General features: G+C 63.4%; 53 protein-coding genes and 1 tRNA gene (2 of these 54 cut by a window edge). 25 read left to right on the top strand and 29 right to left on the bottom strand.

Features of this window, described 5'->3' with window-relative positions; genetic code table 11:
* Positions 1 to 257: the 5' end (the start) of a hypothetical protein gene (locus AB0T83_RS06460; RefSeq protein WP_366192218.1), read on the bottom strand. It extends 865 nt beyond the left edge of the window; the window shows 257 of its 1122 coding nt (coding positions 1-257); its start codon is at positions 255 to 257; the stop codon falls past the left edge of the window.
* A gap of 44 nt (positions 258 to 301) precedes the next feature.
* Entirely contained in the window at positions 302 to 1072 is a 771-nt protein-coding gene (gene lipB, locus AB0T83_RS06455; protein ID WP_366192217.1) for a lipoyl(octanoyl) transferase LipB, read from the bottom strand.
* A 96-nt stretch (positions 1073 to 1168) separates the two neighbouring features.
* On the opposite strand from lipB, the gene AB0T83_RS06450 reads away from it, so the two are divergent.
* A tRNA-Leu gene (locus tag AB0T83_RS06450) sits at positions 1169 to 1255 on the top strand.
* 65 nt (positions 1256 to 1320) lie between these two features.
* Here the strand turns inward: AB0T83_RS06450 and AB0T83_RS06445 are convergent.
* Genes AB0T83_RS06445 through AB0T83_RS06420 form a run of 6 tightly spaced genes read right to left on the bottom strand, consistent with a single transcriptional unit; the run spans position 1321 to position 6826 of the window.
* A complete protein-coding gene (locus AB0T83_RS06445) occupies positions 1321 to 2250 on the bottom strand; it encodes an AEC family transporter (RefSeq protein WP_366192216.1) in 930 nt (309 codons plus the stop codon).
* A gap of 3 nt (positions 2251 to 2253) precedes the next feature.
* Positions 2254 to 3051, bottom strand: coding sequence for an MBL fold metallo-hydrolase (locus tag AB0T83_RS06440; RefSeq protein ID WP_366192215.1), 798 nt, complete (start codon positions 3049 to 3051; stop codon positions 2254 to 2256).
* Positions 3051 to 3869, bottom strand: a complete 819-nt coding sequence (locus tag AB0T83_RS06435) for a TatD family hydrolase (protein ID WP_366192214.1) — start codon at positions 3867 to 3869, stop codon at positions 3051 to 3053. Before AB0T83_RS06435 ends, AB0T83_RS06440 begins: the two co-directional genes overlap by 1 nt.
* Before the next feature lie 10 nt (positions 3870 to 3879).
* Positions 3880 to 4998, bottom strand: a complete 1119-nt coding sequence (locus AB0T83_RS06430) for a DNA polymerase III subunit delta' (RefSeq protein ID WP_435891148.1) — start codon at positions 4996 to 4998, stop codon at positions 3880 to 3882.
* Entirely contained in the window at positions 4995 to 5642 is a 648-nt protein-coding gene (tmk, locus tag AB0T83_RS06425; RefSeq protein ID WP_366192213.1) for a dTMP kinase, read from the bottom strand. Before tmk ends, AB0T83_RS06430 begins: the two co-directional genes overlap by 4 nt.
* Positions 5639 to 6826 carry a D-alanyl-D-alanine carboxypeptidase family protein gene (locus AB0T83_RS06420; RefSeq protein ID WP_366192212.1) on the bottom strand — a complete coding sequence of 396 codons (1188 nt, stop codon included), beginning with the start codon at positions 6824 to 6826 and terminating at the stop codon, positions 5639 to 5641. Before AB0T83_RS06420 ends, tmk begins: the two co-directional genes overlap by 4 nt.
* A gap of 261 nt (positions 6827 to 7087) precedes the next feature.
* Here AB0T83_RS06420 and AB0T83_RS06415 point away from each other — a divergent pair, with 261 nt between their 5' ends.
* Positions 7088 to 7822: a VIT1/CCC1 transporter family protein gene (locus AB0T83_RS06415; RefSeq protein ID WP_366192211.1), complete on the top strand. Its 735-nt coding sequence runs from the start codon at positions 7088 to 7090 to the stop codon at positions 7820 to 7822.
* Between the two features lie 58 nt (positions 7823 to 7880).
* Positions 7881 to 8771, top strand: a complete 891-nt coding sequence (locus tag AB0T83_RS06410; protein WP_366192210.1) for an NAD-dependent epimerase/dehydratase family protein — start codon at positions 7881 to 7883, stop codon at positions 8769 to 8771.
* Positions 8772 to 8838: 67 nt separating this feature from the next.
* On the opposite strand, the gene AB0T83_RS06405 is transcribed toward AB0T83_RS06410, so the two are convergent.
* On the bottom strand, positions 8839 to 10230 hold the full coding sequence (locus AB0T83_RS06405) for a multicopper oxidase family protein (RefSeq protein WP_366192209.1): 1392 nt from the start codon (positions 10228 to 10230) through the stop codon (positions 8839 to 8841).
* Between the two features lie 311 nt (positions 10231 to 10541).
* Between AB0T83_RS06405 and AB0T83_RS06400 the strand changes: the two genes are divergently transcribed.
* The 7 genes from AB0T83_RS06400 (at position 10542) to AB0T83_RS06370 (ending at position 16888) form a co-directional block, all read left to right on the top strand.
* Positions 10542 to 11228, top strand: coding sequence for a substrate-binding domain-containing protein (locus AB0T83_RS06400; protein ID WP_366192208.1), 687 nt, complete (start codon positions 10542 to 10544; stop codon positions 11226 to 11228).
* Positions 11229 to 11421: 193 nt separating this feature from the next.
* Positions 11422 to 12222, top strand: a complete 801-nt coding sequence (locus AB0T83_RS06395) for a substrate-binding domain-containing protein (protein WP_366192241.1) — start codon at positions 11422 to 11424, stop codon at positions 12220 to 12222.
* Positions 12223 to 12491: 269 nt separating this feature from the next.
* Positions 12492 to 13886, top strand: coding sequence for a glutamate decarboxylase (gene gad, locus AB0T83_RS06390; protein WP_366192207.1), 1395 nt, complete (start codon positions 12492 to 12494; stop codon positions 13884 to 13886).
* A 40-nt stretch (positions 13887 to 13926) separates the two neighbouring features.
* Positions 13927 to 14796, top strand: coding sequence for a hypothetical protein (locus AB0T83_RS06385; RefSeq protein WP_366192206.1), 870 nt, complete (start codon positions 13927 to 13929; stop codon positions 14794 to 14796).
* Positions 14797 to 15097: 301 nt separating this feature from the next.
* A complete protein-coding gene (locus AB0T83_RS06380; protein WP_366192205.1) occupies positions 15098 to 15874 on the top strand; it encodes a DUF2092 domain-containing protein in 777 nt (258 codons plus the stop codon).
* Positions 15871 to 16077 carry a hypothetical protein gene (locus AB0T83_RS06375; RefSeq protein WP_366192204.1) on the top strand — a complete coding sequence of 69 codons (207 nt, stop codon included), beginning with the start codon at positions 15871 to 15873 and terminating at the stop codon, positions 16075 to 16077. The genes AB0T83_RS06380 and AB0T83_RS06375 overlap by 4 nt, the downstream gene beginning before the upstream one ends.
* A gap of 64 nt (positions 16078 to 16141) precedes the next feature.
* A complete protein-coding gene (locus AB0T83_RS06370) occupies positions 16142 to 16888 on the top strand; it encodes an outer membrane protein (protein ID WP_366192203.1) in 747 nt (248 codons plus the stop codon).
* A gap of 281 nt (positions 16889 to 17169) precedes the next feature.
* Here AB0T83_RS06370 and AB0T83_RS06365 read toward each other — a convergent pair whose 3' ends face one another.
* The 11 genes from AB0T83_RS06365 to AB0T83_RS06315 form a co-directional block, all read right to left on the bottom strand.
* Positions 17170 to 20790: a cadherin-like domain-containing protein gene (locus AB0T83_RS06365; RefSeq protein WP_366192202.1), complete on the bottom strand. Its 3621-nt coding sequence runs from the start codon at positions 20788 to 20790 to the stop codon at positions 17170 to 17172.
* Between the two features lie 207 nt (positions 20791 to 20997).
* Positions 20998 to 22014, bottom strand: coding sequence for a HupE/UreJ family protein (locus tag AB0T83_RS06360; protein ID WP_366192201.1), 1017 nt, complete (start codon positions 22012 to 22014; stop codon positions 20998 to 21000).
* Positions 22011 to 23027, bottom strand: coding sequence for a peptidyl-prolyl cis-trans isomerase (locus AB0T83_RS06355; protein ID WP_366192200.1), 1017 nt, complete (start codon positions 23025 to 23027; stop codon positions 22011 to 22013). Before AB0T83_RS06355 ends, AB0T83_RS06360 begins: the two co-directional genes overlap by 4 nt.
* 89 nt (positions 23028 to 23116) lie before the next feature.
* Positions 23117 to 23860 carry an SDR family NAD(P)-dependent oxidoreductase gene (locus AB0T83_RS06350; RefSeq protein ID WP_366192199.1) on the bottom strand — a complete coding sequence of 248 codons (744 nt, stop codon included), beginning with the start codon at positions 23858 to 23860 and terminating at the stop codon, positions 23117 to 23119.
* 62 nt (positions 23861 to 23922) lie between these two features.
* The gene (locus AB0T83_RS06345) at positions 23923 to 24804 is read right to left on the bottom strand and encodes an NAD(P)-dependent oxidoreductase (protein WP_366192198.1); all 882 of its coding nucleotides are present in this window, start codon (positions 24802 to 24804) and stop codon (positions 23923 to 23925) included.
* A gap of 40 nt (positions 24805 to 24844) precedes the next feature.
* Complete coding sequence (locus AB0T83_RS06340) at positions 24845 to 25177, bottom strand: cupin domain-containing protein (RefSeq protein WP_366192197.1); 333 nt, start codon at positions 25175 to 25177, stop codon at positions 24845 to 24847.
* A gap of 77 nt (positions 25178 to 25254) precedes the next feature.
* Positions 25255 to 27573 (bottom strand): heparinase II/III domain-containing protein, encoded by a 2319-nt coding sequence (locus AB0T83_RS06335; RefSeq protein WP_366192196.1) that lies wholly within the window; start codon positions 27571 to 27573, stop codon positions 25255 to 25257.
* A gap of 85 nt (positions 27574 to 27658) precedes the next feature.
* The gene (locus tag AB0T83_RS06330) at positions 27659 to 29224 is read right to left on the bottom strand and encodes an extracellular solute-binding protein (RefSeq protein WP_366192195.1); all 1566 of its coding nucleotides are present in this window, start codon (positions 29222 to 29224) and stop codon (positions 27659 to 27661) included.
* Between the two features lie 30 nt (positions 29225 to 29254).
* Positions 29255 to 30136: a carbohydrate ABC transporter permease gene (locus AB0T83_RS06325; RefSeq protein ID WP_366192194.1), complete on the bottom strand. Its 882-nt coding sequence runs from the start codon at positions 30134 to 30136 to the stop codon at positions 29255 to 29257.
* A 13-nt stretch (positions 30137 to 30149) separates the two neighbouring features.
* Complete coding sequence (locus tag AB0T83_RS06320) at positions 30150 to 31145, bottom strand: ABC transporter permease (RefSeq protein WP_366192193.1); 996 nt, start codon at positions 31143 to 31145, stop codon at positions 30150 to 30152.
* A complete protein-coding gene (locus AB0T83_RS06315) occupies positions 31142 to 32245 on the bottom strand; it encodes an ABC transporter ATP-binding protein (RefSeq protein ID WP_366192192.1) in 1104 nt (367 codons plus the stop codon). The genes AB0T83_RS06320 and AB0T83_RS06315 overlap by 4 nt, the downstream gene beginning before the upstream one ends.
* Positions 32246 to 32427: 182 nt before the next feature.
* Here AB0T83_RS06315 and AB0T83_RS06310 point away from each other — a divergent pair, with 182 nt between their 5' ends.
* Both AB0T83_RS06310 and AB0T83_RS06305 read left to right on the top strand, forming a co-directional pair.
* A complete protein-coding gene (locus AB0T83_RS06310) occupies positions 32428 to 33120 on the top strand; it encodes a GntR family transcriptional regulator (RefSeq protein ID WP_366192191.1) in 693 nt (230 codons plus the stop codon).
* Positions 33121 to 33202: 82 nt separating this feature from the next.
* A complete protein-coding gene (locus AB0T83_RS06305) occupies positions 33203 to 34579 on the top strand; it encodes an MATE family efflux transporter (RefSeq protein ID WP_366192190.1) in 1377 nt (458 codons plus the stop codon).
* A 90-nt stretch (positions 34580 to 34669) separates the two neighbouring features.
* Here the strand turns inward: AB0T83_RS06305 and manD are convergent, their stop codons facing one another.
* Positions 34670 to 35896 (bottom strand): D-mannonate dehydratase ManD, encoded by a 1227-nt coding sequence (manD, locus tag AB0T83_RS06300; protein ID WP_366192189.1) that lies wholly within the window; start codon positions 35894 to 35896, stop codon positions 34670 to 34672.
* A 13-nt stretch (positions 35897 to 35909) separates the two neighbouring features.
* The gene (locus tag AB0T83_RS06295; protein WP_366192188.1) at positions 35910 to 37049 is read right to left on the bottom strand and encodes a Gfo/Idh/MocA family protein; all 1140 of its coding nucleotides are present in this window, start codon (positions 37047 to 37049) and stop codon (positions 35910 to 35912) included.
* Positions 37050 to 37339: 290 nt separating this feature from the next.
* Between AB0T83_RS06295 and AB0T83_RS06290 the strand changes: the two genes are divergently transcribed.
* The 4 genes from AB0T83_RS06290 to dusA all read left to right on the top strand — a co-directional run bounded on the left by AB0T83_RS06290 (position 37340) and on the right by dusA (position 41471).
* Positions 37340 to 38323, top strand: a complete 984-nt coding sequence (locus AB0T83_RS06290; RefSeq protein ID WP_435891149.1) for a TRAP transporter substrate-binding protein — start codon at positions 37340 to 37342, stop codon at positions 38321 to 38323.
* A 61-nt stretch (positions 38324 to 38384) separates the two neighbouring features.
* Positions 38385 to 38921 (top strand): TRAP transporter small permease, encoded by a 537-nt coding sequence (locus tag AB0T83_RS06285; protein WP_366192186.1) that lies wholly within the window; start codon positions 38385 to 38387, stop codon positions 38919 to 38921.
* A 9-nt stretch (positions 38922 to 38930) separates the two neighbouring features.
* Positions 38931 to 40214 carry a TRAP transporter large permease gene (locus AB0T83_RS06280; RefSeq protein ID WP_366192185.1) on the top strand — a complete coding sequence of 428 codons (1284 nt, stop codon included), beginning with the start codon at positions 38931 to 38933 and terminating at the stop codon, positions 40212 to 40214.
* Positions 40215 to 40469: 255 nt separating this feature from the next.
* Positions 40470 to 41471: a tRNA dihydrouridine(20/20a) synthase DusA gene (gene dusA / locus AB0T83_RS06275; RefSeq protein ID WP_366192184.1), complete on the top strand. Its 1002-nt coding sequence runs from the start codon at positions 40470 to 40472 to the stop codon at positions 41469 to 41471.
* Between the two features lie 59 nt (positions 41472 to 41530).
* Here dusA and AB0T83_RS06270 read toward each other — a convergent pair whose 3' ends face one another.
* From AB0T83_RS06270 to ccmI, 3 genes are read right to left on the bottom strand one after another with little or no spacing between them, the layout of a single operon-like run.
* Positions 41531 to 41767, bottom strand: coding sequence for a DUF1289 domain-containing protein (locus AB0T83_RS06270; RefSeq protein ID WP_366192183.1), 237 nt, complete (start codon positions 41765 to 41767; stop codon positions 41531 to 41533).
* Positions 41764 to 42240 (bottom strand): Holliday junction resolvase RuvX, encoded by a 477-nt coding sequence (ruvX, locus tag AB0T83_RS06265; RefSeq protein WP_366192182.1) that lies wholly within the window; start codon positions 42238 to 42240, stop codon positions 41764 to 41766. The genes AB0T83_RS06270 and ruvX overlap by 4 nt, the downstream gene beginning before the upstream one ends.
* Positions 42237 to 43463, bottom strand: coding sequence for a c-type cytochrome biogenesis protein CcmI (gene ccmI, locus AB0T83_RS06260; RefSeq protein WP_435891147.1), 1227 nt, complete (start codon positions 43461 to 43463; stop codon positions 42237 to 42239). Before ccmI ends, ruvX begins: the two co-directional genes overlap by 4 nt.
* A 172-nt stretch (positions 43464 to 43635) precedes the next feature.
* Between ccmI and AB0T83_RS06255 the strand changes: the two genes are divergently transcribed.
* The 6 genes from AB0T83_RS06255 to AB0T83_RS06230 all read left to right on the top strand — a co-directional run bounded on the left by AB0T83_RS06255 (position 43636) and on the right by AB0T83_RS06230 (position 49871).
* Positions 43636 to 44892, top strand: a complete 1257-nt coding sequence (locus AB0T83_RS06255; protein WP_366192180.1) for a sarcosine oxidase subunit beta family protein — start codon at positions 43636 to 43638, stop codon at positions 44890 to 44892.
* Positions 44892 to 45215: a TfoX/Sxy family protein gene (locus AB0T83_RS06250; protein WP_366192179.1), complete on the top strand. Its 324-nt coding sequence runs from the start codon at positions 44892 to 44894 to the stop codon at positions 45213 to 45215. The genes AB0T83_RS06255 and AB0T83_RS06250 overlap by 1 nt, the downstream gene beginning before the upstream one ends.
* 57 nt (positions 45216 to 45272) lie before the next feature.
* A complete protein-coding gene (locus tag AB0T83_RS06245) occupies positions 45273 to 45581 on the top strand; it encodes a sarcosine oxidase subunit delta (RefSeq protein WP_366192178.1) in 309 nt (102 codons plus the stop codon).
* 59 nt (positions 45582 to 45640) lie between these two features.
* Positions 45641 to 48646, top strand: a complete 3006-nt coding sequence (locus tag AB0T83_RS06240; RefSeq protein ID WP_366192177.1) for a sarcosine oxidase subunit alpha family protein — start codon at positions 45641 to 45643, stop codon at positions 48644 to 48646.
* Positions 48639 to 49175, top strand: coding sequence for a sarcosine oxidase subunit gamma (locus tag AB0T83_RS06235; protein ID WP_366192176.1), 537 nt, complete (start codon positions 48639 to 48641; stop codon positions 49173 to 49175). The genes AB0T83_RS06240 and AB0T83_RS06235 overlap by 8 nt, the downstream gene beginning before the upstream one ends.
* Before the next feature lie 93 nt (positions 49176 to 49268).
* Positions 49269 to 49871, top strand: coding sequence for a superoxide dismutase (locus tag AB0T83_RS06230; RefSeq protein ID WP_366192175.1), 603 nt, complete (start codon positions 49269 to 49271; stop codon positions 49869 to 49871).
* Between the two features lie 75 nt (positions 49872 to 49946).
* Here the strand turns inward: AB0T83_RS06230 and tpiA are convergent, their stop codons facing one another.
* The 4 genes from tpiA to rimK all read right to left on the bottom strand — a co-directional run bounded on the left by tpiA (position 49947) and on the right by rimK (position 53067).
* Positions 49947 to 50693, bottom strand: coding sequence for a triose-phosphate isomerase (tpiA, locus tag AB0T83_RS06225; RefSeq protein ID WP_366192174.1), 747 nt, complete (start codon positions 50691 to 50693; stop codon positions 49947 to 49949).
* A gap of 88 nt (positions 50694 to 50781) precedes the next feature.
* Positions 50782 to 51147, bottom strand: a complete 366-nt coding sequence (locus AB0T83_RS06220; protein WP_366192173.1) for a HesB/IscA family protein — start codon at positions 51145 to 51147, stop codon at positions 50782 to 50784.
* A gap of 74 nt (positions 51148 to 51221) precedes the next feature.
* Positions 51222 to 51593, bottom strand: coding sequence for an SUF system Fe-S cluster assembly protein (locus AB0T83_RS06215; RefSeq protein WP_366192172.1), 372 nt, complete (start codon positions 51591 to 51593; stop codon positions 51222 to 51224).
* A 52-nt stretch (positions 51594 to 51645) separates the two neighbouring features.
* On the bottom strand, positions 51646 to 53067 hold the full coding sequence (rimK, locus tag AB0T83_RS06210) for a 30S ribosomal protein S6--L-glutamate ligase (protein WP_366192171.1): 1422 nt from the start codon (positions 53065 to 53067) through the stop codon (positions 51646 to 51648).
* 185 nt (positions 53068 to 53252) lie between these two features.
* On the opposite strand from rimK, the gene tgt reads away from it, so the two are divergent.
* From tgt to lon, 3 genes are all read left to right on the top strand, one after another.
* Positions 53253 to 54383 (top strand): tRNA guanosine(34) transglycosylase Tgt, encoded by a 1131-nt coding sequence (tgt, locus tag AB0T83_RS06205; protein ID WP_366192170.1) that lies wholly within the window; start codon positions 53253 to 53255, stop codon positions 54381 to 54383.
* A 75-nt stretch (positions 54384 to 54458) separates the two neighbouring features.
* The gene (locus tag AB0T83_RS06200) at positions 54459 to 54959 is read left to right on the top strand and encodes an invasion associated locus B family protein (RefSeq protein WP_366192169.1); all 501 of its coding nucleotides are present in this window, start codon (positions 54459 to 54461) and stop codon (positions 54957 to 54959) included.
* A 205-nt stretch (positions 54960 to 55164) separates the two neighbouring features.
* Positions 55165 to 56999: the 5' portion of an endopeptidase La gene (gene lon, locus AB0T83_RS06195; RefSeq protein WP_366192168.1), read on the top strand. The gene runs 574 nt beyond the window's last position; 1835 of the gene's 2409 nt are visible here — the first part of the coding sequence; the start codon lies at positions 55165 to 55167; its stop codon lies off the right edge, out of view.

Raw genomic sequence — 56999 nt, 5'->3', positions numbered from 1 at the left:
GGCATCTGTTCCATCCACGGGTTGGGCTGGTTCGGGGTGGCATCGGGCGAGGAAGTGTAGCCGAAGACCGACTTGCGCGCGTCTGTCACAACGTCTTCGCCCGCGATCATCCCGCCACGGTGATGCGCTGCGACATAGGAAAATTTCTGCCCCGAGCGGGACTGGAAGTCCGGCTGTTGCGACAGCGTCGCCTGCAGCGAACTGCTGCCGCACTTCGGCGCACCAATGTGCAAGACGATGTCTTCCTTGATACTCATGACCGCAACTTTCCTTGTCGTTCCTGCCGGGCAGGGACCACCGTCTATATCCTGGTCTGGCAAGCTTCCAGCGCAGATCGGTCGAACGTCTTGCGCAGGGCGGCGTCCACGTCGTCCATCGTCACCGGCAAGCCCAGATCTACAAGGCTGGTCACCCCATGCTCGCGGATGCCGCAGGGGATGATGCCGTCGAAATGGCTCAGGTCCGGCTCGACGTTGATCGACAGGCCGTGGAAGCTGACCCAGCGGCGCAGGCGCAGGCCGATGGCGGCGATCTTGTCTTCCTGCGGGGTGCCGTCCGGGTTCAGCGGCTTGTCATGGCGCACCACCCAGACCCCGACGCGGCCGGCGCGGCGTTCGCCCTTGACGTTGAACTCGGCCAGCGTGTCGATGACCCAATCCTCGACCTGGGCCACGAACTGGCGCACGTCGCGCCCGCGCTTTGTCAGATCCAGCATGACATAGGCCACGCGCTGGCCGGGGCCGTGATAGGTGTATTGCCCGCCCCGGCCGGCATCATAGACCGGGAAGCGGTCCGGATCGGTCAGGTCCGCGGGATCGGCGCTGGTGCCGGCGGTGTACAGCGGCGGATGTTCCAACAACCAGATCTGCTCGTCGGCGGTGCCGTTGCGGATGGCGGCGGCACGGGCCTCCATCGCCGCCAGGGCGTCCGGATAAGGGGTTAAGCCGTCTGTGATGGTCCAGGTAACCACGCGCGTCCTCATGTGTTTCCGGCAGGTTCTAGCGGGCGCCGTGGCGCGGGGCAATCGGCAAAGCCGCGCGGGTCGGCGGCCCGTTGAGCCGCGCGGAACCATGCGGTCGGCGGCGGCGAAAAAAGTGCCTTCCGTGCCGGGAAAACCGCTTCACATCCCCGAAACGGTCGGATACACCCCCGCCACTGTCACTGAGATGCGGTCGTGGCGGAATTGGTAGACGCGCAGCGTTGAGGTCGCTGTGGGGTAACTCCCGTGGAAGTTCGAGTCTTCTCGACCGCACCAGGACAGACCTTCGGACATGGCCAACTGGCAACAGCGTCAAGCCGGATCGCCCGCGTTTCGCGGCGCTATCCCAGCACCTGCAGCCAGAACCAGACCGTTCCCACCGACACCGCCGTGCCCAGCAAGACCGCCGATGCGGCGACCCGGCGGGCCGAACCGTACATGTCGGCAAAGACATAGGTGTTGACGCCGGGCGCCATGGCTGCCGTCAGGACGGCGGCGCGGAACGCGTCGTGCGGCAGGTCCAGAACCTGTCCCATGACCCAGACGATCGCCGGATGCACCAGCACCGAGATCGCCACGATGAAGGCGATGGCCTTGGCGTCGCCCTCGGGGCGATAGCGGGTCAGCACGCCGCCCAATGCAAACAGCGCCGCCGGAAGTGCTGTGCGGGCGATCAGGTCGGCGGCATCGTTCAGCGCACCGGGCACCGGCAGCCCGGTCAGGTTGACCAGCAGACCCAGCGCCAGCCCGATCACCAGCGCGTTCGAGAACATCGCCTTCAGGATGCGCAGCGAGGTGCGCCAGGTGCTCTGACTGCCGCCGCGCACGATTTCCATCGCGGTGATGCCCACCAGATAGCAGAACGGCGCGTGGATTGAGATGATGGCGAAATTCGGGGCCAGCGACTCGGCCCCGTAGGCGCGCTCGGCAATCGGCAGGCCCAGCATGACCGAATTGGAAAACAACCCGCAAAAGCCGATGGCGACGCAATCGCTCCAGGATCTCTGGAACAGGAAACGCGCGCCCAGAAAGCCCAGCACGAACCCGGAGAACGCGCCGACATAGAAACTGGCCAGCAGGCGCAGATCGAAGCCCGCCGAAAGGTCCAGCGTGGAAATTGCGCGGAACAGCAGGCAGGGGATTGCGAATTTCTGCGTGAACTGCATCAGCCCGTTCACACTGCTGTCGCTGAACAGCCCGCGTGCGGTGGTCAGGTACCCCGCGCCGATGACCAGAAAGACCGGAAGGACGACTTCGATCAGCGCGCCCACGGGTCAGACCGGGAATCTGACGGTAAGCCCGTCATGCGCCGGCACCACGTGGTCCGGGGTTTCGGCGGCCACGGTGGCATAGTCCAGATCTATGTGCATGTTGGTCAGAATGGCGCGGCGCGGCGCGAGCCGTGCGATCCAGTCCAGACTGCGGTCCAGATGCGCATGGGTGGGATGCGGCTTGCGGCGCAGGGCATCGACGATAAAACAGTCCAGCCCTTCCAGCATCGGCCAGGTGGCATCGGGGATCTCGGAGACATCGGGTAGATAGGCCACGTCGCCGATGCGGAACCCCAGCGCGTCGATCCCGCCATGGGCCACGGAGAAGGGTCGCAGCACCACATCGCCGCCGGGGCCGGGGACCACCACATCGCCAGTAATCAGTTTCAGGTTCAGGATCGGCGGATAGGGCGAGCCCTCGGGCTGCACGAAGGCATAGCCGAAGCGCGACAGCAGGTTGTCGCTGGTGTCCGCATCGGCCCAGACGTCCAGACGCTCGCGGGTGTTGAATACGATCTGGCGCAGGTCATCCAGCCCGTGCACATGGTCCGCGTGGCTGTGGGTATAGACCACGCCGTTCAGCACGCCGACGCCGGAACTCAGCAATTGATCGCGCATGTCGGGCGAGGTGTCGATCAGCACCGTCGTGGTGCCCTCAGGGCCTTCGCGTTCGACCAGCAGCGAACAGCGCCGCCGTCGGTTGCGGGGGTTGTCGGGGTCGCATTCACCCCAATGCCCGCCCAGCCGGGGCACCCCGCCGGACGATCCGCAGCCCAGAATGGTCAACCGGATCTCATCCATCAGGCGGTATCCGCTGCACGCCAGGCGGCGGCCTTGGCAAACAGGCGGTCGAAATTGGCGCTTGTCTGGCGGGCGAAGTCCTGTGCGCTGACGCCGAAGACCTCGGCCCCGACGGAGGCGGTTTTGGCGACATAGGCCGGCTCGTTGCGCCTGCCGCGATGTGGCGGCGGGGCAAGATAGGGGGCGTCGGTCTCGACAAGGATGCGGTTCAAGGGGGCTTCCTTGAAGATGTCGCGCAGGTCTTGCGAGCGCGGGAAGGCCGCAATGCCCGACATCGACAGGTAGAAGCCCAGATCCAGCATCGCCAGGCCGAGATCGCGCCCAGACGAGAAGCAGTGCATCACGCAGTCAAAGGCCCCGGCCCGGTGTTCCTCGGTCAGGATGCGGGCCATGTCTTCGTCGGCGGCGCGGGCATGGATGATCAGCGGCAGGCCGGTCTGCCGGGCGGCCTCGATATGGATGCGCAGGCTGTCCTGCTGCACGCCCTTGCTTTCCGAGGTGTAGTGATAGTCCAGCCCGGTCTCTCCAATACCCACGAATTTCGGATGTGCCGCCAACGCCACCAGATCCTCGACCGTGGCCAGCGGTTCCTCGGCCGCGCTCATCGGATGGGTACCGCCGGCCCAGAACACCGGATCATGCGCCTCGGCAATGGCACGCACCTGCGGGGCGTTGCGCAGCCAGGTGCAGATGGTGACCATACGTGTCACCCCAGCCTCGGCGGCGCGGGCGACCACCTGGGGCAGTTCGCCCTGGAAATCCGGGAAATCAAGGTGGCAATGGCTGTCAACCAGCCGGGGCTGTAGGGGATCTGTCATGACGCGATGGTTACCTTCCGGCGGCGCAGTCTGCTGCCAGCTTGTCTATTCTCAGAACCATATCGAGGATGAGGCTGTGAGCGTCAAGATTGACCGCCAGTCCCCGCCGAACCCGCGCGGATTCGTCCTGCTGCGCTTGCGCCCATCGTCGGCCAGCATCCGGGTCGGGTGCCAGCCGCGCCAGCGGACCGTCGCCGCCCAGAACACCGGCGCGGGCGATCCGCGCCATGGCCTGATCCATCAGGTCCAGACACAGGCTGCGCTTGTCCTGTGCATCGCGTGCCGACAGCCCCGCCGCCAGCGCCACCGCCCGCATCCGGTCGACACCGGGCATGGAGGCCAGAAGCGCGTCGATCTCGCGACCCAGCGACACCCCGTCATGCACCTGAAGACGCAGCGCGGTGCCGGGGCTGCCGTCGGCCAGTTGCGCCAGCGCCGCGCGTTCGTCGGCTGGCGTATCGGGCAACAGCCGCGCCAGCACCTCGGCCATCTGCGCCTCGGGCAGCCGGGTGCAGGGCAGGGTACGGCAGCGCGAGCGGATGGTCGGCAACAGGCGCGAAGGCATGTGGCTGACCAGCAGGAAAACCGTCTGCGCGGGCGGTTCCTCCAGCCGTTTCAGAAGCGCGTTGGCGGCATTGGCGTTCATCTCGTCGGCGGCATCGACGATCACCACGCGGCGCCCGCCATCGGGGCGTGACAGGGCGAAGAACCCGTTCAGCGCCCGCACCTCGTCCACGGTGATGACCGTGCGCAGCTTTTTTGTCTTTGCGTCCCAGCCCCGGCGCAACAGGAACAGGCCGGGCTCGGACAGCGCTTCGACCCGGCTGAGGGGTGCGGTGTCGGGACCGGGATCGAGGCTGGTCAGCGGTTCGGGCGCCCCGAACAGGCTCGCATCCGAGGACGGCTCGGGCGTGGTCAGAAGGAAACGCGCCAGCCGCCACGCCAGCGTGGCCTTGCCGATGCCGGGCGGGCCGGTGATCAGCCATGCATGGTGCAACCGGCCGGTGTTTACGGCCTCCAGGAATTGGCTCTGCGCCCGCTCATGGCCCACCAGCGACATCGCAAACCTTGGATGCGCGGCCCCTTCGGCGCGGTCGGGTTCGGGCAGGTCCGGGGCGATGCCGATCATGCCTGTTCGGTCTCCAGCACAGCCTGTACTCGGGCGGCCACGGTGTCCAGCGACCCGGTGCCGTCGATCAGGCGGACACGTTCCGGCGCCTGCCGGGCGAGGTCATGGAACCCGGCGCGCAGGCGTTCCTGAAAGCTCAGCCCGAAGCCTTCGAAGCGGCTTTCGTCCTGCGCCGCACCGGCCTCGCGCGCGACGGCGCGGTCCAACCCTTGCGCCGGGGGCAGGTCAAGGACAAAGGTCAGGTCGGGCTGCACCCCGATCATCAGCGCATGCAGCCGATCCACCATCTCGGTCAGGTCACCGCGCGTGGTGCCCTGGTAGACCCGCGTGCTGTCTGCGAAGCGGTCGGTGATGACCGTGGCGCCGCGGTCCAGCGCGGGCCGGATCGTGCGTTCCCAATGGTCGCGCCGGGCGGCGGTGAACAGCAGGATCTCGGTTTCCGGCGACCAGCGGTCGGGGGCGCCACCCAGCACCAGACGGCGGATGTCCTCGGCGCCGGGCGAGCCGCCGGGTTCGCGGGTCAGCACAACCTCGCGGCCCTGTGCCCGCAGATGCTCGGCCAGCAACCGCGCCTGGGTGGACTTGCCGCTGCCGTCGATGCCTTCGAAACTGATGAACCGGGGCGGCTGGTGTGCGGCGCTCAAAACAGCCCTTCCGCCTGACCGATGACCCGGGACAGCAGCACCTGACCGGCGCTGCGCAGACGCGGCACGAAACCGCCGAAGGTCACATCCTGATCCGACACCAGCGGCAGGCGCGCCTCGGGCAGACCGGGGCGGGTGATGACCAGTTCGGCCACCGGCTGGCCTGCGGCGATCGGGGCCTGGATCGGGCTTTCAAAGACCACTTCCGCCGCGACATCGTTCTGCACCGCGCCGGTCAGAATCTTCAGGTCATCGGGGGCCACAAGGCCGATCTTTTGCACGTTGCCCATCCAGACATCCGCCTCGGCAATACGCTCGTCCGCCTCTGCCACCTCAATTTCGACGAACTGGCGGAAGGCCCAGCTGACGATGCGCTCGGCCTCTTGCGCGCGGGCGGCTGCCGACGGCAGGCCGGTGACGACAAAGACGATGCGGCGGGTGCCTTGCCGCGCCGAGCCGACAAGCCCGTAGCCGGCTTCCTCGGTATGGCCGGTCTTCAGCCCGTCTGCGCCGATGTCCAGCTTCAGCAGCGGGTTGCGGTTGAAACGGTTGTCCGGTGCGCGGCCGTCGTATTCATACTCGGGCATGGCGAAGAAGCCGTAGTATTCGGGGAAATCCTCGATCAGATGCTCGGCCAGGACGGCCAGGTCGCGCACGCTCATCCGGTGGTTGGGATTGGGCCAACCCGAGGCATTGGCGAAGGTGGAATTCTCCATCCCCAGCTCTTTCGCGCGGGCGTTCATCATCCGGGCAAAGGCGTCTTCGGTGCCCGCCAGACCTTCGGCCACGACCACGGTGGCATCATTGCCCGATTGCACGATGATGCCCTTGATCAGCTCGTCTGACGAGGGGCGGTCGCGCTCGTTCAGGAACATGGTCGAACCGCCCATCTGCCGCGCCTTGGTGGACACGCCGAACCGGGTGTCCAGCGTGACATTGGGATTGTCGCGCAGGGCCTCGAACAGCATCAGCAGCGTCATCAGCTTGGACATGGAGGCCGGCGGCAGGGCGATGTCGGGCTGCTTTTCCAGCAGCACCGTGTCGGTGCCGAGATCCACCACATAGGCCGCACGGGCCTGCGTTTCGAACGCGGTCTGAGCCGCGGCGGGAAGGGCAAGAAGGGCCAAGGTCAGGCCGGTGGTCACGAAAGCGCGCAGCATGTCAGGTCCTTGTCTGATCCGCATGGCGGCACCCTAGCACCGGGTTTGGGCAAGTCCAACCACACGGTCAGCCGAGAACCGCAATGCGCCCGGTTGCGGTGAATTTCCGGGCGGGTGCCGTCGACAACCGCCGGTTTGCGGCCCGCGACAAATTTCGCCCAAACGGGCGACAGCAAGGCCTGCCGCACGCGTGTGGAAAACGGTATCGTCGGGACCATGGCCGGCAGCCGGACTGTTGAGGATCCGCCAAGGATACGGCCCTGACCTGCTTCGAAAGGCATGCCAATGGCAGAGATCAACTGGGACACCCATCGCCGCGAGGAACACGGGCTGGGGCGGCTGCAGGAGTTTCTCAAGCAGATCGTCTATGGGGGCAACGACGGTATCGTCACGACCTTCGCCATTGTCGCCGGATTCGCAGGCGCCTCGGCCGAAGGCACGGCACAGATCGGGGCGCTGGCGGTTCTGGTGTTCGGTCTGGCCAATCTTTTCGCCGATGCGGTGTCGATGGGGCTGGGCGAGTTTCTGTCGACCCGGTCGCAGCGGGATCTGTACGTGTCGCAACGCCGGGTCGAGCTTGAGCAACTGCGAACCAACCCCGCGCAGGAGCGGCAGGAGATCGTCCAGATGCTGGTCGAGCGCGGAATGCAGCCTGACACGGCCGACCGGATCTCGCAGGACCTGATCGACTGCCCGGAACTCGTCGCCGATATGATGATGAGCTACGAATTGCAGATGCAGGACATGCGCAACGGGTCGCCGGTGCTGGACGGCTTGATGACATTTCTGTCCTTTGTCGCCTTCGGGGTGATCCCGCTGGTGCCCTATTTCCTGTTCGCCCCCGGCCAGGCGGTGTTCCTGGCCTCGGTCATGGCAACCTTTGCGGCACTTGTGATGCTGGGTGTGCTGCGCTGGTGGTCGACGCGGGAAAACCTCTTGCGCTGTGTCGGAGAGACGGTTCTGGTGGGCACCACCTGCGCCATCGTCGCGTTTGCCGTCGGCGCGATGGTGGCGGGCTAGCACAATCAGAGATCGAGACCCGCGCCAAAGCGCGGTATCAATTCGGAAAGGTGAAGTGATGCGTATCCTGTTTACCGGCGGGTCCGGAAAAGCCGGAAAATATGCCTGCCGTTACCTGCGCGATCAGGGCCACCGGGTGGTCAATGTGGATCTGCGACCGCTGGAAGAACCGGGCATCGACAACCTGATCGCCGACATCACCGACAGCGGATCGATGTTCAACGTCATGACCAGCTATGCCGGTTTCGACGAATTGGATCCCGGCACCGGCGTGCCCCGTTTCGATGCCGTGGTGCATTTCGCCGCCGTCCCGCGGATCCTGATCCAGCCCGATCACGAGACCTTCCGGATCAACACGATCGGCACCTACAACGTGATCGAGGCGGCGGTGAAACTCGGCATCCCGAAGATCGTCTTTGCGTCGTCGGAAACCACCTATGGGGTCTGTTTCGCGGATGGCGAGGTGCGTCCGGACTACCTGCCGGTGGACGAGGAACATGACACCAACCCGATGGACAGCTACGGGCTGTCGAAGGTGGTGAACGAGAAAACCGCCCGCGCGTTTCAGCGCCGGTCCGGCATCGACATCTACGGGCTGCGCATCGGCAATGTCATCGAGCCGCAGGACTACAGCCGCTTTCCGGGCTTCTTTGCCGATCCGGTGGTCCGGCGGCGCAACATCTTTTGCTACATCGATGCCCGCGACCTTGGCCAGATCGTCGATCTTTGCGTGAAGACCGACGGGCTGGGGTTCCAGATCTTCAACGCAGGCAACGATACCAATTCGGTCAACCTGCCCAACAGCGCGCTGCTGGAACGGTTCTACCCGGATGTGCCGGTGACACGGCCGCTGGACGAAGATGAGGCGCTGTTCTCGAACCGGAAGATCCGGACGATGCTGGGCTTCAGGGAACAGCACAACTGGCGGGCCTACGTCGCAGAATCCTGACAGGCAGGCGCTATCCGGGCCTCAATCTGCCGCCTCAAAGCCGCGTGACCCGGACGGGACCGGACAGCTAGGCCAGCACCTTGATACGGGTCATCATGCCCGAGGCGGCATGGGCCAGCATGTGGCAATGAAACACCCAGTCGCCGGGATTGCTGGCCACGAAGGCGATCTCGCGACGCTCGTCGCCGAACATCAGCAGCGTGTCGCGCAGCGGACCCAGCGTGCCGTCGGCATGGATCTCGCGGAAGTGGTGGCCGTGCAGATGCATGGCATGGGGGAACATGGTGTCGTTCTGCAGCGTCACGCGCACTGTCTGGCCCCGCTCGGCCACCAGCAGCGGTGCCTCCGGCATGCCGACCATCCCGTTAAAGGCCCAGAACTGGCCATTTTCCGCAGCCTCGCGAAAACTGACCTCCTGGCCCGCCATCCGGGCCGAGGCAAAGCCCCGCATGGCACCGCCGTCCATCCGAAGATGGCTTTGCAACGCGTCGTCCAGCCGCGTGACCACCATGTCCGGGTTGGGCGGCAAAGGGTCCGGGGTGCCGCGCGGGCGGGAAGCGGACACGCCGCGCACTTCAATAAGAACCTGTGAAAACGCCTCGTCGCGCTCCATCCGCACCAGATGTGCAGCATCTCCCTCCTCGGCGGAGATATCCACGATCAGGTCGATCCGCTGCGCCGGGGCAAGCAGCATTGGTTCGTTCAACGGGCGCGGGGCCTCCAGCGGCATCCCGTCCAGTGCCATGATCCAGCCGTCCAGCCCCTGCACATTCAGGGTGAAAATCCTTGCGGTGGCCACATTGATCAGCCGCAGTCGCAAGCGTTCATTCTGCCGGGTTTGCAGGTTCTTGTTGAAGGTGCCGTTGGTGAGCGTGATGTTGCCGATCCGGCCGCCATGGCTGAAGTCATGCATGTTGTCGAAACCCGCGATCTGCCCGGTCTCGGGATCAAGGCGGAAATCGTCCAGCATCAGGGTCACGTCGCGGTCCACGTCCGGGGCGTCACGCTCTTCAACGATCAGGGGGCCGTGCAGGCCGCGCGCCACCTGTTCGTAGGACTGGTTGTGCGAGTGATACCAATAGGTTCCGGCATCCGGCAGATCGAAATCATACAGAAAGGTCTGGCCCGGTTGCACGGCTTGCTGCGTGACGCCCGGCACCCCGTCCATGGCGTTGTCGATGCGGATGCCATGCCAATGCACCGAGGTCGGCGCGGTCAGCGCGTTGACCAGCTTGCGGGTCAGGCGGCTGCCCTGACGCGCACGAATTTCCGGCCCCGGCAGTTTTCCGTCAAAGCTCCAGACCTCTGTTTGCGGATACCCCTCGGGGGCGATCTGCGCCTGCGCCACGCGGGCCTCGATCACCGGGGTCAGCGCCACCTCGGCATGCAGGCGCCCCGGCAGGAGCGGCAGCGCCGCCAGGCTGGCACCGGTTTTCAGAAGCGTTCTGCGGCAAATCATTCTTTGCTCCCTCGCAAGCCTGCCCGACGTGGTCCGATGACTGTTTCCCACAACCGGCGCCGGCCGACCACCCTGCCTCGACCTGACAATAGCACCGCAAGGTCCGTCTGCCAGATCCAGGACCGATCTGATTGATGTGATACAACGTTGAGCCAATGCCGCGAAAACCAGAGTCCTTATCGTAGGCCAAGGCCGTCAAAGGGAGAAGACTGCCCGATGTGCGCGGGCGGATGCGATGGTCGGGGTGCACGACAAGGTTCGACAGGCCCGCAGCAAGCGTGTTCGAAGCGCCTCTGAGGAGGAGACAGACCATGATGAGACGTATTTTGCTGGGGGCGGCGGCGACGCTCGCGCTGACAGCCGGTGGCGCGGTTGCCCAAGACAAGGACAAGACACTCTGCTGGATTTCCCACGGCGGACCGGCGGATCCGGTCTGGACCTATTTCCTGCAAGGGGCCGAGGACTGGCCCGATGCCACGGGCTATTCCGTAAGCACGTCGTTCCATTCGGGCGATGTGCCCAGCCATCAGGAAGCGATGCGGGCGGCGCTTGCCGCCGGGGCCGATGGCATCTGCTCCACCAGCCCCGATCCGGGGTCGATGGTCGATGTCGCGGCCGAAGCGCGCGCCGAAGGCATCCCGGCGGTGAACTTCAACACCTCGGACGACGCCCCGGACTGTAACGCCTATGTGGGCGGCGACCTGAAGGCCTTCGGCCGCATCTGGGCACAGTATCTGGTCGACAACGGCCACGTGAAGGAAGGCGATTTCGTCTGGATTCCGGTTGAAGTGCCCGGCGCCTCCTATGGGGTCGAAGAGGAAAAGGGCATCGCCGAGGTGTTCGAGCCAATGAACATCACCTGGGAAGTGACCGATGCGACGCGCGATCAGGCCGAGGTCATCCAGCGCATGACCGATTATGTTATCGTGAATGGCGACAAGATCAGCGCCATGATCGGGCTGGGTGACAAGGTGACCGGGTCGGTTGCGCGGGGGTGAGACCAAGCCGGGCTTGCGCCGGGAAAGCTGGAGGAAACACCACAACACCAAACAACCCCACAGTGCCTTGGGCAACCGCCGACCTGCGCCGGAGGCCATCGTCCAGATGGACCAAAGGCCAACCCCATGCACAAACCTTCAAATCGGACTACTCAAATGGGGCCTCTCAGGATCCAACGCGTTTCTCAAGGCCATGGCGCGCCAGATCGAGGTCTTTCGCGACCGCCTGCCACTGGTGGCTTCATGCAGGGTTCACCCTGTCGAGGGGCTGATGCCGGAGCATCTGATCGCCGCCGCCGAAAATCTGTCGCCCGAAACCAGCGGCGTCGGAGTGTTGGCCACCGATCACCCGCGTATCCGCGAGATGCTGAAGGATCTGGCAGACACCGGGACGCGGGTCGTGACCATCGCTTCGGACATTCCATCGATCCAACGCGCGGCCAATGTCGAGGTCGACAATGTGGCCGCCGGGCGGGTGGCCGGTCTGCTGATGGGCCGTCTGGTGCCGCGCGATCGTACCGGGATTTGTGTGTTCATGGGCTCGCGCCGGTATCGCGGGCATGAAGAGCGTGATCTGGGCTTCCGCTCGATCCTGCAGGAAGAATTTCCCGCCTTGCAGATTTCCGGCGCGGTCGAGGTTTTCGATGCCCGCAGCGAAGGGCGCGACATGGCGTGCCGGGTGCTGAAATCCACACCCGACCTTGCCGGCATCTATTGCGTCGGCGGGGGCAGGGCCGGGGTCGCCGAGGCGCTGACACAGGCCGGACGACAGGACGACCTTGTGTTCATCTGCCACGACCAGACCTCGGAAATGCGGCAGTATCTTCTGGATGGCACGGTCGATGCGGTGATCGACCAGAACGCTGTTCTTGTGGCGGATCAGTCGGTAATCGCGCTGCTGGGGTCCATCGTGTCCTTGGTCCCCAGCCTGATGCGCAAATTCATCGAACCGCGGATCATCTTCAAGGAAAACATCCCCGTGCAGGGGGTGTGACGGCCGGGCAGAAGAAGGTGGCCGGGACGCCTGACCCGCGTTTGTCGGATCCGGCCAGGAATTGGCGCATTGCCGGAAACACCCCTTGCAGCCCGTGAAGGCCACTGCGTAAGCTTCGCCCATTCAATAGTCAGGCCAAGCAACCCCCGGATAGTTTACTTCACCCAGAATTTTGAACGCGGATACGCCATTTGAAGGCCAGGAATATCTTGGGCCTGGGCCGTGTGCGCCGTTTCAATACGGGCGCCGCCGCACAGGGAGACACCATCTTGACCACCGAAAAATCGACAGCCGATACCGACCGTATCGAGGATGAAATCTACGGCGCGAGCGATCAGGCGCGGCAGCTTCCGCGGGCGCAGTTTCCCGACGGGTCGCGCCAGCCGCAGCATGTCTATGCCGCCATCCGCGATGAACTGATGCTGGACGGCAATGCCCGTCAGAACCTCGCCACCTTCTGCCAGACCTGGGAGGAGCCGGAAGTTCACCAGTTGATGGAGGATTGCATCGACAAGAACATGGTAGACAAGGACGAATACCCCCTGACCGCCGAGATCGAAGCCCGCTGTGTGCGCATGCTGGCGCACCTGTGGAATGCGCCCGAAGGCCCCGCAGTCGGCACATCGACCACCGGATCGAGCGAAGCGGCGATGCTGGGCGGGCTGGCGATGAAGCGGCGCTGGGAAGCGCGCCAGAAGGCCGCTGGAAAACACATCGGCAAACCCAATCTGATCACCGGTCCGGTGCAGATCTGCTGGCACAAGTTCACCCGCTACTGGGACATCGAACACCGCGAGATCCCGATGGAAGACGGCCGCCTGCTGATGACGCCGGAAGAGGTTCTGGCGCGCTGCGACGAGAACACCATCGGGGTTGTGCCGACCCTGGGCGTCACCTTCACCGGGGAATATGAGCCGGTGCAGGCGGTCAGTGACGCGTTGGACCGCTATCAGGCCGAGACCGGGCTGGACATTCCGATCCATGTGGACGGCGCCAGCGGCGCTTTCCTGGCCCCGTTCTGCGCCCCGGACCTGCCGTGGGACTTCAGCCTGCAGCGGGTCAAGTCGATCAATGCCTCCGGCCACAAGTTCGGCCTGGCGCCGCTGGGGGTCGGCTGGGTCATGTGGCGCGAAGCGGCGGATCTGCCCGAGGACATGGTGTTCTGGGTCAACTATCTGGGCGGCAACATGCGCGACATCGCGCTGAACTTCTCGCGGCCGGGCGGGCAGGTGGTCTGCCAGTACTACAACTTCCTGCGGCTGGGGCGCGAGGGCTACCGCAAGGTGCATTCCGCCTGCTACCAGAGCACCGCTTTCCTGGCGCGCGAGATCGCCGCGATGGGCCCGTTCGAGATTGTCTTCGGTGGCGAGGCCGACCGCGGCATACCGGCGGTGTCGTGGAAACTGAAGGACGGTGCAGATCCGGGCTTTACCCTGTTCGATCTGGCGGACCGGTTGCGGGTGCGCGGCTGGCAGGTGCCGGCCTATACGCTTCCGGCGAACTGTCAGGATCAGGCGATCCAGCGCATCCTTGTACGCAACGGGGTCAGCCATGACCTGTGTTCGCTTCTGGTCATGGACATGAAAGCGGCCATGAAGCACTTCGAGGCGCATCCGATCCAGCGGCCGATGACCGATGAAGATGCCTCGGGCTTCCATCATTGAGGGCAGGGATGGCGGCAGTCGTGCTGTCTGAGGGCATCGCATGAACGGACATCCGGCAGACCTGCGAACCGCGGGGGCCTGGCCCTTTGTCACCCTGCGCCGGTATTCGCATCACGGGCACCGGTTGCTGTGGCGTGCCCGCCAAAACCGCAAGGGGCTGCTGCGGGCAGAGCGGGGGCATGAGGCCCTCGCGGTGCCCTTCTGGCAAAGCAGCACCTACAACTGGATCATCGGGCTGGTGTTTGCCATCGGGGCGCTGCTGTTCATGCTGGGCGCGGGGGCGTCCTTGTTGCCAACGGGGTGGTCGGCCGCGCCCTCCGGGACCCAGATTGCGGTGATCTTCTTCCTCGGCTCGATCCCGTTCACCACCGCCGGCTACCTGCAGCATTTCCAGGCCGCCAATGCCGCTGACTTCCGCCCCGACCCGAAGGATATTGGCCAGGGAAACGGTGTCGCGCTGATCGGCTGGCATCCGAACAACCCCGGATGGCTGAGCACCTTTGCGCAGTTCATCGGCACGGTCGCCTTCAACTTCAACACCTTCGATGCGATCACCGCGCCGTCGCAATGGGTGCTGCAGGATCTGGCGATCTGGGGGCCGGGCATGATCGGCTCCCTCCTGTTTCTCCTGTCCGGCTATCTGGCCTTCATCGAGGTCTGCCACGGCTATTGGGCCTGGAAGCCGAAGGATCTGGACTGGACCATCGTCAGCATCAACCTGCTTGGGTGTGTGTTTTTCCTGATCTCAAGCCTGTTGGCATTCGTACCGCCGCACACAGAGCCGGGATGGATCCCGGTCGCGGCCAATGCCCTGCTTTGGCTTGGGGCGCTGTGCTTTTTCATCGGGGCGGTGCTGCTGATGCGCGAAAGCGCGCAAGCCCGCAAAACTGGAGCTTCTGCACCGGCCTAGGGCGATAAGTCCATGAAATTCTAAACGCTTCCGTACGCGCGCGCGGTCGTTGAAACCTGATGAGGGCGGTGTTTGAAATTGGGTTTGGTTCTGGCCTCGAAAGTCAAACCACTGCCGCACACGTTGATATATATCATCCGGGCCAAGCCTGCCGAGGGAGTATCATTCCGAATAGTAATCATTCGCGGCCGTCCTTCAGACACGGGCGAAACAGAAGACCGGGAGTTGCCGCCGGCGCTGGCCGATCCGCAAAGGCGTTTGGCCGATCACCCCCAAAGGCAACATATTTGAAGAGGTCTATATGAAATCCAATACACTGGCCGGGATCATTGCGACGGCATTGACCGCGAGCCTTCTGCCCGTCGCGACACATGCCGACGAGGCCGACGCACGGCGCATCCTTCAATCCATGTCGGACTATCTCGGCGCGCTCGACACGTTCTCTTTCGACTTCGATACGGAACAGGATGTGGTCACCGTTGATGGCGAGAAACTGGGGCTTGCGCGCTCGGGCCATATCGCCGTGGCCCGCCCCGGTCAGGTCCATGTGACCAGCAAGGGCGGCTTCACGGATCTTGAGATGGTCTTCGATGGCGGGGGCCTTACCGTGGCCGATGCCGACACTGCGCTCTACACCACCGTGCCGTTCGAGGATGACCTGGCCGCGCTGATCGACGCCTTGCGCGATACCTATGCCCGACCGCTTCCGGCAGCGGATCTGCTGATCCCGAATGCCGCCGAAACGCTGTTGGAGGAGGTGACCGAAGTGAAGGACATGGGCAGCGGCGTGATCGGCGGCATCGAATGCGATCATCTGGCGTTCCGCAACTTTCAGGCCGACTGGCAGCTTTGGGTCGCGCAGGGGGACACGCCGTACCCCTGCCGCTTTGTCATCACCTCGCGCGATGTGGCCCAGGCCCCGCAGTACCGTGTCACCGTGCGCGACTGGCGCGAAACAACTGATGGCGCCGCGTTTTCCTTCACGCCCGACGACGGCATGATGGAGGTGGACATGGACACCTTCGCTCTCAAAGCCCCGAATTTCCCCGCCCATCTGACGCTGGAGGCCATCCAATGACCCGTACTGCGCGCTTTGCTTGTGTTCTCGCCGGCCTGTTCGCCCTGACAGCTGCTGCCGAATTTGCCGGACACCAGTTTGGAACCGGCTCCATTGTCCCGGCGGCGGAGGCGCGCATCGGCCGCCCGCTGACCCGGGTCAGCGTTGCGGGCGTTGGTCGGCGCACCGTGCGCCGCTGCGCCGTGGGTGTATACGATTGCTGAGGCCGCGCGGGATCACACCGCGACGGCGCGGCTTTTCTGACGTCTCTTTGGAAGGAAGGTTGACATGATCGGACCGAAATCAAAACTCATCGCATTCTGCGCGGGTCTGGCCCTGGCGCCGGCCTGCGCGAGTGCACAGGACTGGACCTACGCCGCGTCGATCTATGGCTGGCTGCCCAGCCTTGGCGGCTCCGTGGACACCGAATACGGTAAGGTGGATCTGGACGGCGGCGGCAGCGATGTCCTTGACAACCTCAAGGGCGCGTTCATGGGCGCCTTCGAGGCCCGCAATGATCGTTGGGGCTTCGTGCTGGACGGGCTCTATGCCAATCTTGGCAAGCAGGAAGATGCCCCTGCAGGGGTCGTATTCGACACCGTTGATGTGGACACCAAGGTAACGGCGATCAGCGGTTATGCGTTGTACCGGGCCTATTCTGCGTCCGACGCGGCTTTGGATGTCGGTGTCGGCTTTCGATCCTTTGGCGTCGAATTGAAGACCGATTTCAACTCGGCGGGCACGGCGGCCAGCCAGTCCAACAAAGCCAAATCCACCTGGACCGTCCCCCTGGTGGCCGCGCGCCTGCGGGTGCCTTTCGGCGATGATTGGTATGGCAGGCTGGTGGCCGATGTGGGCGGATTGTCGGCCGACAATTCGACCTGGCAGGCGCTGGCCAGCATCGGCTACCAGTTCAACGACAGTTGGTCGGCGGAATTCGCCTATCGCTACATGGACATCCAGAAGAAGATCGGAGGGTCGAAGGCCGATCTCGGTCTTGGCGGCTTCCTGATCGGCGGGACCTATCGCTTCTGAAGTAGGCACCGATTGGCCACAAGTCCGCGCCGATTTCAATTCAATGTCATCGGCGCGGACGCAAATCCTGCCGCGCCGATGACTGTTGGCAAGCAATCAGCCGATCATTCCAGTTCAATGGGCGACTGATCGCGCACAGCACCGCCGCGCTTCATGCCACTGTCCCAGGCAATGGAATAAGGTATGCCGCATTTTTCCCATGGCGCCGCTTCGTGCCGTGAAAACACACGGTTTCCCCGCTGTGAAGTCTGCCGTGACGGCCGATGGTTCACCCGCAACGCTCAGAACATGAACTCGTCCACCGGCGCGTAAAGCTGGCTGGGATTGTACCAGGCCGGGTCCATGTTGACGTTTTCAACCGACAGGGTGGTGCCGTCGTAGCGGTAGTATTCCCAGCCGGTTTCATAGGTGGCGGCGCGAAACACCAATTCGCCGTCGATGACATCCAGATTTGTGACACCGGACCCGCCGGGGCCATCTTCGATGTTGAAGACCAGTTCGTCGACGCCGGTGGTGCCGTCGATGCGCCAAAGCTCCTGACCATAGACGCCATCGTCGGCGGCGAAATAAAGGTCGCCGTTGAAGACGGTCAACTGCTGCGGGTTCGATCCCGCGCTGCCACTGTTGATGTCGGCCACAAGGCTGACAGTGCCGGTGGTGCCGTCCATCTTGTGCAATTCGGTGCCGCTGGCCGGATTATCAGCGGTGAAATACAGATCGCCGTTGAACGCAGTCAGCTCCGAGGGGTTCGAACTGGCGCTGCCGGGCTGGATGCTGGTCACCGTGGTGACGGTACCCGTGGTGCCGTCCATCTTGCGCAACTCGACCCCGGTGGTCACCGTTTCGGCGGTAAAATACAGATCGCCGGCAAACTCGGTCAGCTGCGAGGGGTTCGAACTGCCGATGCCCAGGTAAAGGTCCGCCACAAGACTGACCGTGCCGGTGGTGCCGTCCATCTTGCGCAATTCGGTGCCGATCGTGGCATCGCCCGCGCGGAAATAGAGGTCGCCGTTGAATTCGAACAGATTGCTGGCATAGGAGCTGCCGTTGCCGGCATAAATGTCGGCCACCAGGCTGACCGTGCCCGTGGTGCCGTCCAGCTTGCGCAGCTCGAAGCCATTGGTCGGATCGAAGGCCGAGAAATAGAGATCGCCGTTGAAGGCGGTCAGATCCATGGGGCTGGAACTGCCGCTGCCGCTGTTCAGATCGGCCGCAAGGCTGACCGTGCCGGTGGTGCCATCCAGCTTGCGCAATTCCACACCATTGGTCACGTCGAAGGCGGTAAAGTAGAGATCGCCGTTCAGGGTGGTCAACTGGCTGGGGCTGCTGCTGCCGCTGCCCAGGAAGATGTCGGCAACAAGGCCGATGTACCCGGTGGTGCCGTCCAGCTTGTGCAACTCGGTGCCGCTGCTTCCGTTCGTGGCGGTGAAATAGAGATCGCCGTTCAATTCGGTGAACAGGGCCGGGCTGGAAAACCCCGTGCCGGGGTTGATGTCGGCCACCATGCTGATCGTGCCGGTGACACCGTCGCGTTTGTACAACTCGGCACCGCTGGCCAGATCGTAGGCCGAGAAATAGGTGTCGCCGTTGAAGGCGAAAAACCCGGTGTTGGCGGCATTGGACGATGCGTCGTTGATCGGGGCGACCTTGGTGGTGGCCGTGCCGTCGTGAGAAAACAGGGCGTTGCCAGAGCCGTCATTGGCCTGGAACACCAGTTTTCCATCCACCACAGTCAATTCGCTGGAAAAGGAACTGCCGCTGCCCGCGAACAGGTCCGCCACGAGGCTGGTGGTGCCGGTGGTGCTGTCCAGCTTGCGCAACTCATAGCCACTGGTGGCGTCATAGGCGCTGAAATACAGGTCGCCATTGTATGCGGTCACATGCGCGATGTTGGAACTGGCGCTGCCGCTGTTCACATCCGCGGCAAGGGCGACCGCGCCGGTGGTGCCGTCCAGCTTGAACAACTCGGACCCATGGGTTGCATCCGTGGCGCGGAAGTACAGGTCGCCGTTCAGTTCCGTCAGCTCCGAGGGCGAAGCGCTGGCGCTGCCGGGGTTCAGGTCCGTTACCAGGCTGACGACGCCGGTGAGGCCGTCCAACTTGCGCAATTCGGACCCGTTGGCATCCGAGGCGGTGAAGTAGAGATCACCGTTGAACACGGTCAGGGCCGAGGGCGTCGAGCCGGCGCTGCCCGGATCAAGATCGGCCACAAGGCTGACCGCACCGGTGGTGCCATCCATCCGGCGCAATTCGATGCCGTTCGCGGCGTCCTTGGCGGTGAAATACAGATCCCCGTTGAAGGCTATCATCTGTGCCGGGTTCGAGCCGCTGGCGCCAGCGTTCAGATCGGCCACAAGGGTGACAGCGCCCGTGATGCCGTCCACTTTGCGCAATTCCTGCCCATTGGCCGGATCGCTAGCGCTAAAATAAAGGTCGCCATTGAAGGCAAACAGGTTCTTGGGGGCGGAGCCGCCGCTGCCGGGGTTCAGATCGGCCACTACGCTGACGACGCCGGTGGTGCCATCCATCTTGCGCAACTCGGTGCCATGGGTGGGATCACTGGCGGTGAAATACAGGTCGCCATCGAACGCCAGCAGGTTGGCGGGCGACGAGCCACCGCTGCCGGTGTTGATGTCGGCGACAAGGGAAATCGCACCCGTAGTGCCGTCCAGCTTGCGCATTTCGTTGCCATTGATCGGATCGCTGGCGGTGAAATACAGATCCCCGTCAAGTTCCGCGAAATTCTTGGGGAAGGTGCTGTCGGTGCCGGTGGCCGAGTCGGCAATCCGCCGGGCAACCCCGTCCTCGTCCAGCCCCCACAACTCGTAGCCGCCCGAGACGTCATAGCCCTGGTAGAACAGAACGTAGCGATCCGCGCCCGCGATGGTCACGGTCACTGTTGCCGTGTCGGTGCCGCCGTGGCCGTCGTCGATGGTATAGGTGAAGCTGTCCAGGGCGCTTTCGCCGCCGTGCAGGGCGTCGAACTGGCCATTTGGATCATAGGTGAAGGTGCCATCGCCGTTGTAGCTGACCAGTCCGCCTTCCACCGAAACCGCGTCGAAAGCCGTGATGGTCAGCGTGTCAGAAGTATCCGGGTCGCTGTCGTTTGCCAGCACGTTCACGGTCACGACGGTCGAGGCCTCTCCGGTCGTCGCCGTGTTGTCTTCCGCCGTGGGGCCATCGTTGGTGCCGGTGATGGTGATGGTCACGGTGGCGGTATCGGTGTCGCCACTGGCATCGGTTGCCAGATAGGTGAAGCTGTCGATCAGGGTCTCGCCCACCGCCAGCGCCTGCACGGCCGGATTGCCATTGTTCAGGCTGTAGGTATAGCTGCCATCGTCATTCAGGATCAGGCCGCCGAGGGCAGGGCCCGTCACAAGACTCACCGTGGCCGGAGCGTCCAGAAGGCTGTCGTTGTCGGTGACATTGCCGCTCAGGTCCGGCCCGTCTTCCGCGACGGCTGCCAGATCGTCGATTGCGATCGCCGGGGGGTCGGTGGGATCGACCGGGTTGCCATCGACATAGACCTCCAGGTTCTCCATCCGGTTCACCCGCAGTGTCTGGCCGTCGAAACAGGTGAAATAGAAGAACTCCTTTTCCGCTTCCTGGGTGCCACCCGACGTCGCATCGGACATGAACACCAGATAGGCCGCAAGCTGCGCCTGCACCTCGGGATCCAGCCAGTCCTCCGACGACATCAGAAGCCGAAGGGTGTCGTAGCCAAGGCCGCCATCGAGGGTATCGGTTTCGCCAGCATTGAGATCCACGTCGTAGAGCAGAACATCACTGCCCCGCCGTCCGCGCACCGTGTCACTGCCCGCACCACCCGAAAGCACGTCGTCGTCGCGCGTGCCTTGAATGTTTTCGTTTGCGGATGTGCCGTCGAGAATAATTCCGGACATAGGTAAGTCCCCCTTCAAGGTCATGCCTAAAAACAACTTAGAGGATACACAATCTTTACCTATGATTGTGTCGAGAAATAAACGGAATCGCGGTTATTGGGCGACGGAATTGTCGAAAATTACGTTTTTTGGACAGATTCCGGTCGCAGCATGGCCGCTATCCTGACCGTTGGGCAGAGGCGTCGATGGCTCTGACCGGCGGCCGTGTCAGAAACCGGCGACCCGCTCTGTCAGCCAGATCACCGACACGCCGCCGATGGCATAGCCCAGCAGTTTCGTGCCCGGTGCGCCGGGGGCGTGCAGCGTCCTGGCCAGCGCCGGAACCATCCGTCGCAACACCACGAACACTGCCAGAACGCCGGCAACGAAGGTCAGTTGACCCGCCTCGACCCCAAGGTTGAAAGCCAGCAGGGCCAGCGGGATGTCGCCTGAGGGCAGGCCGATTTCGGACAGGGCGCCCGCAAAGCCGAGCCCATGCAGCAGCCCGAACAGAAACGCGACGATCCATGGCGCATTCGCGGTGAGATAGGGCTTGCCGTCGCCTTGCTTCAGGATCTCCACCGCCAGCAGGACGATGGACAGGGCGATGGCGGCCTCGACCGGCGGCGAGGGCACCGACAGCAGCCCCAGCGAGGCTGCGGCCAGCGTGATGCTGTGCGCCACGGTGAAGGCCGTGATGGCCCCAAGCAGGCGCCCCGGCGACTGCACCAGCACCAACAGCGCGAAAACGAACAGCAGATGGTCCAGACCTTCCAGGATATGCTCCCAGCCCAGCACAAGATATTGCCAGAACACTGCAAGACCGGATAGCTGCACGGGAACCTCGAAGGCCGGGACGTCGGCGGTCAGGCGGGAGGTGATCACCGTGCCGTCAGCATTTTGCAGGCGCAGCAGAACGTCGGTCTGGGTGTTTTCCAGCCCATCGATGAGGATCGTGGCGCCCTGAAGCGTCTCGGAACAGTTCGCCTGCCATTGCGACACCCAGGCCTTGCCGTCGGTATAGGGGGTGGGCCCGGAAGCCGGTGTGCAGAATGCGGGCAGTTGTGCGTCGACCTCCATCGGCCTGCCGCTGACATCCGGCTTGCGCCAGAACACGCGCCAGCTTTGTCCGGTCACATTTTCCAGGCTCAGATAGCCGGGATCGAGCGCATGGGCGCGCGCCCCGCCGGGCGTTACCGCGAGGAGCAACGCCATCAGCACCCCGATTGCCGCCAGCCATCTCATTGCGTCAGGATGTCCGTCAAGGCTGCCGCATCGGGTACGGCAATGTCATAGGTGTCGCGCAACGCCGCCAGATATGCATCGGCAAGGATCTGCGCCTGCTCCCGGCGCCAGTCCGCAAGCACGATCTCGCGCACATCCGGCAGGGTTGGCAGCAGCGGTGCAACACGATTTTCGATCCGCACCAGATGCAGGCCGTATCCGGAACGGACCGGCCCCGCCCATGTGGCATCCGGCAGTTGTGCCGTCGCGGCAAAGAAGCCCGGGCCAAAAAGGCGGTCCACTTGCTGGGGATCGGCGGCTTGCATCCCGGCGGGCAGAAGTGAGCGGACGCCGATCAGGGCGGGATCCTGGCCCTCGGTCAACCGGTCGAGGCTTTGGCGGACCGTTTCCTCATCGGGGGCCTCTCCAAGATAGACCTGCTGGAAGGAGATCTGGCCGGGGAGTACGAACCGCTCGGGATTGCCCTGCAGATGCTGTTCCAGAACCGCATCCTCGGGCACCATTCGTTGCGATTCCGACTCCGTGAGAAACAGCATTTTCTGCCGCAGGCGATTGCGGATGACCGGATCATCGCGATCGAGCCCGAGCTTCAAGGCCTCGCGCACCAGTATTTCCTCGTCCAGATAGGAGGAAATCAGCGTATCGAGTTCTTCGCGGGCCGGCGGCCGGTTCCAGACGCCTTCGAACTGCCGGGCCAACGCACGCGCGTCCGCTTCGGAAACTGCGATGAATGTTGCTGAAGGGGGAGGAGGAGCCTCGTCGTCGTTTCGGATCTCGAAGACAACGAACAGGAGTACTGCGAACACGGCAAAATGCAGGAGTGGTTCGCGAAGAATGCGTGCCATGGATGTCACCAGCGTTACGGATGCCGCATGTGACGGACAGGTGGGACCGATTGCAAGGCCAAAACCTGCCCCACCTTGCTTGGTTGTGGCATCGCGGCAGGTGCAGGCGGTGAGAAGCGTGGTCGGGGATAGTTCGGCGCACGGTCCGAAGTTTTCCGTCCAGATCACAGGGGCTTCACGGCCGGCGATGGTCTGAGGTCGGCGATCATCACAGCGCCCCTTGCGCAGGGGCGCTGCTGCAATCGCCGACCATTCCGTTACGAGAACAGCATCCCGCCGTTGATGTCGACGTTGGTCCCGGTGAGATAGCCCGCGTCGTCGCTGGCAAGGTACAGCACCAGATTGGCCACGTCCTCGGGCACGCCCTGCCGCTTGAGCGGGGCTGCGGCTTCCAGACCGCGCCGACCCGCGTCGGGGGTGTGGATGTTGTGGAAATCCGTGTCGATCATGCCGGGGCACAGCGCGTTGACGCGAATGTCCGGGCCCAGTTCCTTTGCCAGACCACGGGTCATGGTCATGATGGCCCCCTTCGAGGTGGCATAGGGCACCGCGCCGTTGCCGCCGCCATCGCGGCCCGCCTGGCTGGCAATGTTGACGATGGCGCCTGCCGTCATGTGCTGAAGGCAGGCTTTGACCATCAGGAAGGTGCTGGTCACGTTCAGGTCCATCACCGCCTGCCAATGCTCAAGCGACATCTCGGAGATGGTCTTGCGCGCGATCAGGCCGCCCGCGTTGTTGACCAGAATATCGATGCCGCCGAACGTCTCGACGGTCTTGGCCACCAGGGCCTCCACATCCGCGGCCTTGCACAGATCGCCCTGCACCGCGATGGCCTTGCCGCCGTTGCGTTCGATCTCGGCCACGGTTTCCTCGGCCCCGGCGCTGCTGGCGAAATAATTGATCGCCACATTCGCGCCTTCCGAGGCAAGCTTGACCGCGCAGGCCCGCCCGATATCGCGGCCGCCGCCGGTAACGATTGCGGTTTTGGACTGAAGTTTCATCGTCGTGTGTTCCTGTCTTTTAGAGTCTGACCGCATCGCTGTGCATTGGGCCGTTCGGTTACCTATTTCCGGAGTTCGAGGAAATAGTCGAAGATTTCCGGAACGTTGCCGTCCCCCATACCCGCCGCCACGGCGGCCTCAAGATTGTGCGAGGTGCCTTCGGCAATCTCGGCGCGCGTGCCCAGATCCTCAGCCATCTTCAGGAAATAGCCCAGATCCTTGTTGGCGTTGTTGATCGAAAAGCCAAGGTCGCTGACGCCATCGACCGCGTAGTTCTTGCAGAACCCCATGAAGGGCGAGTTCGACGGTCCCGTCGACATGATCTCGTAAAGCTGCTGGCGATCGACCCCGGCCCGGTCGGCCACGGCAAACGCCTGGCTCATGGTGCAGACGGTGGTCATGCCCATGAAATTGTTGATCAGCTTGGTGGTGTGACCTGCGCCGAGCGCGCCGAGGTAGAAGACGTTTTCGCCCTGTTGGTCGAGCACTGGCTTGACCTTGTCGAAGGTCGCCTTGTCCCCGGCGGCCATGATGTTGAGCAACCCGTCCTTGGCGTGGGCCGGGGTGCGACCCAGCGGGGCGTCGACCATGCCCGCGCCCTTGGTGGCCAGATCGGCCCCGATCTTGCGGGTCGAGGCGGGGATGGAGGTGCCGAAATCGATCAGCACGGCGCCGTCCTTGATGCCTGCCAGGATGCCGTTGTCGCCATAGACGATCTTTTCCACGACCTCTGAGGTCGTCAGGCACAGCATCACGATGTCGCTGGCCGCCGCCAGTTCCCGGGGCGAGGTGGCTTCGGTGGCGTTGCCACGGGCCAGAACCGCGCCCACGGCATCCTTGTTGAGGTCCATCACAACCAGTTCAAACCCCCGGTTCTGAAGGTTCTCAACCATGTTGCCGCCCATGAGGCCGAGGCCAATGAAACCGATGACAGGTTTGGTCATGCCGTGTACTCCCTAAGTTTGTTCTTTTGTGCTTGTAGGTTCAGAGAAAATCTTCGCGATGTGGCGTGAAGACATCGAGCAGTGTGCCCGCTTCCAGACAGGTCGCCCCGTGGACGATGTTGGCTTGCTTGTACAGGGAGTCGCCGGCGGAAATGACGTAGGTCTCATCGCCGACGGTGAACTCGAACTTGCCCGAAATGACATAGGTGATCTGCTCGTGCGGATGGCTGTGACGCGCCGCCACCGTGCCAGTCTCGAAATGAACCTCGACGATCATCAGGTTGTCGTTGTAGGCGGCGACCTTTCGTGTCAGCCCGCCACCGGCATCAAACAGCTTGTTTTCAGCGCCGGGAAACAGGTTCTTTACGGTCATTGTCGGTCTCCGTGTCGTGCATTGCGGTGGAGGGGCGGCCACGGGGATCATGGTCCGCGCCCCGGTATCGGGTCAGGTCAGGTCTTGGCGAATTTCTTCATCACGACGCGGAAGGTGTTCTCCTCCGGATCGCTGAAGTAGAGGTCGGCGTCGTAGCCCTGATCGTCGAGGAAGTGGAAGATCCGCTTCGGTTCGCTCAGCTTGTAGGGCACCAGCAGCGTCGCGATGCGGTGCCGGGTGGCCTCGGGGTATTGCGCGTGCAGGCAGGTGCTGACCGGCAGACCTTCGTAGTCCGCCGGATCGACGCCCGGAAAACCGGTTTCCTGTGTCAATTGCGGCTTGCCGGCCTCGGACCAGATCACCTGGCCATAGAAGCCCGCGCGCTCGCCGGTATAGCGGAACGAGGTCTTGCCCAGATCGTAGGGGCCGTTGGCGTGCAGCAGCCAGTCCACCGAGACCGGGGTCTCGGCATCGACGCTGTCGACGATGACGAAATACGAATTGCGGACGAAATAGACCTCGCGCTCGGCCAGCATCACTTCGGGCGACAGGGTGCGGTAGGCCGGGGTGGCGTCGCCCTTGATATAGATGTGGTCGTCACGCTCCTCGGCGGTGATGATCCGACCGGTCGCGGCCATCGCCTTGGCCTTGTCCTTGTCGGCGTACTGGCCCTTGCCATTGATCAGGATGGCATTCTTGGACCGGGTCTGGCGCCGCCAGGTGCGATGCATGGACGAGTTGAAGGCCACGTAATAGCCGGACTGGATTGCCAGATCCTCGCCATAAGCCGCCATGCAGAAGGCGTTCTGATCGCCGTGGCTGTGGCTGATCGAGCCGAACTTGCTGGACTTGAACACGAACTGCACATGCTGGTCGGGATCGTCCATCGCGTGCTGGATTCCGACCCAGCCGATGCCCTTGAAGTGGCGCATGCCGCCTTCGGGGGGCGTGGCTTCGACAAAGGGAAAATCCGTGCGATAGACCAGTTCGTCAAACCGCGTGTCCCACCAGCCCCAGTTGTAGAAGGCCTTTTCGGTGCCGGGGTTCAGGCGCAGGTTTTCATCGCAGTACCATTGGTAGGCGCCGTTGCCGGTGACGCCTGCGAACTGGCGCATGTTCAGCCCGGTCTTGATCGCGGGCAGGTCGCCTTGCGTGCTGTCGTCGCCAAAGGTGGCGCGGCGCGTGTTCGGGGCCTTGCAGAACAGCGGGAAATCCCCGGTCTTCTGGAAGAAGGGCCGCTTGTAGATGTCGATCCCGGAAAAGGATTTCAGGCGGTTGGCGGCGTCGATCAGATAGGCGATGCCCATCATCCAGTAATTCGTGCCCTCGGCCCAGCCGCCATCGCTGTCGCCCCAGGGGGTGTAGACGGTGAACAGGAACTCGACGCAGTAATCCAGCCAGACGCGGGCCTCGTCATCCTCGTCGTCGCCCAGAAGCGCGATGCAGGCGGGCACCAGCGTCAGCGAGACCGAGCGCACCGCGTGGCTGTCATAGGGAAACAGGTGGATCTTGGCGTTCAGGATCGCGTGTTCGGCAATGTCGCGGGTCCGTTCCAGCAGGGCAGTGCGCACGATCTTGCGCTCGTCCGCGTCCATGTGGTCGTACAGCCAGTCATAGCCCCAGGCCAGCGCGTTGTTCACGCGGTAGGCCCATTCGTCGGTATAGGCGCGCGAGGTGACCCCCATCGGATCCCAGCTTGCGGCCTCCAGCAGCCATGCCTTGGCGCGGTCCAGCATCGCGGCATCACTGGTGACCGTGCCGCCGATGGCCAGATGCCGGATGGCGTACCACAGTTCCTGAAGATCGATATAGGTCTGGCGCCAGACCGGGGCAGTCCGCGTGTGGTTGGGATAACCGGCAGGCTCTTTCATCACTTCGCGGTCCATCCACGGCAGGACGGACCCCTCATAGAAGGTGGACCAGGTGCAATGGTCCGGGTCGGACTCGACGGCCTTGCGGAAGTCGACCAGACGATCGGGCGTCATCCAGAGCCGCGGATGCGCGGTGGTGGAGGCGGCAAATCGCGTGGCCCGCGAGGGCAGGGGCGTTTCGGGCAGGCCTTCGGCAAGGGTGAAGCTGCGGGTGGTGCTCCAGCCGGTGACGGGCTTTCCGGCCGCGTCGCAGACCGCATAGGACCAATGGTACTCCCCCGGCGCGAAGACGGCATCGGGGGTGAAGAAGTTCACCGGGATATTGGCGAAGACCCGGGTTTCCTTGGCGGGGAATTTCGCGTTCTGCGAAATGCGCAGCACGTAGTGCGCCTCGTCCTCGATCACCGGCAGCCACGTGAAGCGCGGCGGGTTTTCCGCCACATCAGAGTCGGACGTCGGGGCATATTGGATCGTCAACCGGCCCGCCTTGGGTTCGTCGAGCTTGGGATGGGAGGTGGCGAGCATAGATAAGATCCTTGCATGTCAGATGTTTGGGGGAAATGCGCGTGGCCAGCCAGATCAGGCCACGCGCTTGATACGGCCGGGGAGGTCAGCCGTACTGACGGGCGTAGGCCGAGTTCATGACGTCCAGAACCTTCTGGTAGCCCATCTTGTCGAGGGTCGAGATGTAGGAATCCCAGTCCTCCACGACGTTGCCGCTGCCAAGGATCCACGCCTGATTGCGCTCCAGCATGTAGGTCCGGATCGACGGCCAGTACTTGTCGTAGACCGCCTGTTCGTCCTTGTTGAAGGCCACGCCCAGGAACTGGTCGACCAGCAGGTCTTCGGTATCATAAAGCTCGATCCCTTCGCGCGCCGCCGGCGAGGTCCACTGCCATTCGTAACGGTAGTCCTGCGGGTAGCCGCGATAGACCTGCGCGCCTTCCAGATACATCTGGCTGTTCACCGGCGTGTCGGAGTTCAGCACTTCCGGTTTGTAGATCGGCTCGCCATCCACCATGTCCCAGGTCTTGCCTTCAACACCGAAGTTGGCCAGCAGCGCGCCTTCCTCGGAGAACCAGAAGTCGAAGTACTTGATGGTCTCGACAGGGTGCTCGTTGGTGTAGGAAATCGCCCAGCCGTCGGGTTTGATCGGAATGCGGCGGTGCTCTTCCATCCGCACCCCACCCGCCGATGCCGGCGGCAGGAACGGGATGAAGTTGAAGCCCTCGATCTTGTCGGCCAGCGCCGCGTTGTAGCCGCTGGTCGAGGCGAACCAGTCATGGGTCACACCGCCCAGGTTCTCGCCCAGCAGGAAGTCGCGCGAGGACGAACCGCGGGTGAAGATCTCGGCGTCGATCAGGCCTTCTTCGTACCATTTCGCAATGTTCGCAATCCCGTCGCGATAGGCTTCCTGCGCATAGGGATGCGCGATCTGGCCGTCGTCGGTGACGTAGAAGTCGTGGTAGATGTCCGACCCGGACGAGCGGGCATCCCACAGCGTCAGCAGCCGGTTCACTTCTTCCCAGTCGCGGGCAAAGTAGGGGACTTCGTCCTTTTCGCCGTTGCCGTTCGGGTCCTGGTCGCGGAAGGCCACCAAGACCTCGTAAAGCTCATCGACATTCTGCGGTTGTGCGAGGCCGAGCGCATCGAGCCAGTCCTGACGGACGAACCATGCCCGACCGTATTTCCCGTCCGGCAGGTAGGGGATGTAGTAGTAATTGCCGTCATAGGCCGAGATCGCTTCCTTCAGGCCCGGATGCTCTTCCCAGAACTTCTTGATGTTCGGGGCATGCTCATCCACCAGCTCGTTGAGCGGCAGGAAGGCACCCTCGGGGCCGTACTGGTTGACCGGCTGCCGGATCAGGTTGCCGCCGACGATGTCGGGCAGGTCGCCTTTCGCCAGAAGCAGGTTCATCGCCTCGTTGTTGTCGGTCGTGTTGCGACCGGAAGTTTCGTCAACGAGGTGAATGTTGGTCCGTTCGCGGGCAACCTCCTCGACCGGGTAGAGCGTGTTGGTGTCGCCACCGGGACCGTAGCCCTGGGCACGCGGCCAGTGCATGTGGATCGTCAGTTCCAGTGGCTTGTCGACGATCGGCAGTTGGCCATCGGCGAAGACGGGTGCCGTCAAGGCGGTGGTGCCAAGGATGGCGAGAGACAGTTTGAACGTTCGCATGGAGTCCTCCCTTAATGCGATGTTTTCTGGTTATTCCTTCACCCCACCCAGCAGGATGCCCTTGCTGAAGTACTTCTGAAGGAAGGGGTAGATCAGCAGGATCGGGATGATCGAGCAGACGATGATCGCGGCGCTGACGGTTTCGAACGAATAGGCCGCAGACAGGAGCGATGTGGCGAATTCCTCGTCATCGGACAGTTCGGCGATGACCTTGCGCAGATAGACCTGCAGCGGAATTTTCTCTTCATCCTGTAGCAGCACCATGGCCCAGAATAAGCCGTTCCAGCGCGACACGATGCAGAACAGCGCGACGGTGGCGATGGCCGGTTTCGACAGCGGCACATAGACCTTCCACAGCACCTGGAACTCGTTGGCGCCATCCATCCGGGCGGCTTCTTCAAAGCTCTGCGGGATGCCTTCGAAGAAGTTGCGCAGCAGGATGATGTTGAAGCCGTTGACCGCGAAGCCGATGATGATCCCGAAGTAGCTATCCAGCAGACCCAGGTCGCGCATGTTCAGGAAGAACGGGATCATCCCGGCGTGGAACCACATGGTGAAGGCCACCATCAGGTTCCAGAACCGCCGACCGTACAACTGCGGCCGCGACAGGGCATAGGCGCCGGGGATGATGAACGCGAGGCTCATCAAGGTGCCGCCGATGGTGTAGATGAAGGTGTTCTTGTACGAACTCCAGAACAGCGGCTCGCTCAGCACCTGTTTGTAGGCTTCCAGCGTGAACCCGACCGGGGTCAGGGTCACATTGCCGGCGCGGGCCTCGAAGCCTGTGCTCATCGACAGCGAAGCGATGTAGATGAACGGATAGAGCGTCGAGATCGTGAACAGTCCGATCAGGACCATGTTGGTGACGACGAACAGTTTGTCGCCACGCGAATAGAGGTTCATGTTCAGCATTTGCCTGGCCTCCTCACCACAGCGACGTGCGCGAATAGCGCTTGGAGATGGTGTTTGCAGTCATCACCAGAACGAAGGCGACCACGGCGTTGAACAGTCCTGCAGCACCGGCCAGATCGTATTGACCGCCCTGGATGCCCTGCCGGTAGATGAAGGTGTTCACCACATCCGCCGTCTCGTAGGTTGCAGGCTGATAGAGCAGGATGATCATCTCGAAGCTGACTTCCAGCATGTTGCCGATGCGGATGATCAGCATGATGATGATGGTCGGCAGGATCGATGGCACGGTGATCTTCCACACCATCTGCCAGCGGCTGGCGCCGTCCACGACTGCGGATTCATACAGCGTGGGAGAGATGCCCGCGATCGCGGCAAGGTAGACGATGGATTGGAACCCTGCTTCTTGCCAGATCGAGGTGCCGACAAAGATCGGGCGGAACCATTCTGATTTGGTCAGGAAGTAGATCGGTTCCAGCCCGAACCACCCCATCACCGTGTTCACGATCCCTGCCGAGGGCGAGAAGGCCGTGATGACGATCCCCGCGATGATCACCGAACTGATGAAGTGCGGTAGATAGACGATGGTCTGCGCCGTCTTCTTGAAGGTCTGGTGCAGGATCTCGTTGAACATCACCGCAAGGATGATCGGCATGGGAAAGCCGAAAATCAGGCTCAGCATGCTGATGTAGATGGTGTTGCGCAGGGCGCGCAGGAACTGGTCGTTCCCGAACAGGGTCTGGAAGTGTTCGAATCCGACCCAGGGGCTGGCCGCGAGGCCGCGGAAAACGCTGTAGTCCTTGAAGGCGATCTGCAGCCCGTACATCGGCTTGTAGAGGAAGACCAGCAGCCATAGAATTGTCGGGATCAGCAACAGGTAGAGCTGCCATTCCCGCTTCAGATGATCGCCCACGCGTTCGATGCGACCGGGCTTGCGACGGCGCAGCGCCTCTTTGGCCTCGGTGACGAGACTCTCTGTGCTCTGGCCGGTGAAATTCGGATCGCTGCTCATGACTTCGTCCCCTGACCGGGCAGCGCGGCACCGCTTTCTGCGTCAAAGACACGGATCAGGTCCGGTTCGATGGTGAAGCCGGAAATGTCCCCCAGCATGCCCAGATGGCCGAGGGTCTCGGTCCGGATGACGAAGGGGTCGCCCTGCAGGCTGGCGTGAATCAGCGCCTCCGAGCCCAGCGTTTCCACCAGATCCACATCGACATTGACGCAGCCGGGCGTGCCGTTTGCCGCGACGGTCACGAACTCGGGACGAATGCCCAGGGTCACCGCCTTGCCCACCGAATTCTGAAGCGCGGGAATTTGCGCCAGCGGCAGGCTTTGACCGTCAAACTCGGCGACGGGCCCCTGATCTCCGGCAACGATCCTGGCCTTGACCATGTTCATCGGCGGCGAGCCAAGGAAGGACGCGACGAAGGTGTTGGCCGGATTCAGGAACAGATCCATCGGCGAGCCGACCTGTTCGATGCGTCCGTCGTGCATGACGACGATCCGGTCGGCCAATGTCATGGCTTCGACCTGGTCGTGAGTCACATAGATCGAGGTCACGCCCAGCCGCTTGTGCAGCCGCTTGATTTCGGCGCGCATCTGGGTGCGCAGCTTGGCATCGAGGTTGGACAGCGGCTCGTCGAACAGGAAGACCTTGGGGCGGCGCACGATGGCGCGGCCCATGGCAACCCGCTGACGCTGGCCACCGGACAGGTCGGCCGGGCGGCGATCCAGATAGGGTGTCAGGCCAAGGATTTCTCCGACCTCGTCCACCGACGAGGCGATGGTTTCCTTGCTTTCCTTGCGGATGCGCAGGCCGAAGGCGATGTTGTCCGCCACATTCAGATGGGGGTAAAGCGCGTAGTTCTGAAACACCATCGCCACGTCGCGATCCTTGGGCGCGACGCGGTTCACGAAGCGCCCGTCGATCGTCAGTTCCCCGTCCGAGATCTCCTCGAGTCCTGCGATCATGCGCAGCGTTGTCGACTTGCCGCAGCCCGACGGGCCGACAAGGACGACGAATTCCTTTTCCTGCACCTCCAGGTCGATCCCGTGGACCACCTGAACCGCACCGTAGGCTTTAATGATTCCCTTGAGACTGACTCCGGACATGTTCCCTCCCAACTGATTGCGCCCACCCCCGTGACCCGGTTCGGCCACGCGCATGATTCGGCGCTCGATGAAAACTGGTATACTAGTAATCGGGCTGGTATACTAGTTTAAAATGCTGTAGACATGTTCGGGATTAACGATTGAGCAGTAACTGACAGACCGTTTTCAGGAAGGCAGACATCATGGTTCAGGCAACCCAGCTTGGCGCACGGAGGACCAGCGTCGACGAAATTTTCGACTATCTGCATGACGAGATCCTGTCGCTGCAGCTGAGGCCCGGCGACAAGATTTCCGAGGCCGATATCGCGGCCCAGTTCGGCGTATCGCGGCAACCGGTGCGCGATGCCTTCAGTCGCCTCGCGAACCTCGACATGCTGCTGATCCGCCCTCAGCGCGCCACGGAAGTGAAACGCTTTTCCATGCGTGAGATCGAAAAATCCCGCTTTGTCAGGGCCTCGGTCGAAAAAGAGGTGCTGCGGCGCGCGTCCGAGAATTGCGATGCCGGCAATGCGGCGGAACTGGACGCGGCCCTGGCGCAGCAGGAGGTCGCCATCGAAAAGCGCGACGTCGAGGGTTTCGGTAAACTGGACTATGAGTTTCACCGCACGCTCTGCAACATCGCCAAGGCCGATTTCGCGTTCGACGTGATCATGACAGAGAAGGCCAAGGTCGACCGGCTTTGCCTGTTGAGCCTGTCGAAAGAGGACCGCATGCCCGAACTGGTGGCGGATCACCGCGCCATCGCCGAGGCCGTCAAGGCCCATGACGCCGAACGGGCGATTGCCGCCGGGGTGCTGCATCTGTCGCGGCTGGATGACACCATCCGCGCGATCACCGAAACCAACGCCAGCTATTTCGAACCGACGCCGCAGTAATCACGCTTTGGCCCGACCGGGCCTGACAGACCGCAAGCAATCCGCCGGAGTGCCCCGACGGGTCTTGCAGTGATGGACATTCATGACAATCAATCCCCCGCGTGACACCTTGCCCGCTCCGAACTTCGGGGCGCGCAACATCTTCAACCTGGCCTGGCCGATGACGCTGAAAGCCATCATCCTGCACGGGACGGTGGTCATTGACGCTTATCTGGTGTCGTCCCTGGGCGAAACCGCGCTGGCCGCCATGGGGCTGGCCGCCGCAATCGCGGGGTTCGTGCTGGGTGGTATCCTGGCGTTTTCGAATGCGATGCAGATCCGCACGGCCCAGGCCTTTGGCACCAACGATCCCGTGTTCCTGAAATCGGTTCTGGTGTCGGGCATGGGGATCAGCCTGGCGGTCGGCAGCATCGGCCTGTTGGTGATCTCGCTCTTCGGGGGCAGGCTTCTTGCCGCAATGGCCCCCACGGACGAGGTGGTCGGACTGGCGATCAACTATCTTGCGGTGTTCTCGCTGGTCATCCTGGGCGAGGCGGTGGGGCAGTGCTTGTCGAGCTTCTTCAATGGCTGCGGTCGGACAAAACTGCCGCTGTACAGTTTCTGTCTGTCCCTTCCGATAAATGTGGCAGCCAGCATCGTGTTGATCCACGGACTGTTCGGTCTGCCCGCCTTCGGGGTGACCGGTGCCGCCATGGGCAGCGCCATCGCGGTGTGCGTGCAGGTCGGGTTTCTGGTCTGGCGGCTGGTGCGCCTTGACGGTCATCTGCGCCACGTCGCCGGTTGGCGCAATGGAACGTTGAACGCAACGATCAGACGACACCTTGCCTTTTCCCTGCCCATCGCGGCGACATTCTTCAGCGCGACCTTCGCCGCCCAGTTCTGCACCCTGATCTATGCCAAGATGAGCCTGAACGAATTCGCGGCCATGACGATCATCGCGCCGTGGATCATGGTTGCAGGCACCATCGGGATGCAATGGGCGCAGGCGTCGGGCATCATCGTGGCCCAGCTTCTCGGGCAACGGCAGCCCGAGGCGGTGCTGGACCGGTTCCTTGGCAGCGCCTGGCGCGGCGCCTTCGTGGCGGCGGCCTGCGTTGCACTGGTCTACAGCGGGGTTTGCCTGTCTGCCGGCGTGTTGTATTCGGATCTGAGCGTCGAGACCCGCGCCTATCTTCTGAGCTTTCTACCGATCCTGCTGATTATGCCGTTTCCCAAGTGTTCCAACGCCATTTGCGGCAACACGCTGCGCGCCAGTGGCGACACGATCTATGTCATGCATGTCTTCATCTGGTCGCAATGGCTGTTCCGCGTCCCGGCCACGGCGATCGCGGTCCTGTACTTTCAGGTGCCGGTCTTCTGGGTCTTGTCACTCCTGTTGCTGGAAGAATTCGTCAAGTTTCCGGCCTTTCACAGACGCCTGCTCAAAGGCGACTGGAAACGGGCAGAACTGGCGGCGTGATCCGGGGCCGGGATAATTCCCGGCCCATTCGCGTTCCCACCGCAAGACTTCGCACCCGGATGCCGACGGATCGGCGTCAGGGCCGCTATGTCAGTAGTTCCACATGGTCCCGTCTTCCAGCCGCACCACCGGGTGACTGCCGGGCGCATAGGTGTAGCGCGCGGCCTCAGCCTCGTCGAAATCCACACCCAGACCCGGTGCGTCGCTGACATACACCATGCCGTTCTCCATCCGATGCTCTGACGGGAACAGCGCGTCGCATTCGGGGGTGCCCAACACCAGGTATTCCTGCACGCCGAAATTCGGGGCCCAGGCATTCAGGTGATGCTGGGCGGCCATGGATATGGGCGAATGGCTGGGTGCGCCGTGGAACCCTGTGCGCACGTTGTGCAGGCCCGCCAGATCGACGATTCGCTTCAGCGGCGTGATGCCGCCGGCATAGGTCGCGGCCAGCCGGATGAAGTCGATCAGCTCGTTCTCGATCAGCTTGTTGCAGTCCCAGATCGAATTGAACACCTCGCCGATGGCGATAGGGGTCGTCGAATGCTGACGGATCAGCCGCAGCGCGTCCTGATTCTCGGCGGGGGTCGGGTCTTCCATCCAGAACAGGCGCACGGGTTCCACGGCTTTGGCGAATTCCGCGGCTTCACGCGGCAGCAGCCGGTGATGAACGTCGTGCAGGATATGCACATCCGGGCCGAAACGGTCGCGAATCTCGGCCAGCGCGCCGGGCATGTAGCGCATGTATTTGTCGGTGTCCCAGATCTCGACCTTGGGTCGGATGCCGGTGTAGTCGGTGATATAGTTCTGCGCGCTGCCCTTCTTTTCAGGCACCGCATAACTGGCCGTGGGCATGCCGGGAATGCCGCATTGCACGCGGATCGCCTTGTAGCCCTCTTCGACATACTGGGCGATGGAGTCCATCAGGTCTTCCAGGTCGGCGCCGGTGGCATGGGCATAGACCATCGCGCCGTCCCGACTCTTTCCGCCGAACAACTGGTACAGCGGCATGTTCGCCAGTTTGCCCTTGATGTCCCACAGCGCCATGTCGATGGCGCCATAGGCGGCCATGGCGATCGGGCCGCCCCGGAAATAGGCGCCACGATAGAGGAACTGCCAGATGTCCTCGCTGTTGCGCGGGTCCATCCCAATCAGGTTCGGGATCAGGAAATCTTGCAGATATTTCGCAGGCAGCGTTTCGCGGTTGTTCAGCGTGGCATCGCCAAGCCCGTAGACGCCCTGATCGGTTATGATCTTCAGGGTGACGTAGTTCTTCTTCGGTCCGCCAACAAAGACCTTTGCATCGGTGATTTTCACAGGCTTGTTCCCTTCAGGTCAGTTCGGACACATCGGCCCAGGTGTCGCTCGTGCGGATCAGATCAATGATCTGCTGGTACTGGCTACCCTCGGCAAAGGTGGGGTAGGGGTCGACTACATCGCCCCGGATGTCCCCCACGAAGTCGCGGGCAAGAACATGCCAGCATTGCTCGGTTTCGCCGGCTACATCCGGGATGGCGGCAGCTATATCGTCAGGCAGGGGCAGGGCGGTCCAGGTCTTGTCTTCGCCATAGAAATGAAGCTGTCCGCTGCCGTAGTGGCCTTCCAGGTAGATCGCCCCCTTGGTGCCGTAGAACACGATGTGATCCTCGTGGAACCGTGGCACCAGCCCGCCGTGCTTGAACAGAACCGACACCGGGCGTTCCGCCAGGCCACTGTCGATTTGGGCCATGACCGTGTAGGACCATTCGACGTTGCTGTCGCCCCATTGCAGCTTGGGGTCGTCCAGAACCCTGGGGATGAAATCGCGGCGGGTGGCGAAATTGTGCACGCCTTCGACAATCGGCGCGCGGAGCAGGTCGTCGCGCACGTCTCCGGCGATCCGGGTGATCCTGTCGCCGACTACGGCTGTCACAATGGACAGCGTATGGGTGAAATTGTTGTTGAGCCGTCCGCCGCCATCCTCGACCCGGTGCGACCAGCCAAAGGGAATCTCGCGCTCGAGATTGAAATGCGAGATGCATTCGACCTCGGTCGGCTCGCCGATCGCACCCTCTGCGACAAGGCGGCGGGCGTGCTGCACGCTGGCGGTGTAGCGGAAACTGGCGGCGAAGGCGGTCTTGACGCCCTTGTCCTGCGCCAGCGCATGAAGCTCCCGCGCGGTCGATCCCGAGGTGGTCATCGGCTTGTCGCAGAACACGTGACAGCCCTGGGCGATGGCCAGCTTGATGGGGTCGTAATGCGCGCCGCCAGGTGTGGCGATGGACACGATGTCAGGGGCGCATGTTTCCAGTGCCGCAGCCCAATCGGTGCCCGCATAGGGGATTCCCAGCTTCTGGGCCACCTCTTCCACAACGGCCTTGTTGCGTCCGACCATTCCGACAACCTCAGCGCCCGCAGCGCGGAAGGCCTCGGCGTGGCCCGTGCCCGCAAAGCCCGTCCCGTAAACCAGGACCTTGAATTTTTCCGTCATGCGCTTGTTCCCCCGATTGACAGTTAGATGACTAGTATACTAGAATCACCTTGTCTCGGGCGCAATCCCGGAACGGTCCATGGACAGCAGGAAACCACGCCAGCAAAGGCTTTCTCGTCGTCGGAAATAAATTTCTTGACAGGACTGATATGCTAGTAGCCTATATGGGCATCCGCATGTTGGAGGACGTGCTGGCGGTGGCATTATGTGGGGGAATGCAAGCTGACGGAGGTGTCAGCGCACTCATTCCAACGGGCCACATGTCGAAAGTAAACAAGAGGGAGGATCTCATGTATCAGAAACTTGGCGCATCAATCGTCGGAGCCGTGACAGCCGTCACATTGCTGGGCTCTGCCGCGATGGCAGACAACTGGCGGGGCTGGAATATCCATGTCGATGGGTATCCGAACACCGTTGCAATGGACAAATTCGCCGAACTTCTCGCCGAGAAGACGGATGGCGAAATCACCCTTCAGATGTTCCACGGCGGCACGCTGGGTAACCAGTCCGACGCCATCGAACAGGTGCGTCTGGGCGCGCTGGAGGTTGCCAACTTCAACCTCGGCCCGATCGGGCCGATCGCGGCCGAGGCGAATGTTGTCTCGCTGCCGTTCATCTTCAAGGACGTCCCGCACATGTTCCGGGTGCTGAACGGTGAAGCCGGGCAGCTCATTGCAGATGGTATGGCGGCCAAGGGTCTTGTGCCGCTGGCATGGTACGACGCCGGCGCCCGGTCGTTCTACAACGGCCAGAAGCCGATCAACGTGCCCGGGGATGTGGCCGGCATGAAGGTGCGGGTCATGAACAACGACCTGTATTCCGGCATGATCTCGGAACTGGGCGGCAACCCGTCGCCGATGGCCTTCGCCGAAGTCTACCAGTCGCTCAAGACCGGTGTCGTGGATGGGGCTGAAAACAACTGGCCGTCTTACGAATCGACCGGCCATTTCGAAGTTGCAGGCTACTACTCGCTCAGCCAGCACCTCATCATTCCGGAGTGCCTGTGCATCAATTCAGATGTGTACAATGGCCTGTCGGACGAGATGAAGGTGGCGGTGAAAGAAGCGGCGATGGAATCGGCGGCGCTCCAGCAGGAGCTTTGGGCGGCACGCGAAGCCTCCAGCCGTGAAATGGTCGAAAAGGCGGGTGCCATCACCAACGAAATCGCCGACAAGACCGCGTTCCAGGAAGCCATGGTGCCGGTTTACGAGGCGTATCTGTCGGCCAACCCCGATCTGCGCCCGCTGGTCGAGCTGATCCAGTCCACCGAGTAAATCTGTTCATGCGCGGCCCCGCGGATTGCCCGCGGGGCCGCCATCACTTGAGGGACATTTCATGAGCGATGCGAACGCCCACACGCCGGCCAGAGATTTTCTGCGGCCGGTCGAGAAGCTGCTCGACGCCGTTGCCCAGGCCTGCCGGATAATCACGGGTGTGTCGCTGGTGGTGCTGACGGTGATCTTCGGCTGGCTGGTCTTCGGCAGGTACGTATTGAACGCCACGCCCACATGGGTCGAGCAGGCGGCCCTGCTGCTGACGATGGTCATCGCCTTTCTGGGCGCTGCGGTGGGTGTGCATGAGGACACCCATCTGTCGGTCGTTGCCTTCCGCACCTATGTCCCGCGCTGGCTGCGCACCGTGTTCGTTATCATGACCGATGTCTTCATGGCCGGTTTTGGCCTGCTGATGCTGATCTACGGAGCCCAGCTTACGGCCTTCAAATGGGGATCCATGATCCCGCTCATCCAGCTTCCCGAAGGGCTCAGATCGCTGCCCCTGACCATAGGAGGCGGCCTCATCACGTTGTTTGCGCTGGCACATCTGGCGCGCCTCGCGCTGGGTCGCGACCTGCGCAGCGACATCATACAGTAAGGCTCCTCAATGGGACTTTTCCTTCTTCTCGGCCTGTTCGCGCTTTGTGTCGTGATCGGCCTGCCAGTCGCCTTTGCGCTTGGCATCTCGGCGCTTGCAGCCTTTGCCTTCGAAGGCTTGCCACTGATGGTCGGCTTCCAGCGGATCATCTCGGGGATCAACGTCTTTTCGCTGATGGCGATCCCCTTCTTCATTTTCGCGGGCGAGCTGATGTTCCACGGCGGCATCGCCATGCGGCTGGTGAAGTTCGCCTCTGCCGCCGTCGGCGCGGTCCGAGGCGGGCTGGGCATCGTGAACGTGTTCTCCTCCATGCTGTTCGGGGGCATCTCGGGCTCGGCCGTGGCCGATATCTCGGCGCTGGGATCGATCCTGGTGCCGGTGATGAAGGAAAAGGGCTATGACGCCGACTACGCGGTCAATGTCACCGTGACCTCCTCTATCGCCGGCATCATCATCCCGCCCAGCCACAACATGATCATCTTCGCCATCGCGGCGGGCGGCGGCATCTCGATCTCGAAGCTGTTCCTCTCGGGCGTCGTACCCGGCATCCTGATGTGCTGCTGCCTTGCAACGGCGGCCTATATCGTCGCCGTGAAACGCGGCTACAAGGCCGAGAAATTCCCCGGCTGGACCGCGCTGATGATGGCCTTCCTCGGGGCGCTGCCGGGCCTGTTGACGGCGGTGATCATCGTGGGCGGCGTTCTGTCGGGCGTGTTCACGGTGACCGAGTCGGGGGCATTCGGCGCCATCTACGCGTTTCTTGTCACGCTTCTGGTCTATCGCAGCATCACCTGGACCAACTTCCGCACCGCTGTAGCGCAGTCGGTCCGCACAACCTCGATGGTGATGATCCTGATCGCCTGTGCCGGGGCCTTCGCCTATATGTTGACCTTCTACAGGGTGCCGGACAAGACCGTGGACCTGCTGACCGGGCTCACCGACAATCCCATTCTCATCCTGCTGATGATCAACCTCGCGCTTCTGGTGCTGGGAATGATCATGGACATGGCCGCGCTGATCCTGATCTGTACGCCGATCTTCCTGCCGGTCGCTGTCAGCCTGGGCGTCGACCCTTACCAGTTCGGGATGATCCTGTTGGTCAACCTCGGGCTCGGGCTGTGCACGCCCCCGGTCGGATCGTGCCTGTTCGTGGGGTGCGCGGTTGGCAAGCTGCCGATGGAAAAGGCGGTCCGCACGATCTGGCCGTTTTACATCGCGATCCTCGTGGCTCTGATGCTGATTACGTTCATTCCGGCCGTATCGCTGACATTGCCGGCATTGCTGGACCCGTAAAATCCGGTGTGCGCGGGAACGGCGGCACCGTGTGAAACGTAACGAGTTTGTGGCGTGGGTCGACGGACCCGCGCCACTTTTCTATCAGTCCAGTGCGAAATCGTCAGCCTGCATCGCCGTGGAGTACCTCGGCCACTGGCGGGGGAGACGGCTTTCGTCTTTGGCATATATATGCAAAGAGCCATCGCAGAAGCGCCAACCCGGAGGCATCACCGCGTCGCGGTTCTCGCCGCCCGCAGTTCGAAGATGCAAGACATGGATCTAGCCCGCCACGCCAGATTGTCCGTCGCCCCGATGATGGACTGGACCGACCGGCACTGCCGCTATTTCCATCGGCTGCTGTCGAAGGAGACACTGCTCTATACCGAGATGGTGACGGCCCCCGCGCTGGTGCACGGCGGCGCGCTGCATCTGTTGCGCTTCGATCCGGCGGAGCAGCCGGTGGCGCTGCAACTGGGCGGGTCGGTGCCCTCCGAACTGGCCCAAGCGGCGCGGCTGGGCGCGGCCCATGGTTACGGCGAGATCAATCTCAATGTCGGCTGTCCGTCGGACCGGGTCCAGTCCGGCGCGTTTGGCGCGGTTCTGATGAAGGATCCCGGTCTGGTGGCCGACTGCGTGTCGGCTATGGCCGAGACTGCCGGTCAGGCCGAGATCACGGTCAAATGCCGGATCGGGGTAGACGATCAGGTGCCCGACGAGATCTTGCCGAACTTCCTTGAAACCATCCGCGCCGCTGGAATTCGCCGGGTGACAATCCACGCCCGCATGGCCTGGCTGAAAGGTCTCAGCCCCAAGGAAAACCGCGAGGTTCCGCCGCTGAACTATCCGCTGGTGCTGGAGATGAAACGCGCCTTTCCGGACCTGCACATCTCGGTTAACGGCGGTATCACATCTCTGGATCAAGCCGAAACCTTCCTGGCCGAGGGGCTGGACGGGGTGATGATCGGGCGATCCGCCTACCATGCACCCGCCGACATTCTGGCGCAGGCCGATGCCCGTATTTTCGGCGGGCAGGCGCGCGCTGACCCGGTGGCGGTGGCCCAAACCATGATCCCGTATGTCGAGCATCATCTGTCTGAAGGCGGGCGGGTGCATTCTGTGACCCGGCACATGCTGGGGCTGTTTGCAGGCCGTCCCGGTGCCCGCGCGTGGCGGCGGCATCTGTCCGAAGCCGCCAGCCGTCCCGAAGCCGACGCCCGGATCATTCAGGAAGCCCTGGACCTCATGCACGACGTGGCTTCGGTTGCGGCGGAATAGGTAACCTGCCGGTGTGGGGGCGGCACCTGGCCTGCTTGCCGGATCCCGCGGTCTGAAGCTCAGCCTTCGCGCGTCTGACGGGCGGCGCGCCCACCGCGACGGCGCGGCTTCAGGGCTGCACGTTGCGGCAATTGTGCCATGACGATCCGGCGCTGCTCGACGCTCATCCGGCCCCACTCGGTAATCTCATCCATGGTGCGATGGCATCCGGCGCAGAGGCGGGTGTCGGGATGGATGACGCAGATCTGCACGCAGGGGCTTTCGATCTCGTCGCGTTTCCAGACCGGGGTGTTCATCCCGAGGACTCCATGAACGACAGCCGGTCCAGTGCGCCCTGAAGGATGAAACTGGCCGCCACATTGTCGATGATCGCCGCCCGCTTGCCGCGCGAGCGGTCGGATTCCAGCAACGCCCGCTCGGCGGCGACGGTGCTCAGACGTTCATCCCAGTATCCGATGGCCATTTCGGTCATCTCCGACAGGTTGCGCGCGAAGGCGCGGGTGGACTGGCAGCGCGGTCCCTCGCTTCCGTCCATGTTCAGCGGCAGGCCCAGCAGGACGCCCGAGATCTCGCGCTCGCGGCTGAACGTGAGGATCTCCAGCACATCCTTTGTAAACTTCTTGCGCTTGATGGTCTTGACCGGAGACGCCACCTTGCGGCGCGGATCCGACATCGCCAGACCGATGGTCTTGGTGCCATAGTCCAGACAGATGATGGCGCGATTGGGGGGCAGGGCGGCGGCAAAGGCCTCGAACCCGTCGTGGATCATTGCAAGATCTCCGCCCGGCGCGCGGCCTCGGCCAATTCGTTCAGAGCCGGGGCATTGCCGTCAAAGACCTGTTGGCTTTCCGCGTAGATCGCGTTGGCCCGTCCGGTTTCGCCCAGCACGCCCAGGGCGGTGATGAGCCGCGCCCATTCCGATGGCGTACCGCCTTCGCTGGCCAGACGTTCCGACAGGCCCTCGACCATGGTGCGGATCATCTCCATCCGCTCCTCGGGGCTCATCTCGGCGGCGGCATCCATATCCTCGGCGGAGGGGCCAGCCAGGGGCGCGACCTCGGCAAGCCGGTAATCGATGCCGGCGCGGAAGGCGAGTTCCTCGATCTGGCCACGAATGGCGGGCAGCCAGGGCGCGTCGGGTGTGGACTCCTCCATCAGCGGTTTCCAGATACGGAACGCCATGTCGGGGCGCCCGGTCTGGGCATGCATCAGCCCGATGTAATAGCGCGCCGGCCCGTTGTGCGGATCGCGCTTCAGGGTTTCGTTCAGCGCCGCCTCGGCCTCGGGCGAGACATAGCCGTTGGTGGCGATCACCATCAGGTCGGCCCAGGTGACATAGTCGGTGGCGGTGGCATCCGTGCCGCGCAACTCGATCAGCCGCGCCTGTGCCTTGTGGGCGGCGGTGAAATTGCCAAGGGCGGCCTCGTTGTTGGCCAGCAACTCAAAGCCGCGCGGATCGTCGGGGCGGTCCGCCACGGTCGTGCGCAATTGCTCCACCAGCTTGACGAATTGCGGATCGCGTTCGGGCAGGCCGGTGAGCGGCTCGGTCCTTGCCTCGGCCTCGGACTGGCTGGGCCGGGTTTCGCGCAGCGTGCGCGCGTTTTCGATGCGGGTCTTCAACGGCAGGTCGCCAAAGCCGGGCGCGCCCAGCTTCAGGTAGGCCGCAAAGCTGCCACCGCCCAGCACGATGCCCAACACGGCGATCAGGCCCAGGGTCGCCCCGCGCGGGGCCGATCCCGGTGCAACGCGGGCCGACCGCGCCTTGTCGGCTTCCAGGATGCGGCGCTTGACCTCGGTCCGTGTGCGCTCGGCCACCTCTTCGGTGATCACGCCACGGGCAAGGTCGCGCTCCACGCCCTTCAGCTGGTCGCGGTAGACGGCGATATCGTATTCGGCCCGGTCAGGGGCGGCTTGCGGGCGGCGCAGCAGCGCCAGGGCCAGAAGCACCGCAGAGGCCAGCGCCAGGGCCGAAGTCAGGATCCAGAACATCATGACCGGGACATAGGCGCTTTTTTGTCCGGGAAAAAGGCGTCAAACGCGGCTGTACTGGCGGGGGCCCGCGCTTTGTGCCGCATGTCGCTTATCACAGGGCGATTGCCGCCTATCGTCTTGGCATGGTCCCGCGTTCACGCCATGCTGTGGCCAAACTGCAAGAGGTTCGCCCGTGCCGCCCAAACGCCGCTATTCCGCCTTTGCCATCGCCCGCGAAACCCTGCGCCAGCACGCGGGCTGGGACAGGGCCTGGGCCGACCGCCCGATGAAGCCGCGATACGATGTGATCATCGTCGGCGCCGGGGGGCACGGGCTGGCCACGGCCTATTACCTTGGCAAGAACTTCGGCATCACCAATGTGGCGATCCTGGAAAAGGGCTGGCTGGGCGGCGGCAACACCGGGCGCAACACGACGATCATCCGGTCGAACTATCTTCAGGATCCCTCGGCCGCGATCTATGAAAAGGCGCGCAGCCTCTATGAAACACTCAGTCAGGAATTGAACTACAACATCATGTTCAGCCCGCGCGGCGTGATGATGCTGGCCCAGACCGAACACGAAAAACGCGGCTACCTGCGCACTGCACATGCCAATGCCCTGCAAGGCGTGCAGACCGAATTCATTGGCCCCGACCGCGTCATGGAGCTGTGCCCGATCATCAACATCGACGGGCCGCGCTACCCGGTGCTGGGCGCGCTCTGGCAGGCACGTGGCGGCACCGCGCGGCACGATGCGGTGGCCTGGGGGTATGCGCGGGCCTGTTCCGACATGGGCATGGACATCATCCAGAAGTGCGAAGTCACCGGCGTGCGCAGCGCAGGCGGCAAGGTGACGGGTCTGGAAACCTCGCGCGGCCCGGTCGATTGCGACAAGCTGGGTCTGGTGGTGGCCGGACATTCGGGCCATCTGGCCGAGATGGCCGGCTTCCGCCTGCCCATCGAATCGGTGTCGCTGCAAGCGTTGGTGTCCGAACCGATCAAGCCCTGCATGGATGTGGTGGTCATGGCCAACACCGTGCACGGCTACATGAGCCAGTCCGACAAGGGCGAGATGGTCATCGGCGGCGGCGCCGACGGCTACAACAACTACACCCAGCGGGGCAGCTTCCACCATATCGAGGAAACCGTCCGTGCTCTGGTCGAAACCTTCCCGATGATCTCGCGCCTGAAGATGCTGCGCCAATGGGGCGGCATCGTGGACATGACCGGCGACCGCTCGCCGATCCTTTCGACCACGCCGCTGGGCAACTGCTTCATCAACTGCGGCTGGGGCACCGGCGGCTTCAAGGCCATCCCAGGCTCGGGCTGGGCCATGGCGGAACTGATGGCCAGGGGCACACCGGGCGCGCTGGCCGCTGAATTCGGCCTGAACCGCTTCCGTGAAGGCCGCTTCATCGATGAAAGCGTGGCGGCGGGGGTGGCGCACTGATGCCCTTTGACGAATCCCTCGCCAACGCCATGCGCGACGATCTCGGCATCGGTCCCGGCATGGCCGAGAAGAAGATGTTCGGCGGCTTGTGCTTCCTGCTCAACGGCAACATGGTCTGTGGCGTCCACAAGGGCGGGCTGATGTACCGCGTGGGCAAGACCGCCGAAGCCGACGCGCTGGTCTTTCAGGGCGTCCGCCCGCTCAGCTTCACCGGCCGCCGCATGGGCGGCATTGTCGAGGCCGACGCCGATCTGCCCGACAGCACCCGCGCGGCCCTGACCACCATGGCGCTGGCCCATGCCGCCAGCCTGCCCGCCAAATAGCCCCGCCATGATGCGCTTCTTTCACCCGACCGATCCCGGCCAGCCCAAGGCTTTCCCATGCTGACGCTCACCTGCCCTTATTGCGGCCTGCAAGCCGATGAAACCGAACTTCATGGCGGCGGCGAGGCGCATCTGACCCGCTTCGGCCCCGACAGCAGCGACGACGATTTCGAGGCTTATCTCTTCCTGCGTCAGAACCCGCGCGGCGTTCATGCCGAACGCTGGCGCCATGTCTACGGCTGCGGGAAATGGTTCCACGCCCTGCGCGACACGACCACGCTGCAGGTCTTCGGAACCTATCCGGCCCAGACCCTGATCCCGCCCGCCGACCTGCTGAAAGCCGCCGGGGTGGAGCCTGCTGCATGACCTTTTTTCTTGTCAGAAATACTCAATCCAACCTCACTACCGGCGCGGAGGCCTGATCCATGAGCACCCGTCTTGCCTCCGGCGGCCGCCTGATCGACCGCACGCGCACCAGCCCGTTCACCTTTAACGGCCACGCCATGACCGGGTTTGCGGGCGATACGCTGGCCTCGGCCCTTCTGGCCAACGACCAGATGCTGGTGGGCCGCTCGTTCAAGTACCATCGCCCGCGCGGCATTGTCGCCTCGGGTCCGGAAGAGCCCAACGCCCTGGTCGGCCTGGGCAAGGGCCGGTTTTTCGAGCCCAACCAGCGTACCACCACGACCCCCTTGCAGGACGAGGCCACGCTGACCAGCCAGAACCACTGGCCGTCGCTGGAGGCAGACATCGGGGCGCTGAACCAGATCCTCGCGCCGGGCCTGACCGCCGGCTTCTATTACAAGACTTTCATCCATCCGCGCCCCTTCTGGAAGCATGTGTTCGAACCCTTCATCCGGCAGTCCGCCGGTCTGGGGAAGGCCCCCACCGAGAAGGACGGCGACGTCTACGAACATCTCTACGCCCATTGCGATCTGCTGATCGTCGGCGGTGGCGTGGCCGGTCTGCAGGCTGCGCTGGCGGCGGGCATTTCCGGCGCGCGGGTTCTGCTGATCGAACAGACCGGACATTGGGGCGGGCGCGTGCCGGTCGATGGTGCGCAGATCGACGGTCAAACGGCGGACGACTGGATCACCGCCACGGTCGCAGAACTGGAAAGCCTGTCCAATGTCACCCTGAAACGGCACACCCAAGGCTCGGGTGTCTATGACCATGGCTATGTGCTGGCCACCGAACTGCCGCCCGACCATGTGGCCGGCTCGGATAGCGCCCGCGCGCGCCTGTGGAAAATCCGTGCCAAACAGGTGTTGGTCGCCACCGGCGCCATCGAACGGCCGCTGAGTTTCGCCGGCAATGACATTCCCGGCGTGATGCTGGCCGGCGCCGTGCGCGACTATGTGGTCAACTGGGCGATCAGCCCCGGTGCCCGCACGGTCATCGTCACCAACAACGACGACGCCTATCGCACCGCGCTGACCCTGCTGGACGCGGGGCAGGAGGTGCCGGTCATCGTCGATGCACGGGAGGAAGCGCAAAGCGAACTGATCGATCAGTTGCGCGTCCGCGGCGTCCGCATCCTGACCGGCACAGCCATCGCCAAGGTCAAGGGCGGCAAGCGCGTCACTGGCGTGGCGCTCTGCGCCATGAACACCGGCGGCAGCGCAGTGACCGAGATCATCGACTGCGAGGCCGTGGCCATGTCCGGCGGCTGGTCGCCCGCCGTGCATCTGTTTTCCCATTGCGGCGGCAAGCTTTATTGGGACGATGCGCGTGCGATGTTCCGCCCGGATCCCGCCCGGCTGCCCACCGGTCATGATGGCCAGCCCTTCGTGCGCACTGCCGGGGCGGCCAACGGGCATTTCGACACCGGGGCGATCCTGCACGATGCGGTTGCAGCCACGCAAGCGGCGCTGAAGCTGGAAACTGCCCCCATCGCGCCGTCGCAGGCCCAGGACCCCGCCGAAGGACCGATTGCCCCGATCTGGGTCATGCCGGCGCAGGCGCGCTATGAACTGCGGTCGAAAATGTGGCTGGACTTCCAGAACGACGTGAAGGTCTCGGACGTGCAGCTGGCCGCCCGCGAAGGCTATGAAAGCGTCGAGCATACCAAGCGTTACACCACGCTCGGCATGGCCACGGATCAAGGCAAGTTGAGCAATATCAACGGGCTGGCAGTCTTATCTCAAGCACTGGACAAGCCGATCCCCGAGGTCGGCACCACCACCTTCCGCCCGCCCTATACGCCGGTGCCCATGGGCGCCATTACCGGTGAGGCCCGTGACGCCGCCTTCCAGCCCCTGCGCCGCACGCCGATACACGCCTGGCACGGTACCCACGGTGCCCATTGGGAGCCTGTCGGCCATTGGCGCCGCCCGTACTGCTATCTGCGCGACGGAGAATCCATCGACGAGGCGGTGCATCGCGAGGTGAAGAACACTCGCCAAGCGCTTGGTTTCCTTGATGCCTCGACCCTTGGCAAGATCATCGTCAAGGGGCCGGACGCGGGCCGTTTCCTCGACATGCTCTACACCAACATGATGAGCAATCTGAAACCGGGCAAATGCCGCTATGGGCTGATGTGTACGGAAAACGGCTTTCTCACCGATGACGGCGTGGTCGCGCGGATCGATGACGACACCTTTCTGTGTCACACCACCACCGGCGGTGCCGATCGCATCCATGCCCATATGGAAGACTGGTTGCAGTGCGAGTGGTGGGACTGGAAGGTCTATACCGCCAATGTGACCGAGCAATACGCGCAGATCGCCGTGGTCGGCCCCAATGCCCGCAAGCTGCTGGAAAAACTGGGCGGCATGGATGTCTCGAACGCGGCGCTGCCCTTCATGGGCTGGATCGACGGCACCCTGGGCGGTTTTGCGGTGCGCATCTATCGCATCTCCTTCTCGGGCGAGTTGTCCTTCGAGGTGCGCGTGGCGGCGAACCAGGGCCGCGCCCTGTGGGATCGGATGATGGAACTGGGATTGCATCTGGGTGGCATGCCCTATGGCACCGAGGCGCTGCACATCATGCGCGCCGAAAAGGGCTTCATCATGATCGGGGACGAAACCGATGGCACCGTGATCCCGCAGGATCTGGGGCTGGGCTGGGCGATCTCGAAGAAAAAGGCCGACTACATGGGCAAGCGGGCGCAGCAGCGGGCGCATATGGTCGATCCCAACCGCTGGCAACTGGTCGGGTTGGAGACGCTGGACGGCACGGTGCTGCCCGACGGTGCCTATGCGGTAGGCGCGGGCGACAACGTCCATGGCCAGCGCAAGATGATCGGGCGCGTGACCTCGACCTACATGTCGCCGACCCTGGGCCGGGGCATTGCCATGGGGCTGGTCGAGCACGGGCCGGACCGGATGGGCGAGGTCATCCAGTTTGCCACCACCTCGGGCACCACCATCGACACCCGGATCGTCAGCCCGGTGTTCTATGACCCGGAAGGGGAGAAGCTGAATGCCTGATCTGCTGGAGACCCCCGAAACCACCGTCAAAGATCTGCCGCCGGGCGGAATGATCTTGGTGCGCGGCAGCCTTGCGGATGCGGGTTTTTCCGAGGCACTGACGTCCTGCGGGATCACCGTTCCCGACACCCGGCAGATCGCGCCCTGCGTGGCCGGGCAGGTGGGCTGGATGTCGCCCGATGAACTCTTGGTGTTTTGCGATGCATCCGCCAGCGCCGATCTGACTGCAAGGCTCGACACGGCGCTGGCCGGTCAACACACGCTGGTGCAACGGGTCGACGACATGCGCGCCCGGTTTCGCATCGCCGGGCCGGGCGCGCGGGTCGCGCTGGCCAAGCTTTGCCCGGTGGACATGGCCCGGATCGCGCCAGGGGAATTGCGCCGCACCCGTCTGGCCCAGATCCCGGCCGCGTTCTGGACCGAAAACGGCACCGATTTCGATCTGCTCTGTTTCCGGTCGGTGGCCACCTATGCCCGTGATGTGCTCACCCAGGCAGCGCGGCATACGCAAGGTATCGTCTTGCCCTGATGGGGCACGGAAAAACCTGCATGCGGGGTTGACCTTGGTCAGCCCCGTCCTTCATGAGTCCCGTGACAGCAACCACCACAACAGGGGTTTCCCATGGCTTTCAAGCTTCCTGACCTTCCCTATAAATACAACGCGCTCGAACCGCTCGGCATGTCGATGGAAACTCTGGAGTTCCATCACGACATGCACCACAAGGCCTATGTCGACAACGGCAGCAAGCTGATCGAAGGCACCGAGTGGGCAGACAAGTCGCTGGAAGACATCATCACCGGCACCTATCAGGCCGGCGCGGTTGCCCAGAACGGCATTTTCAACAACGCTTCGCAGCATTGGAACCACATCCAGTTCTGGGAAATGATGGGCCCGGACAAGGCCGGCATGCCCGGCAATCTGGAAAAGGCCATCACCGAGGCTTTCGGCTCGGTGGATGAGTTCAAATCGCAGTTCGCTGCCGCTGGCGCGGGCCAGTTCGGATCGGGCTGGTGCTGGCTGGTGCAGGACACCGATGGCAGCCTGAAGGTGACCAAGACCGAGAATGGCGTGAACCCGCTGTGCTTTGGCCAGACCGCACTGCTGGGCTGCGACGTGTGGGAGCATTCCTACTACATCGACTTCCGCAACAAGCGTCCCGCCTATCTGTCGAACTTCCTCGACAACCTGGTGAACTGGGAAAATGTCGCCTCGCGCCTGAGCTGAGCGCATATGGAAACGCCCGCCGGTGTGGCGGGCGTCGGAATGTCGAACGGGGTCCTGTGGGGCCCCGTTTTCGTGTCAGCTGTCCAGTGCCGCGATGATCTGGCCGAAGTCGTCGGCCTTCAGGGACGCGCCGCCCACCAGCGCGCCATCGACGTTCGGCACGGCAAAGATCTCGGCGGCGTTCGAAGGTTTGACCGAGCCGCCATAAAGCAGGCGGATGCCATCTGCCATGTCGGCGCCGAAACGCGCGGCAAGGCGGGCGCGCATGAAATCGTGCACCTCGGCGATCTGGTCCAGCGTCGGGGTCAGCCCGGTGCCGATGGCCCAGACCGGTTCATAGGCGACGACGATGGTCGCGGCGGTGGTGCTGTCGGGCAGGGAGCCGTCCATCTGCGTGCCGATGACGTCCAGCGTCTGGCCCGCTTCACGCTCGCCCAGGGTTTCGCCGATACAGACCACGGCGATCAGCCCTTCGGTAACGGCGGTGGTGGTCTTGATCCGCACGGTGGCATCGGTTTCGCCGTGATCCTGCCGCCGCTCGGAATGGCCGAGGATCACATGGCTGGCACCCGCATCCAGCAGCATCGGGGCCGAGACGTCGCCAGTATGCGCGCCGCTCACGGCACCGTGGCAATCCTGTCCACCAACGGCGATGGCGCTGCCACGGGCAGCCTCGGCCATGCGCGAGATCAGCGTGGCGGGCGGGCAGATCAGCACATCGCATCCGGGCGCCGGGTGGGCCAGGGCCAGGGCCGCGATTTCCGACAGTTCCGCGGAACCGCCATTCATTTTCCAGTTACCGGCTGCGAGTTTGCGAGGCATGGCTCTCCCTTTCAGATTATTGCGCGATTAGGGGAAAGCCGTGGACGAAACGCAAGGGTAGGCGGCCCGGAATCTTGCCGCAGCGCCACTAGCTGCCCGCGCCGAGGCTTTCGTCGAACTTGATCGACTCGCCGCAACCGCAGGCGTCCACCACGTTGGGATTGCGGAACTTGAAGCCCGATTCCAGCAGCGAGACCTCATAGTCGATCTCGGTGCCGAACAGGAACATCTGCGCCATCGGGGCGATCATCACCCGTGCGCCGTCCTGTTCCACCACCTCGTCATGCGGGTCGATCTCGGACACGTAATCCAGCGTGTATTCCATGCCCGCGCAGCCGCCCTTCTTGACCCCCAGGCGCAAGCCCGTGGTGCCGTCCTTGGCCATCAGTTTCCTGATCTGGCTGGCCGCCGTCGGGGTCAGCGAGACGGCCTGTTTTCCGGGGATGCCGAACATGGGTCGATCCTTGTGGTTGCCCATTAAACCTAAGGGCTGGATGTCGGATTCTCAAGATGTGCCGGGCAGCACGCTTACATGAACCCCAGTTCCAGTCGCGCCTCGTCCGACATCATGTCCATGCCCCAGGGCGGTTCCCATGTCAGTTCGACGTTGACCGTCTTGACGCCGGGCAGGGGCTCGATCGCCTCGGCCAGCCAGCCGGGCATTTCCCCTGCCACCGGGCAGCCGGGCGCGGTCAGGGTCATCAGGACCTCGACGTCGCCTTCGGTGCCGATCTCAATCGTGTAGACGAGGCCGAGATCATAGATGTTGACCGGAATCTCCGGGTCAAAGACCGTGCGACAGGCTTCGACCACCGTGTCGTACAGCGGGTGGTCGGTGGAAGAGGGCTTGATCAGCGGCGCGCCTTCCATGGGCGCCGCGCTTGTGTCCTGAGCTGACATGGTGATCCCTTACTATTTCACATGGGAATATATGTCGGCACGACGGGCGCGTCTAGGTGGCCTTGGGTTTTACCGCAGCACGGCGGCGGGCAGGCACCGGGCGGGCCTTCTTTTCGATGGCGTCATACAGCAACCCGGCGACGTTCTTGCCGCTGGATTTCTCGATGCCTTCCAGACCGGGGGAAGAGTTGACCTCAAGAACCTTCGGTCCGGTGGACGACCGCAGCAGGTCCACGCCCGACAGGTTCAGCCCGAAAGCCTTGGCGGCGCGCACGGCGGCGTCGCGTTCCTGCTTGGTGATGCGCACCGGGCTGGAGTTCCCGCCGCGATGCAGGTTGGACCGGAATTCGCCTTCGGCGGCCGAACGTTTCATGGCCGCCACCACCTTGCCCGCGATCACCAGGCAACGGATATCCTCGCCTGCCGCTTCCTTGACGAATTGCTGCACCAGGAAGCTGGCCTTCAAGCCACGAAAGGCGTCGATCACCGACTCGGCGGCCTTGCGGGTCTCGGCCAGCACCACGCCCTTGCCCTGCGTGCTTTCCAGCAACTTGACGATCAGCGGCGCGTTGCCGGCCAGCCCGATCAGGTTGCCGGTATCCTTGGGCGAGGCGGCAAAGGCCGTCGCCGGCATCCCGATCCGCTGCCGTGCCAGGATCTGATGCGCATGCAGCTTGTCGCGCGACGCGGTGATGCCGTCGGACGGGTTCACGCAATAGGTGCCGATGGTTTCGAACTGGCGCACCACGGCGGTGCCGTAAGAGGTGATCGAGGCGCCGATTCGTGGGATCACCGCGTCATAGCGGGGCAGGCGCGTGCCGTCGTAATAGACCTCGGGCGACAGCTGGTTGATCGCCATGTAGCAGCGGGTGGTGTCGATGACCTCGACCACATGGCCGCGCGATTCGCCTTCCTCGACCAGACGGCGGGTGGAATAATTGTGCGCCTCGCGGCTGAGCACGGCGATGCGCAGGCTGCGGCGCGGTGCATCCTGTTTGACGGCCACCGAATGATAGGACTCATAGCCCAGTTCGGGTTGGCAGAAGCTTTGCTGCGGTGTGACCAGCATGTCCTCGGCCAGCGCGGTGCGGCCCAGAAGCATCCGGTAGGCCATGTTGCCCCGGTCGGTCAGCGATACGTCGATGGGCCATTCGCGTTTGCCCATGCGGATTTTGGTGCGGATCACATAGCGCCATTCGGATTCGCCGTTCGACGAGGTGACCTCGCGCCGGTCCACCACCGGGGCCGAACAATGGATCAGCACGTCCTCGCGGTCCGGAATCGGATGGATGGTGAAGCGCACCTTGGGGCTGCTGGCGCTGCCGAAGGATTCGATGTCATAGGCATGCAGCGCCGAGGTCCGCGCGCCGGTATCAACCTTGACCTTCAGGGCGGGCAGTCCCAGTTGCGGCAGACTCACCCATTCCTCCCAGCCCAGTTGGAACGGTTCGGAGGCGGCGTTCGGAGTGTCCATGGTGGAAGAGCCCTTGTTGCGTCAGGTAGGTGTCGCCGGTGGCGCGCTGCGTGTATGGGCACGAAGTCGGTGCCAAGGCAACGGGTTCGTCGCGACTATGCCCCTTCTCGCGCAAGGTGCAAGAACTGTGGCCAAGCAGGGGCCCGTGCTGTACTGGCGCGGGCAAAGCCGATAGCGAAGATCCCATGACCAAAAGCTTCTCCTTCACCCTGAACGCCACCGACGGGAAGGCGCGCACCGGCGTCGTCGCCACGCCGCGCGGCGACATCCGCACCCCGGCCTTCATGCCGGTGGGCACCGCCGCCACCGTCAAGGCGATGATGCCCGAATCCGTGCGCGCCACCGGGGCCGATATCCTGCTGGGCAATACCTATCACCTGATGCTGCGCCCCACGGCGGAACGCATCGACCGTCTGGGCGGGTTGCACAAGTTCATGAACTGGGACCGGCCGATCCTGACCGACAGCGGCGGCTTTCAGGTGATGAGCCTGTCCGACCTGCGCAAGATGTCCGAAGAGGGCGTGCGTTTCAAATCCCACATCGACGGCTCGGAACACTGGCTGACCCCGGAACGGTCGATGGAAATCCAGAAGCTGCTGGGCTCCGACATCGTGATGTGCTTCGACGAATGCCCGGCGCTGCCCGCCGACCGCGACCGCATCGCCAGTTCGATGCGCCTGTCGATGCGGTGGGCGGACCGCTCGCGCGCGGCCTTCGGGGATCGCCCCGGCCATGCGTTGTTCGGCATCCAGCAGGGCGGGCTTGAGCAGGACCTGCGCGGCGAAAGCGCCGAGGCGCTGCGGGCCATCGGATTCGAGGGCTACGCCGTGGGCGGTCTGGCGGTGGGCGAGGGGCAGCAGGCCATGTTCGGTGTTCTGGACTATGCTCCCGACATGCTGCCCGCCGACAAGCCGCGCTACCTGATGGGGGTGGGCAAGCCCGATGATATCGTTGGTGCAGTGGCGCGCGGCATCGACATGTTCGACTGTGTGCTGCCGTCGCGCTCGGGCCGCACGGGTCAGGTGTTCACCCGGCACGGGGTGGTCAACATCAAGAACGCCCGCCACCAGGACGATCCGCGCCCGCTGGACGAGGCCTGCGGCTGCCCGGCCTGCCGCAACTATTCCCGCGCGTACCTGCACCACGTGTTCCGCAGTCAGGAGATCATCAGCTCGATGCTGCTGACATGGCACAACCTGCACTATTACCAGGAGTTGATGCAGGGCATCCGAGACGCCATTGCCGAAGGCCGTTTCGCCGCCTTCCAGGACGCCTTTCATGCGCAGCGCGCCGAAGGGGACATCCCGCGCCTGTAGACAAGGCCGCCGGCGGTGGTGCCGTGAAACAGCTTCCCTTCGCCGGTCCGGTCTGGGAAGCTTGCACAACCCAAGATGGAGTTCACCGTGAAGCTGACCCCGATCCTGACCGCCGCAGTGATGTGCTGTGCCCTGCCACTGGCGGCTGAAGAGGCCCCGTTGGAGCTGATCGAATCCGACTGGTCCGTGTCCTGCGACGACCGGGGCTGCGTGATTTCGCGCTCGATGATGGAACCGACCGTCAACAGCCGCTTTGCCACCTTGACCTTTGCCATCGCGGCCGAGGCCAGCTTTGCCCAGATGGCGCTGTTCGTGCCGCTGGGCACGGCGGTGCAGCAACCGCTGACCCTGATGGCGGGACCGATCCAGCGCGACTATGCCTTCACCACCTGCCTTGCCGAAGGCTGCGTGGTGCTGGACCGGGTGGCGATGGATGATCTGCAGAACATGTCGATCCTGCCGGCCCTGGACATCCGGTTCTTCGCCGCCGAGGCGGACTCCCCGGTCAGGACCAGCATCCCGCTGACCGGACTTTCCGCCGCTCTGGACCAGGTTGCCGAAGCATTGAGCGACTGAACGCGGCTTGTGCATCGTATTTCCGCACAGCGGGGCGGGTTGTCGCCGGATCGCCTTGCCCTTGCCGGAAATGCGGGCCACAGTCACGTTCAAGTCAGAACCCACGAGTTGACAGACGGTCGCAGGAACCCCACCTAAACCGTCTGATCGGAGAGGTTTCGGTTGCCGTTTCGGGGCCGGGGCCTGCTGCCACTAAGGATATGTCATGGAAAACCAACTCAGCCCGTCTTATCCCGTCCTGCCGCTGCGCGACATCGTTGTCTTCCCGCACATGATCGTCCCGCTGTTCGTCGGGCGCGAGAAGTCGGTCAAGGCGCTGGAAGAAGTGATGGCGGATGACAAGCAGATCCTGCTGTCCAGCCAGATCGACGCCAGCGTGGACGAGCCGACCTCGGACGGCATCTATACCATCGGCGTGCTGGCCAATGTGCTGCAACTGCTCAAGCTGCCCGATGGCACCGTCAAGGTGCTGGTCGAAGGCCGCTCGCGCGTCGAGATCGTCGAATATCTGGACAACGAGGATTTCTTCGAAGCCCGCGTCATGCCGCTGGAGGAATCGCTGGGCGAGGAGGCCGCCGTCGAGGCGCTGGTCCGTTCGGTGGGCGAGGAATTCGAACGCTACGCCAAGATCCGCAAGAACATCCCCGACGAGGCGCTGGCCGCCGTGTCGGAAACCCGCGAGCCGGGCAAGCTGGTCGATCTGGTCTCGGGTCACCTCGGCATCGAGGTCGAGCAGAAGCAGGAACTGCTGGAGACGCTGGAAATCGCCTCGCGTCTGGAAAAAGTGTATGGCCACATCCAGGGCGAAATGTCGGTGCTTCAGGTCGAGAAGCAGATCAAGTCCCGCGTCAAGACCCAGATGGAGCGCACGCAGCGCGAGTATTATCTGAATGAGCAGATGAAGGCCATTCAGAAGGAACTGGGCGACGGCGAGGATGGCAGCAACGAGATTGCCGAACTGGAAGAAAAGATCGCCGCGACCGATCTGTCCAAGGAAGCCCGCGAAAAGGCCGAAGGCGAGATCAAGAAGCTCAAGCAGATGAGCCCGATGTCGGCCGAAGCCACCGTCGTGCGCAACTATCTGGACTGGATGCTGGCAATCCCCTGGGGCACCAAGAGCCGGGTCAAGAAGGATCTCAATCGCGCCCAGGCCGTTCTGGACGACGATCATTATGGTCTTGAGAAGGTCAAGGAACGCATCGTCGAATACCTGGCGGTGCAGCAGCGCTCGAAAAAGCTCAAGGGGCCGATCCTGTGCCTTGTGGGCCCTCCGGGCGTGGGCAAGACCTCGCTGGGCAAATCGGTCGCCAAGGCCACGGGGCGCGAGTTCATCCGCATCTCGCTGGGCGGGGTGCGCGACGAATCCGAGATCCGCGGTCACCGCCGGACCTATATCGGCTCGATGCCCGGCAAGATCATCCAGGCGCTGAAGAAAGCCAAGACCACGAACCCGCTCATCCTGCTCGACGAGATCGACAAGATGGGGCAAGACTTCCGTGGCGACCCGGCCTCGGCGATGCTGGAGGTGCTGGACCCTGAACAGAACAGCACCTTCTCGGACCATTACCTTGAGGTCGAATACGACCTGTCGAACGTGATGTTCCTGACCACGGCGAACACCTACAACATGCCGGGTCCGCTGCTGGACCGGATGGAGATCATTCCGCTGGCCGGCTACACCGAGGATGAAAAGCGCGAGATCGCGCGTCAGCACCTGATCGCCAAGCAGATCAAGAACCACGGCCTGCGCAAGGGCGAGTTCGAGATTTCCGACGCGGCCCTGACCGAGATCATCCGCACCTACACCCGCGAAGCCGGGGTGCGGAACCTTGAACGCGAGATCGCCAAGCTGGCCCGCAAGGCGGTGACCCAGATCGTGCGCAAGCAGACCGACAAGGTCGAGGTGACGCCGGAGTCGCTGGAAGACATGCTGGGCGTGAAACGCTTCCGCTATGGTCTGGCCGAGCAGGAAAACCAGGTCGGTGTGGTGACCGGGCTGGCCTGGACCAGCGTCGGCGGCGATCTGCTGTCCATCGAGGC

Origin of the sequence: Meridianimarinicoccus marinus (assembly GCF_040689105.1) — a bacterium.
Classification (GTDB): domain Bacteria; phylum Pseudomonadota; class Alphaproteobacteria; order Rhodobacterales; family Rhodobacteraceae; genus Meridianimarinicoccus; species Meridianimarinicoccus marinus.
The sequence above is the reverse complement of the archived record's forward strand: the minus strand, read 5'-3'. Positions and strand labels throughout refer to the sequence as shown.

Bases quoted from the DNA above. Each gene is read 5' to 3' on its own strand.
- AB0T83_RS06240 (WP_366192177.1), top strand. From the start codon at position 45,641: ATGAGCACCCGTCTTGCCTCCGGCGGCCGCCTGATCGACCGCACGCGC.
- AB0T83_RS06245 (WP_366192178.1), top strand. From the start codon at position 45,273: ATGCTGACGCTCACCTGCCCTTATTGCGGCCTGCAAGCCGATGAAACC.
- AB0T83_RS06250 (WP_366192179.1), top strand. From the start codon at position 44,892: ATGCCCTTTGACGAATCCCTCGCCAACGCCATGCGCGACGATCTCGGC.
- AB0T83_RS06330 (WP_366192195.1), bottom strand. From the start codon at position 29,224: ATGCGAACGTTCAAACTGTCTCTCGCCATCCTTGGCACCACCGCCTTG.
- AB0T83_RS06350 (WP_366192199.1), bottom strand. From the start codon at position 23,860: ATGAAACTTCAGTCCAAAACCGCAATCGTTACCGGCGGCGGCCGCGAT.
- tgt (WP_366192170.1), top strand. From the start codon at position 53,253: ATGACCAAAAGCTTCTCCTTCACCCTGAACGCCACCGACGGGAAGGCG.
- AB0T83_RS06380 (WP_366192205.1), top strand. From the start codon at position 15,098: ATGAAATCCAATACACTGGCCGGGATCATTGCGACGGCATTGACCGCG.
- AB0T83_RS06385 (WP_366192206.1), top strand. From the start codon at position 13,927: ATGAACGGACATCCGGCAGACCTGCGAACCGCGGGGGCCTGGCCCTTT.
- AB0T83_RS06305 (WP_366192190.1), top strand. From the start codon at position 33,203: ATGACAATCAATCCCCCGCGTGACACCTTGCCCGCTCCGAACTTCGGG.
- AB0T83_RS06340 (WP_366192197.1), bottom strand. From the start codon at position 25,177: ATGACCGTAAAGAACCTGTTTCCCGGCGCTGAAAACAAGCTGTTTGAT.
- AB0T83_RS06270 (WP_366192183.1), bottom strand. From the start codon at position 41,767: ATGAACACCCCGGTCTGGAAACGCGACGAGATCGAAAGCCCCTGCGTG.
- AB0T83_RS06325 (WP_366192194.1), bottom strand. From the start codon at position 30,136: ATGCTGAACATGAACCTCTATTCGCGTGGCGACAAACTGTTCGTCGTC.
- AB0T83_RS06215 (WP_366192172.1), bottom strand. From the start codon at position 51,593: ATGTCAGCTCAGGACACAAGCGCGGCGCCCATGGAAGGCGCGCCGCTG.
- AB0T83_RS06400 (WP_366192208.1), top strand. From the start codon at position 10,542: ATGATGAGACGTATTTTGCTGGGGGCGGCGGCGACGCTCGCGCTGACA.
- AB0T83_RS06200 (WP_366192169.1), top strand. From the start codon at position 54,459: ATGGAGTTCACCGTGAAGCTGACCCCGATCCTGACCGCCGCAGTGATG.
- AB0T83_RS06375 (WP_366192204.1), top strand. From the start codon at position 15,871: ATGACCCGTACTGCGCGCTTTGCTTGTGTTCTCGCCGGCCTGTTCGCC.
- AB0T83_RS06435 (WP_366192214.1), bottom strand. From the start codon at position 3,869: ATGACAGATCCCCTACAGCCCCGGCTGGTTGACAGCCATTGCCACCTT.
- AB0T83_RS06320 (WP_366192193.1), bottom strand. From the start codon at position 31,145: ATGAGCAGCGATCCGAATTTCACCGGCCAGAGCACAGAGAGTCTCGTC.
- AB0T83_RS06395 (WP_366192241.1), top strand. From the start codon at position 11,422: ATGGCGCGCCAGATCGAGGTCTTTCGCGACCGCCTGCCACTGGTGGCT.
- AB0T83_RS06220 (WP_366192173.1), bottom strand. From the start codon at position 51,147: ATGTTCGGCATCCCCGGAAAACAGGCCGTCTCGCTGACCCCGACGGCG.
- AB0T83_RS06365 (WP_366192202.1), bottom strand. From the start codon at position 20,790: ATGTCCGGAATTATTCTCGACGGCACATCCGCAAACGAAAACATTCAA.
- lipB (WP_366192217.1), bottom strand. From the start codon at position 1,072: ATGGTTCCGCGCGGCTCAACGGGCCGCCGACCCGCGCGGCTTTGCCGA.
- AB0T83_RS06420 (WP_366192212.1), bottom strand. From the start codon at position 6,826: ATGCGGATCAGACAAGGACCTGACATGCTGCGCGCTTTCGTGACCACC.
- AB0T83_RS06345 (WP_366192198.1), bottom strand. From the start codon at position 24,804: ATGACCAAACCTGTCATCGGTTTCATTGGCCTCGGCCTCATGGGCGGC.
- AB0T83_RS06430 (WP_435891148.1), bottom strand. From the start codon at position 4,998: ATGATCGGCATCGCCCCGGACCTGCCCGAACCCGACCGCGCCGAAGGG.
- AB0T83_RS06440 (WP_366192215.1), bottom strand. From the start codon at position 3,051: ATGGATGAGATCCGGTTGACCATTCTGGGCTGCGGATCGTCCGGCGGG.
- AB0T83_RS06415 (WP_366192211.1), top strand. From the start codon at position 7,088: ATGGCAGAGATCAACTGGGACACCCATCGCCGCGAGGAACACGGGCTG.
- AB0T83_RS06230 (WP_366192175.1), top strand. From the start codon at position 49,269: ATGGCTTTCAAGCTTCCTGACCTTCCCTATAAATACAACGCGCTCGAA.
- rimK (WP_366192171.1), bottom strand. From the start codon at position 53,067: ATGGACACTCCGAACGCCGCCTCCGAACCGTTCCAACTGGGCTGGGAG.
- tpiA (WP_366192174.1), bottom strand. From the start codon at position 50,693: ATGCCTCGCAAACTCGCAGCCGGTAACTGGAAAATGAATGGCGGTTCC.
- AB0T83_RS06315 (WP_366192192.1), bottom strand. From the start codon at position 32,245: ATGTCCGGAGTCAGTCTCAAGGGAATCATTAAAGCCTACGGTGCGGTT.
- AB0T83_RS06360 (WP_366192201.1), bottom strand. From the start codon at position 22,014: ATGAGATGGCTGGCGGCAATCGGGGTGCTGATGGCGTTGCTCCTCGCG.
- AB0T83_RS06295 (WP_366192188.1), bottom strand. From the start codon at position 37,049: ATGACGGAAAAATTCAAGGTCCTGGTTTACGGGACGGGCTTTGCGGGC.
- AB0T83_RS06290 (WP_435891149.1), top strand. From the start codon at position 37,340: ATGTATCAGAAACTTGGCGCATCAATCGTCGGAGCCGTGACAGCCGTC.
- AB0T83_RS06410 (WP_366192210.1), top strand. From the start codon at position 7,881: ATGCGTATCCTGTTTACCGGCGGGTCCGGAAAAGCCGGAAAATATGCC.
- AB0T83_RS06280 (WP_366192185.1), top strand. From the start codon at position 38,931: ATGGGACTTTTCCTTCTTCTCGGCCTGTTCGCGCTTTGTGTCGTGATC.
- AB0T83_RS06310 (WP_366192191.1), top strand. From the start codon at position 32,428: ATGGTTCAGGCAACCCAGCTTGGCGCACGGAGGACCAGCGTCGACGAA.
- ruvX (WP_366192182.1), bottom strand. From the start codon at position 42,240: ATGATCCACGACGGGTTCGAGGCCTTTGCCGCCGCCCTGCCCCCCAAT.
- dusA (WP_366192184.1), top strand. From the start codon at position 40,470: ATGGATCTAGCCCGCCACGCCAGATTGTCCGTCGCCCCGATGATGGAC.
- AB0T83_RS06335 (WP_366192196.1), bottom strand. From the start codon at position 27,573: ATGCTCGCCACCTCCCATCCCAAGCTCGACGAACCCAAGGCGGGCCGG.
- AB0T83_RS06285 (WP_366192186.1), top strand. From the start codon at position 38,385: ATGAGCGATGCGAACGCCCACACGCCGGCCAGAGATTTTCTGCGGCCG.
- AB0T83_RS06405 (WP_366192209.1), bottom strand. From the start codon at position 10,230: ATGATTTGCCGCAGAACGCTTCTGAAAACCGGTGCCAGCCTGGCGGCG.
- ccmI (WP_435891147.1), bottom strand. From the start codon at position 43,463: ATGATGTTCTGGATCCTGACTTCGGCCCTGGCGCTGGCCTCTGCGGTG.
- AB0T83_RS06370 (WP_366192203.1), top strand. From the start codon at position 16,142: ATGATCGGACCGAAATCAAAACTCATCGCATTCTGCGCGGGTCTGGCC.
- AB0T83_RS06235 (WP_366192176.1), top strand. From the start codon at position 48,639: ATGCCTGATCTGCTGGAGACCCCCGAAACCACCGTCAAAGATCTGCCG.